This window comes from Alcanivorax sp. (assembly GCF_002726155.1).
In the GTDB taxonomy this organism is placed as follows: Bacteria; Pseudomonadota; Gammaproteobacteria; order Pseudomonadales; family Alcanivoracaceae; genus Alcanivorax.
This window is the reverse complement of the sequence record NZ_PBSH01000041.1, coordinates 1-45,873: the sequence shown is the minus strand read 5'-3', so window position 1 is coordinate 45,873 and position 45,873 is coordinate 1. Positions and strand designations below refer to the sequence as shown.

The following is a 45,873-nucleotide window of genomic DNA, read 5'->3' as shown; positions in this document are numbered from 1 at the left end:
AGTTAAGAAAAGCGTTTAAAGTGCCTACGCACTTAATACATGCTCAGTTCGTCATCTGAATTAACAAAAACTTTGTTGACTCGTTCAGAACTGAAATCTCTTAAAGATCCCATCCCGAACAGGTCCCACACGTTTGCTTGCCTGATTGTTAAAGAGCGTCTCGTCCGTGGCGCTTCGCTGTGGTGCGTTGCGTTGTTGCCCCGTCGAGGAGTGCGCATTCTAGAGAGTTCGCTCTGGGAGTCAAACCCTTTTTCGCACTTTTTTAAAAAAACCTGCTGACCGCTCAAATTCCGGTCAAATCGCCCAAATAACAGGCATCAGCGCCTGCTATTTAACCGTTACCCGGGCAATCTTCTTCTTTCCGGCCTGTATCACGTGGCTGTCACCACGGGAGAAGGTCCGCTCTTCGCTGAGCTGAACACCATCCAGGTACACCGCGCCCCGGCCAAATACATCCTTGGCGGCCTTGCCATTCTGTACAAGGCCCGCCTCACGGAGCAACGGCAGGATATGGATGCTGTCCTGATCACCCAGCTCCACCTCGATCTCCGGCACATTATCCGGAATATCGCCCAGCGCAATCTGGTTACCCGCTGACTTGGGCGCCGCCTGGGCCGCCTCAGGCCCATGGAACCGCTCGACCATCTCCAGTGCAAAGGCTTTTTTTGCTTCCTGGGGCGAGCCCAGAATCTCCGCCTCGGCCTTCAACTCCTCAATGCGCTCATTGGAACAAGCACTAAGCAGCTCATAATAACGCCAGGTGAGGCTATCGGGAAGCGAGAGCAACTTGCGGTACATCTCACCCGGCGCGTCGCTGACCCCCACATAGTTGCCCAACGACTTGGACATTTTCTGCACGCCGTCCAGCCCCTCCAGAATCGGCATGGTCAAACAGATCTGCGGCACCTGACCGTAGGACTTCTGCAGGGTACGCCCCATCAGCAGGTTGAATTTCTGATCGGTCCCGCCCAGCTCCACATCTGCTTCCAGAGCCACGGAGTCGTAGCCCTGCACAAGCGGGTAGAGAAATTCGTGGATGGCAATGGGCTGATTGCCCTTATAGCGCTTGTCAAAATCATCACGCTCGAGCATCCGCGCCACCGTGTACTGACCCGCCAGCTTGATCATGTCGGCCGCACCAACCTCATTCATCCAGCTGGAATTGAATGCCACCCGGGTCTTGCTCTCGTCGAGAATCTTGAAGACCTGCTCTTTATAGGTCTCCGCGTTGCGCAACACATCCTCTCGGCTCAACGGCGGTCGAGTAGCACTCTTGCCAGAGGGATCACCGATCATCCCGGTAAAATCGCCAATCAGGAAGATCACCTCGTGCCCCAGCTCCTGAAACTGGCGCAGCTTGTTGATCAATACCGTATGCCCCAGGTGCAGATCCGGGGCAGTGGGGTCAAAACCCGCCTTCACCCGTAACGGCCGACCCGATGCCAGTTTCTCCCGCAGCTCCTCTTCCTGGATGATCTCATCCGCTCCGCGGGTAATAAGTGCCAGTTGCTGATCCACCGTGGCCATGCCTACCTCTATTTCCAGACCCATTAATGAAAGCGCGCCATTGTAGCACTTGAACGCGGCCAGAGAAGGCGGGTATCTTTGCAGGTCAGTTTTTCGCTGTGCCCCGCGGGCGCGCCAGTCTCTATTTACCCAACCAGGCCCTCACAGACTCTCCATGAAACAACTTATCTCTGCTGCCGGCAGGCTGGTGCGCCAGTTTCCACGCACCCATTTACTGCTGAGCATGGTATTGCTGGGCGGCGTCATCCTGATCGCTTTTCGCCCAGACAGCACCGAAACGACCCCGGAACGCGTCCAGCCCATTAGCCTGCCGGAACGCGCAGCACCCGCCCCAAAACCCCAGACCGCCAGCAAGCCAGAACCAGCCACCCCCCAGTGGCAAACGCTCACCGTGGAATCCGGGGATAGCCTGTCTTCATTACTGCACCCCCTGGGCATTGGTGCCGGGCAGATCGACGCCCTGCTCAAAGGGGACGACAAACTGAAGCGCCTCACCCGCCTGCGCCCCGGGGAAGCACTGGAAGTCATTGTTAGCGACAGCGGCTCCCTTACCAACGTGCGCTACCACCCCTCGAAAGTTGAAACTCTCACCGCACGGCTAACAGGCGGCGGCTGGAATGTGCGCCTGAGCCAGCGGGAATACCAGAAACAGACCCGCTTCGCCCAGGCCGACATTACCGGCTCCCTGTTCCTGGCCGGGGCCGCAGCCGGCATCACCGACCGACTCACCATGCAGCTGGCCAACCTGTTTGCCTGGGATGTGGATTTTGCCCTCGATATTCGCAAAGGTGACCGCTTCCGCATTCTCTATGAAGAACTCTATCTTGACGGGGAAAAAGTGGGCGAAGGCGACATTCTGATGGCCGAATTCTGGAACCAGGGCCGCCATCTCACCGCCTTCCGCTACGAGACCCTGTCTGGCGACGTGGAGTACCTGAACATCAAGGGCGACTCCATGCGCAAGGAATTCATCCGCACCCCCGTGGCCTTTTCTCGGGTCAGCTCCCGTTTTAACCCGGGCCGCAAACACCCGGTACTCAACCGCATTCGCGCCCACAAGGGCACTGACTATGCAGCGCCTTCCGGCACCCCCATCAAGGCCGCAGGCGATGGCAAGGTCATCTTCGCCGGGGTAAAAGGGGGCTACGGCAACGTCATCATCCTTAAGCATGGCCAGATCTACACCACCCTGTATGCCCATATGCGCAGCTTTGCCAAGGGCATTCGCGTGGGCAAACGGGTCACCCAGGGGCAAACCATCGGCTATGTCGGCTCGTCCGGGCTGGCCACCGGCCCGCATCTACATTACGAGTTCCGGATTAACGGCGTACACCGTAATCCACAGACCGTGCCACTCCCCAAGGCGCGCGGCATCAACGATAACGAAAGAGCCGAGTTCCTGATTGCCGCCAACCGGCTGAAGGCACAGATGACCTTGTTCTCCGAAGCCTCAACCCTGGCCAGCAGCGATGTCTTCTAAGACCGAGCCATCCCTGTTTATCGGCCTAATGACAGGCACCAGCGTGGACGGCATTGATGCCGTCCTCGCCCGCATTGGCAACGACCATTTCACCCTGCTCGGCACCCTGAGCCAGCCAATTCCGGCACCGCTTCGCGACGACATTCTCGCCCTGTGCCAGCCGGGCAGTAACGAAATCGATCGGGCCGGCCACGCCAATCTGCAGCTGGCCAGACATTACGCCAACACCTGCCAGACCCTGCTCGCGCAGGCCGGCATCACCCCGGAGCAGGTTCGCGCCATTGGCTGCCACGGCCAGACCGTTCGCCACCGCCCTCAAGCACCCGGCTTTAGCGTTCAACTGGGCTGCCCGGACACCCTGGCGGTACACACAGGCATTCCCGTGGTCAGCAATTTCCGCAACAAAGACATGGCGCTGGGAGGCCAAGGCGCACCGCTGGTGCCCCCTTTTCACCGGCAACTGTTCGCTCGCCCCGGACAACGGACGGCAGTGGTGAATATCGGCGGCATGGCCAATGTGACCCTGCTGGACAACACGCAACTCACCGGCGGCTTTGATACCGGCCCGGGCAACGTGTTGATGGACAGCTGGATCCAACAGCACCGCCAGCAAGCCTTCGACCGCAATGGTGACTGGGCCACCAGCTCCCACCCCGATGCCGCTCTGCTTGCCACCCTGCTGGATGACCCGTACTTCCATCAGCCGCCCCCGAAAAGCACCGGGCGAGAGCGTTTCAGCCGTGACTGGCTCAACGCACAACTGGCCAACCACTCACTCCCTGAGGACGTCGTCCAGGCAACGCTGGCAGAGCTCACCGCCCATTCAATCAGCGATGCACTTAACAACTTCCAGCCCGATCATGTGCTGATCTGCGGCGGAGGCGCCCATAACCAGCACCTGCTGGAACGCCTTCAGGCTTTACTCGGCTCCCCGGTCGCCAGCACCGCTGAGCACGGGCTGGACCCCGACTGGGTGGAGGCCGCCGCGTTTGCCTGGCTGGCCTGGGCTCGAATGGAAGGACAGTGCGGGAATGCACCGGTGGTCACCGGGGCGTCAAGGAAAGCCATTCTGGGCCAGGTCACCTTGCCCTGAAACGCGAAGAACCGCCTCCCATTACCTCGCAATACCCCGATAGGAGCGGCGCTTAGAAAGATCTGGGCCGCAGGGCCAGCAGGGAGATAAACGTTAAGGGGAAGGCTAAACCAGCCAGAGGCCCAGCATCGCGCAACTGAAGCCCAGGGTGGCGCCGGCAACAATATCCGAAGGGTAATGCACCCCCAGCAACACCCGAGACAGCCCCACCATGACCGCCAACCCCAGCGCCAACAGCATCACCGGCGGATAGAACACACACAACAACGAAGCCATCACGAACGCCGCAGCGGTATGCCCGGACGGGAAACTGAAGCGGTCCGCCGGCTGGATAAACGCCGATAAACTCTCCAGCGCATCAGCCGGCCGGGGGCGCTTGATCAGGTGTTTGAGCAGCACAAACAAGGGCACTTCCAGAGCGTAGGCAGCCATGGCGGTCAAGGCAAACTCACTGCCGCCCTGCCGGTCCATCCACCAGATACACAGCGTCAGCGCCACATAGAAGGGGCCATCACCGAGGCGGGAGATCATCCGCGCCATACGGGCACGACGGGCTGCCTGTGGTTGTTGTAGCAACCAGCACATGGCCCGGGTGTCCGCGGCGGTCATTCGTTGAAATGTCGGTTTTGTCGTCATCATGGGTTCAGTGTCTACCCGAAAAGCGACGAAATGTTGATCAAATGGTGAAGCTTTTATGACAGCAGGAGGCGCATCACGCATCACGTATTACGCGCGAAGCAACACGCAAAACCGCAGGGAAACACAGAAAGGTTTAAACGGAAAAAGAAGAGCCGCAACCACAGGTGGTGGCCGCATTGGGGTTGCTGACCACGAAGCGCGAGCCCATCAGGCCCTTTTCGTAATCCACCTGGGAGCCATCCAGGTACTGGATACTCATGGCGTCCACCAGCAAGGTGACACCCTCTTTCTCCACCGAGGTGTCGTCCTCATTCACCGCTTCATCGAAAGTGAAGCCATAGGAAAACCCCGCACAGCCGCCGCCGGTGATATACACACGCAGCTTCAGGTTCGGGTTCCCTTCGTCGTCACGCAGCTCTTTAACTTTGGCGGCGGCGGCATCGGTAAATGAAATAGGCGCTGACTCGGTCATACTCTCGCTATTGGCTAACATCTGGGCAGAAGAAAACCCGCCCCGGCGCGAAACGCCCGAGCGGGTTGATCATGTTCCAGTACCCGACTAAAACAGTCAAGAATTATCCGCGGGCACCTTCCGCCTTCCCGGGCGCATCGTTGCTTGCTGCGTCCTTGCCGGAGGCTTCCGGCTTGGCCGTTTTGCCGGCATCCGGCGCGGGCAGATTGCGGCGCTCGTCATCCAGGCGGACCAGTTTGCCATTCACCCGCGCACCCATGACCATTTCGATCATCCGGTAGTACACATTGCCTTCCACGGACGCCTTTTCCGCCAGCTCCAGGTTCTCGGTGGCGTGCACATCCCCTTCCACGCGACCATTAATTACCACCTGGGCGACCTGGATTTCGCCTTTCACCACACCGCTTTCGCCAATCACCAGGCGACCGCCATCCTTACCCACGCTGACATTGCCTTCCACGGTGCCCTGAATATGCAGGCCTCCGGAAAACTCGATATCACCACGAACGGTTGCGCTGGGCGCGATCAAGGTATGGTTACGATAATCCTGGGACGATGCCCCTGTAGTCACTGCGGTTTTCTTGTCTCGGCCTAGCACACGTCTCTCCTACTGCCATTTTATGGTTTTCTGTGTCTGGTAACGGTTTCTGCCGCCGCTCTCAGCATCCACATCTACCGCTTGCACCACCACCCCTTCGGGCACCTTAAAGCGGCCATTCAGCTCCTGAAAGTAACGAAACCGGAAGCGTGTCTCACTCCCGTCTTCAAGCCAGCTACTGCCATTGAGCTCAAACGCGTCCCCGTCTTTCTCGCCATGCAGGTGCAAGCTGATATCACCAGACAGGTAGCTACGGTTGTCACCGGACTGTACCAGCACCACCCGGTAACGGTATTCGCCAGTCTCGTTGTCCTGTTGCACCGTCATTTTTTCGATCTGCAGGCCACCCTCGGTGCCAGCCGGTGCCATCACGTTCTTGTAGAACAGTACGGCTTCTTCCAGCTCGGCCACCTGGTCCTGCAACGCCTTGATCTCCTGGCGCACTTCTTCACGCGCCTCCAGGGTCAGTTCGGAATCCGCTCTGAACACCGCCAGTTCATTACGCGCAGTCTCCAGCTCTGCATCCAGGGTCTTAACCTCACCACGCAGTCGGCGATTGGATTCCGAGGCATCCAGAGCGCCGCCGGCACCCAGCCAGCCGCCCAGCAAGAACAGCAACACCGCGACGACAAGCGCAACCGACACCCACAACCGCCGCTGCTTCTTCTGTTGAGACGGGCTGATCGGCATCAGCATCACATCATCAATGCCCGCCCGGCTTTTCGGTTTCTTCGCCATGGTTACGGCGCCAACGGAACCACTGCCAGCCCCGCCCCCTCATCCAGACCAAACATGATATTCATGGCCTGCACAGCCTGGCCGGAAGCCCCTTTCACCAGGTTATCAATCACCGACAGCACCACAATCACGTTCTCTCCCCGCGGTTGATGCAGAGCCAGCCGACAGATATTGGCCCCCTTCACGAAACGGGTTTCCGGGTGGCTGCCCAGCGGCATCACGTCCACAAAGGGCTCATCGACATAACGGGCCTCAAACGCCGCCTGAATGTCTTCCAGTGGCGGCGCCGATTCGTTGAGCTGACCGTAGAGAGTGGCATGAATACCACGGATCATGGGAATAAGATGTGGAACGAATGTAGCACTTACCGGCCCACCGGCAATATCGCCCAGCCCCTGCTCGATCTCCGGCAAATGCCGGTGACCGCTGGCGCCATAGGCCTTGTAGCTCTCACCCGCCTCCGCCAGCAACATGGGCACCTTGGCGCCTTTGCCGCCACCGCTGGCGCCACTGGCCGCGTTGGCGATCAGCTGATCGGGCTTGATCCAGCCCTTTTCCAGCAACGGCAGATAGCCCAGCTGAATCGAGGTGGGATAACAACCGGCGCAGGCCACCAACCGGGCATCACGGATTTTTTCCCGATTCACTTCAGGCAGACCATATACCGCATCCGCCAGCAACTCCGGGCAAGCATGGGGCTCGCCATACCATTCGCTCCAGAGCTCATGATCCCGCAGCCGGAAATCCGCCGACAGATCCACCACCCTCACGCCGGCATCCATCAACTCGGGCATCATCCGCATGGCCACGTTATGGGGCGTCGCAAAGAACACCACGTCACAGGCCGCCAGTCGCTTCACATCCGGCTCACTGAAGACCAGATCGGTACGGCCACGCAGGGACGGAAACAGGTCCGCCACCGCCACACCCGCTTCGCCACGGGAGGTAATCACATCCAGTTCAGCGTGGGGGTGGTTAACCAACAGGCGCAATAATTCGACCCCGGTATACCCGGTACCGCCGACCACACCTACTTTCAGCGGTGCACTGGTTTGTGCTGGCTGAGAAGACATATCCCACTCCTGAACTGCATTAATAAAAGGAAGTCCTGCATGATAGGGTCGCCATCGATCAGCGGCAAGAAAGTGCCACCCATAACGGCCTGAAAACCGCCTCGCCCACCCGGATGACGGTCAACCCGGCAACTGCCGCTCCGGCTCTTTCCCACCATCCTCCGACTCGGCTTTTTCATTGCCTCGTTCCGCCGGCTTGTCCTGGGGCTTTTCCAGCGCCATACCCTGACCATCAGAAAGGCGGTCAGCCAGGGAGTCATACAGGGGGCGAGCCCAGACGACCTTGGCCACCGCCGCGGACAGTAGCGCACCTGCCATCAGCGGCAGCAGGATATCGTGGCGGTTGCCGGTCAGCTCCATCACGATCACAAAGGACGTGATCGGCCGCTGTATCACCCCGGCCAGAAACGCCGCCATGGCCACCAGCGTCAGTCCCACCAGCGACGAGCCCGGGAAGAAACCACCCACCACGTTACCAATACCCGCACCAGCCGCCAGGCTGGGGGAGAACAGACCACCGGGAATGCCGGTAAAATAAGACACCAGGGTGGCCGACATCTTGGCCAGCGCGAAGGTCCAGTTCCCCGGCTGCTCACCACTCAGCAGGGTAGATGCCTGCTCGTAACCACTGCCGTAGGTGGCCCCGCCCGTAATCAACCCCAGAAACACCAATACCAGCGCGCACAGCACCACCACACGGTATGGATGCTCCTTGGCGTAGGGCGAAAGGAATTGGCTGCCCTTGATTAGCAACCGGCTAAAAAAGCCGCCCAGCAGACCACACACCAGCGCCGTCACCCCGATCGCTGCCCAGTCCCGGGTGATGTCCAGCGCCCCGTCCGGGTGTCCAAAAAAACTGTAGTGCCCCATTATCATCAGCACCACCACACCGGAAAGAATGATGGCCATGATCAGGGTACCGCTGGTGCGCTGCTCAAACGAGCCGGACAGCTCCTCGATGGCAAAGACAATCCCTGCCAGGGGCGCATTGAACGCCGCCGACACCCCTGCCGCGCCGCCCGCCACGATCAGGGAGTTGTCCACGTATTTCTGGTTAAGCCGCCCCACCCGGCCCACCGAATACATCATCGCCGCGCCCATGTGCACACTGGGGCCCTCGCGGCCAATACTGGCCCCGCATAGCAGCCCCAGACAGGTGAGCACAAACTTGCTGAGAATCACGCGCAAGGACAGGAAAGCAGGGCGCAACCAGTGATAGCGCTGCTTCAGCACTACCAACACCTGAGGAATACCACTGCCCTGGGACTCGGTGCCCAGCTGGCGCATCAACCAGACAATCACCACCATACCCACCGGGGTTATCAGCACCGGCAAGTATGGGGACTGGGCATGAATTTGCGTGAAAGTGTGGGACGCCAGCTCTGCCACCCAGGCAAACGCCACTACCAGCAGCCCCACCATGACGGCGCCAGACCAGAACACCGCGCGCAGCTTCCAGTCCTGCCAGGAACCCAGCTGCCGACGGCTCAGCCGCCGGGTGCGAAACAGGTAGTAACGCATCAGACGACTATGGCGTGGCCGCTTATTCACAGCGCTCCTTTACTTAGACAGCAGCAAGTGGACCGGAAAGAATACAGGTAAGTCTGTATAGTGTACGCCCACAGGAAACATCTCTCCAATGTCGCCAGCCATAACTCTCACCACCCATAAGAAGGGACAGCCCCATGCAGTTTGCGCTCGATTACTTTCTCTGGATCAAGGCCTTCCACTTGATCGCCATGATTTGCTGGTTTGCCGGCATGTTCTACCTGCCGCGCCTGTTCGTGTACCACGCCATGGCAGAGGATCAACCCAGCCGCGAACGCTTCAAGATCATGGAGCGCAAACTCTACCGGGGCATCATGAACCCCAGCATGATTGTCACTGTAGTCCTTGGCATGTGGATGTTCATGGCAAACATGGAAGCCTACAAAGGCAACGGCTGGATGCACGCCAAACTGGCGCTGGTGTTCCTGCTGATTGGCTACCACCACGTCTGCCTGTCCTACATGAAAAAGTTTGCCGCTGACGCCAACACCAAGAGCGACAAGTTCTACCGGATTTTCAATGAAATCCCGGTTGTCCTTCTGATCGCCATTGTTATTCTGGTGGTTGTTCGACCTTTCTAATTCCGGCCAAGGCCTGACGCTCAGCACAGATCAGCATCAGGCCTCCGGCATCCAGCATCAGGCGCTCGCCATGAAACCGAACATTCTTGTTATTGCCGGCCACGATCCCTCCGGGGGCGCGGGCATTCACGCCGACATTGAAGCCATCCAGGCGCTGGGCGGCTTCGCCTCCACCCTGATCACCGGCCTCACCGTACAGAACAGCCAGAACGTGCGCGGTTTCCAGCTCACTGACCCCGATTTGCTGCAACAGCAGGCCGACGCGCTGCTGGACGACATGGATTACCAGGCCATCAAGATCGGCATGACCGGCTCCATCGCCGTCATCGAGTTCATTACCCGGCTGCTCAAGCGGCTGCCCGGGGTCCCGGTGATTCTCGACCCGGTACTGGCCGCCGAAGCCGGCGGCAGCCTGGCGCAGGAATCCCTCGCCGAAGCCATGCTCGAAAAACTGGCACCGCTGTGCGACGTGATGACCCCCAACCTACCCGAAGCCCAGGCCCTGAGTGGGCAAACAGACGTCGCTGACTGCGGCCGAACCCTGGTCCAGCGCAGCGGCTGCGCCACCCTGGTCACCGGCACCCACGACGACACCGATCAGGTCATCAACCACCTGTTCACCGACGTTGGCGAAGAACAATGGCGCTGGGACCGGTTGCCACACAGCTATCACGGCTCCGGCTGCACCCTGGCCTCCTCCATTGCCTGCCTGCGCGGCCGCGGCCAGTCGCTGGACAGCGCTGTCGCCAATGGCCAGGCCCACGTCGACCGTTTCCTGCGTGGCGCCTTCCAGCCCGGGCAAGGCCAATACGTACCCAACCGCCAGGCCTGAGCCCCCATGTCCCTCCACCGTTTCAACCGTCACTACCACCTCCACGGCCTCTACGCGATCACCGACCCGGTACTCACCCCGGACGAGCGCCTGCTGCCCGCCGCCGAAGCCGCCCTGCGCGGCGGCGCCCGGCTGCTGCAATACCGGGACAAAACCGCCAGCCCGGCTCAACGAGAATACCGGGCCGCCCAGCTTCGCCAGCTGTGTCATCAGTACCGAGCCCTGTTTATCGTCAATGATGACCCGGCCCTCGCCGCCCGCGTGAATGCCGATGGCGTGCACATCGGCCAAAGCGACGGCGGCATCAAAGCGGCCCGTGATCAGCTGGGCGACTCACGGATTATTGGCGTCACCTGCCACGGCGATCTGGCACTGGCTGGCCAAGCTGCCGAAGCCGGCGCCGATTACCTAGCCATGGGCCGCTTCTTCACCTCGCAGACCAAACCCCAGGCGCCGCAGGCCTCACTGGCTGTGCTACGCCAGGCCTGCCAGCAGTTTCATCAACCCGTGGTAGCCATCGGCGGAGTGAATCCGGATAATGCGCCGCAACTGATCGACGCTGGCGCCATGTCTGTGGCGGTCATTCATGCCCTGTTCAGGCACAGCGACACGGCCTCCATCGAAGCCGCAGCACGCCGCTTCAGCGCCTGCTTCCAGACCCACCCGGTCTGACCCATAGCGAACAGATTCAAGAGGACACACCATGAGCCGCAAGCACTCCGAACAGCTTTTCCGTCAGGCCCAGAAACACATTCCCGGCGGCGTGAATTCCCCGGTGCGGGCGTTCAAAAGCGTCGGCGGCACACCGGTGTTCTTCCATTCCGCCCGTGGCGCCTACCTGTTCGACGAAGACGACAATCAATACATCGATTACGTGGGCTCCTGGGGCCCGATGATCCTGGGCCATAACCACCCCCACGTGGTGGCTGCCGTGCAGGCAGCCGTACAGGAAGGGCTGAGCTTCGGCGCCCCCACCGCCACGGAAGTCGCCATGGCCGACAAGGTCTGCGAACTGGTGCCTTCCATGGACATGGTGCGCATGGTCAACTCCGGCACCGAAGCCACCATGAGCGCCATTCGCCTGGCCCGTGGCTACACCGGTCGCAACAAGATCATCAAATTTGAAGGTTGCTACCACGGGCACGTAGACAGCCTGCTGGTGAAAGCCGGCTCCGGCGCCATCGCTATTCCCGGCTCCCCGGGGGTACCGGAAGCCGTCACCGCGGACACCCTGGTGCTGAACTACAACGATGCCGCCAGCGTCACCCAGGCTTTCGAAGAACACGGCGACGACATCGCCGCCATCATCGTGGAGCCGGTGGCCGGCAACATGAACTGCGTCCCTGCCACCGAGAATTTCCTGCAGACCCTGCGCCAGCAGTGCGACAACAACGGCGCGGTACTGATTTTCGATGAAGTCATGAGCGGCTTCCGGGTAGCACTGGGCGGCGCCCAGGGCCATTACGGCATCACCCCGGACATGACCACCCTGGGCAAGATTGTCGGTGGGGGCATGCCGGTGGGGGCCTTTGGCGGCAAGCAGGCCATCATGGAACATCTGGCCCCGCTCGGGCCGGTCTACCAGGCCGGCACCCTGTCCGGGAATCCGGTGGCCATGGCCGCAGGCCTGGCGACGCTGAACCTGATCAGCGAACCCGGCTTCCACGACGCGCTGACGGAAAAAACCACCCGCCTGCTGGAAGGTCTGACGGCCGCCGCCCATGCGCAAGGAGTGTCATTCACTACCGCACAGGCCGGCGCCATGTTCGGGCTGTTCTTCACCGACCAGAATCGTATCAGCAGCTTTGCGGAAGTCATGGCCTGCGACAGCGAGCGCTTCAACCGCTTCTTCCACGCCATGCTGGACCAGGGCATCTACCTGGCGCCCAGCGCGTTCGAAGCGGGCTTCGTGTCAGCGGCGCACAGCGATGAGGATATCGATGCCACCATCGCCGCCGCACGAAAGGCATTCGGCAAGCTCTAAGCTCCCTACCGTAGGAGCGGCGCTTGAGCCGCGAATCCGGGCCTTGGCGAGGAAAACAAACACCGTGCCGGCGCACGGTTCGCGGCTCAAGCGCCGCTCCTACGGCAGCATCAACGTGGAGGTCAGTCGCGCATCAAGACGGCCTGCTTGCCGCCGGTGAGCTTCAGCAAATCCCCCGGCGCCATGGCGATTTCCAGCCCGCGCCGGCCGGCGCTCATGTAGATAATCTCGAGGGATTGCGCGCTGCCATCCAGATATAACGGCAACCGTTTCTTCTGCCCCAGCGGGCTAATGCCGCCCAGCACATAACCGGTTAATCGTTGCGCCTTGTCCGCCGGGCACATCTGCGCCTTCTTGCCACCGTGGGCACGGGCCAGACACTTCAGGTCCAGCTGGTGGGCCACTGGCACCATGGCCACCACCGGCACGTCATCCACCAGCGCCATCAGCGTCTTGAACACTTGCTCCACCGGCAGGTCCAAGGCCTCCGCCGCCTCCAGCCCGTAGCTTTGCGCTTTCGGGTCGTGTTCGTAGCTATGCAGCGTAAACGCTACCTTGCCGCGCTTGGCCGCCTGCACCGCCGGCGTCATGCCTTGCGCGACTCCGGGTCACGCAGCGTCGCCGCCCGCTCGCGAGCGCTCTTTGCCCCGGCGGCATTGCCTTGCCGGTCCCGCGCGGTGGCCACCAATTCCCACAAACCGGCCTGATACTCCGGATGGTCCGGCGCCAGACGCAGGGCCTTCAGGGCAAAGCCTTCCGCACCACGGGCGTCACCTTCGGTCAGGCGCAGGTCCGCCAGCTGCTTGTACAACCAGGAGGAATCCGGGGCAATATTCAGCGCCCGCTCCAGATACCGTTCCGCACGGGAATTATCCCCTTGCTGGCGCGCCTGCTCGGCACTGGTCAACAAACTCAGCGCCGGAGACCCCTCCAGCTCCTGGCTGGCTGTCATCGGTTCCTGCGGCTCGTCGACCACGGGTTTCACCGCACACCCCACCATCACGGCACTGATTAGCACCAATCGAACCAGCCTTTGCATAAATAACATCCTGACCCCTATTTCCTTGATCGCAGGTTGATTGAGAGAATCACCGCAAACCGCATGGCGCTTAATCAAACAGACCCTTGAACCATCCTTTGATGCCCTTGCCGGTTTGTTTCACTGTGCCACAACCATCGCTGTCTTCGGGAATCGACGCGGCCAGCATGGGGTAGCGGCGGGCATTGCCACAACCTTCTGCACTGACACGGCGGCCGTCTTCATTCATCCATACCCATTCCACGCTGGGCGGCGGGTTTTGTGACAGGCTGCGCTGGGGCAGCTTGCCCATCAAATTCGCCCACACTGGCAGGGCACCGCTGGAGCCGGTAATCCCCGCGTTTTTGTTGTCGTCACGGCCCACCCAGACCACCGCCAAATGATTGGCCGAGAATCCGGCAAACCAGGCATCGCGGAAGTCATCACTGGTACCCGTCTTACCGGCTACTCTCAGGTCCGACGGCAGCGCCGCACGAGCGGCGCGGGCAGTGCCTTCTTCCACCACCTGCTGCATGGCCCACTGGGTCAAGAAGGCGGGGCCGGCCTCCACTACTTCATCGGTGCTCACCGGGTAACGGGCCAGCGGCTTGCCATCCTTGTCCAGCACATCAGTAATGGAGCGCAGTCGGGTACTGAAGCCACCGGTGGCCAGCGGCTGATACATCATCGCCACTTCAAACGGGGTCAATTCCAGGCTCCCCAACAGGATACTCGGGTACAGCGGAATATTGCGGGTAACCCCCAGGGTCTTCATGGTGTCGGCCACCTTATCCAGCCCCACATCCAGGCCCAGTCGTGCAGTGGCCTGGTTACGGGACAGCGCCAGCACATCCACCATGGGCATGGCGCCCTTGGCCGTCTTGTCGAAATTCTGTGGCGCCCACACGCTGCCATTGGGCAGCTTCACCTGAATCGGCCCGTCTTCCACCAGCGTGGCCAGGGAATAGGTTTTCGGCTGTTGAACCGCCGACAACACCACCGCGGGTTTCGCCAGAGACCCCATGGGCCGCTGGGCATCCAGCGCCCGGTTGAAACCCGCCTGCCGCGAATCCCGGTTGCTTACCAGCGCCAGCACATCGCCCTGGGCCGGCGCCACCACCACCACAGCACCGTTGAGCTTTTTCACCTGTTTCGGATCGCGATGATTGAGATGCTCTTTCAGCGCCCCCTCCGAAGCCAGCTGCGCCAGCACATCCAGAGTGGAATGGATGTGCAGGCCTTCGTCGCTGAGCACTTCCGGCGGGTAATCCCGCGCCAACTGACGGCGCACCAGATCGATAAACGCAGGGAATGCATACAGTGCCGACGCGCCACGCGGCACCACTTCCAGCGGCCGGGCACTGAACTTGTCGTAGTCCGCACTGGACAAGGCACCTTCGTCACGGGCCACTTTCAATACGGTATTGCGACGTTCCATGGCCCGCTCCGGGCGGCGGCGCGGGTCGTACCAGCTGGGTCCTTTCAGCAAGGCCACCAGGGTCGCCAGCTGATGGGGCTCCAGCTCTTCCAGCGGCCGACCGAACAGGAACTGGGCCCCCAGGCCCATCCCATGAATGGCACGGGCGCCGTCCTGGCCGAGATACACCTCATTGAGGTAGGCCTCGAGAATCTGGTCCTTGCTGTAATGCAGCTCCAGCAGCAAGGCCATGGGCATTTCCATCAGCTTGCGGGACAGGGTCCGGTCGGAGCTGAGCCAGAAATTCTTCACCAGCTGCTGGGTCAGGGTACTGCCCCCCTGCACCAGCCCGCCGGCCTTGATGTTGGCCAGCATGGCGCGGCTCAGGCCACGCAGGGAAATGCCATGGTGGTCGTAGAAGCTGCGGTCTTCGGTGGCAATCAGCATATCCACCAGCAACGGCGGCACTTTATCCAGCGGCACCAGCACCCGATCTTCCGCGTGCTGGGGGTGAATGCTGCCGATCTGCAATGGTTCCAGGCGGGCCAGGCGATCGCCGCCGGCCTCCAGGCTGCGAATCTGCCCACCGGACAAGGACAGCCGGATACGCTCGGACTGCTCGCCACCGTCACTGTCGTTGAAACCGCGGGTGTGAATCAGCAGGGAGTTGCCCTGCACCGCAAAGCTGCCCGGCGTGCTGGCGCGCGCATCGCGCCGGTAACGCATCAGGTCCAGCAGCTTGAGCATGCCCTCACGGGACAGCACCCGGCCTTCATACAGTTCCACTGGCCGGGCATACACCCGCGCCGGCAGCTGCCAGGCATGGGAATCAAACCGTTCGCGCACCAGCGCATCCAGGTACGCCATGCCGGCAGCCCCAAGCACCAGGCACACCAGCCCTGCCTTGGCAATGAATGACCAACTGAACCAGCGCCGACGCTGGGCGGAGGGCTTCTTTTTTCTACTGGGTTGCCGCCGCGATTTTGCAGGGGACTTTTTCGCTTTTTTCGCCATGGGCCGGAGTATAGAGAAAAGTGTGGGTACTTTATGAGTGTGGGGTGAGAAATATGTTCCCGGGGTCAAAATGACCGGGCCAGAGCAGGCAGCCCTCCCGCCACTGGCGTACAAATTTTGCATGCAGCGCCCGGCAGCCCATAATAGCCGCCCCTGCAATTCGCCTCGGAGCTTCCATGACAAAGAAATATGACGTTTACGCCCTCGGTAATGCCCTGGTAGACACGGAAATCGAGGTCAGCGACGCCTTTTTGCAGCGCATGGAAGTAGGCAAGGGCCTGATGACACTGGTGGATGAAGCCCGTCAGGCAGAATTGATCGAAGCGCTGGCCAACGAAGCCGAGCCCCGCAAACAGACCAGCGGCGGCTCCGCCTGCAACACGGTAGTCGCCACCCGTTACTTCGGCGGCAACAGTTACTACGCCTGCAAAGTGGCCGACGACGCCACCGGCACCATTTTCGTCGACGACCTGACCGCCGCCGGCGTGGATACCAACATGAACGGCCCGCGGGATGCAGGTGTTTCAGGCAAATGCCTGGTCATGCTGACCCCGGATGCCGAGCGCACCATGAACACCTACCTGGGCATCTCCAGCCAGGTCTCCGATGCGGAACTGGACGAAGCCGCCATCGCCGCCAGCCAGTACGTGTATCTGGAAGGCTATCTGGTCAGCGGCGACAGCTCTCGGGCCGCCGCCATCAAACTCCGCCAGCTGGCCGAAAAGAACGGCGTGAAAACCTCGCTGACCTTCTCCGACCCCGCCATGGTGCAGTTTTTCAAAGACGGCCTGAATGAAATGCTCGGCGAGCGTGTGGACCTGCTGTTCTGCAACGAAGCCGAAGCCACCAGCTTCACCGACACCGACAACGTGGACGCCGCCCTGGAAGCGCTCAAGCCCCGCTGCGGCTCCGCCGTCATTACTCTCGGGGCGGACGGCGCCCTGGTCTGGGATGGTGAACAGACGCACCGCATCGACCCGGTCCCGGTGAAAGCCATCGACAGTAACGGTGCCGGCGACATGTTTGCAGGCGCCTTCCTGTATGCCATTACCCACGGCCACGACTTTGCCGCTGCCGGCAAACTCGCCTCCGCCGCCGCCGCGCGGCTGGTCAGCGAATTTGGCCCGCGCCTCGCGGCAGAGGTTCACCAGGAACTTCGCAACGCCATTCTGGGCGAATAACCGCAGGACGGACCTTTCTTCCCGACGACACAGCATCACGGAAACACCAAGACCATGGAACACATCTGCAACGTGAACGACATCGAGCACGAGAGTGCACGGGAATTTCAGAAAGACGGCCAGCCGATTGTCGTCGCCAAGTTCGATGGGCAGATTCACGCCTATATCAACTGGTGCCCACACCTGGGCATCGAACTGAACTTCATGCCCGATGAATTCATGGACGGCGACAGCCAGTTCATCATGTGCGCCAACCACGGCGCCCTGTTCGAAGTGGAGACCGGCCATTGCCTGTCCGGCCCCTGCAGCGGCGACAAGCTGATTCCCGTACCGCTGGAAGTACGCGGCGAGGAAGTCTGGCTCGGCGAGGTTCCCCAACCCGCATGAATACAGAAAGCAGCCACCCCTTTGATTTACTGACCCCGGACTACATGCTGGATGCCGTCGATGCCGCCGGCTTTCTCAGCGATGGCCGGCTGCTGCAGCTGAACAGTTTTGAGAACCGGGTGTATCAGGTGGGCCAGGAAGACGGCCCGCCGGTGATCGTGAAGTTCTACCGCCCGCACCGCTGGAGCGATGAACAAATCCTCGAAGAACATGCTTTCAGCCTGTTTCTGGCGGACCGGGACCTGCCGGTGGTCGCCCCCATCGAAAAGAACGCCACCAGCCTGTTCCATTGCGACGACTTTGCTTTCGCCGTGTTTCGCCGCGCCGGTGGCCACGCCCCGGAGCTGGCCAACGACAATCATCTGGAGCAACTGGGGCGCACCCTGGCCCGCTGGCACACCTGTGGCAGCGACCGCCCCTATCAGACGCGCCCGACCCTGCAGATCGTCGACGACATCCGCACCGCCAGCACCTTTCTCGCCAACGATGTGGTGGACCTGAACTACCGGGGGCAATATCGGGATGTGACCGGCCAGATACTGGAAAAAGTGGAGCAGCAACTGGGCCAGAGCGAATTTCCCTTATTAAACGTGCACGGCGATTGCCACACCGGCAATATCCTGTGGCGCGACAACAGCCCCCACTTCGTGGACCTGGACGACAGCCTGCGCGCACCGGCCATGCAAGACATCTGGATGCTGCTGTCCGGTGAACACGACGAACAGCAGCACCAACTAAGAGTGCTTGCCCGCGGCTACGACACCTTCCTGCCATTTCCCTGGAACCAGACCAGCCTGATCGAGCCGCTACGCCTGCGGCGCATCATCAACTACGACGCCTGGCTGGCCAAACGCTGGGACGACCCGGCCTTTCCCCCCGCCTTCCCGTGGTTCGAATCCATGCATTACTGGGGCAACCAGGTGACCTTATTGCAACAGCAGCTGCGCAGTTTGCAGGCCCCTCTGTAGAGGAAAACGCTTTTCTGCAGGAGCGTCGCTCGCGGCGCGACAGGGCTGGCTCCGTGTTTTCTAAAGCCGCTGCTGTAGGAGTTCCTCTTGAGGGACGACCCCGAGCCCAGGCGAGGGAAAAGGCGAGGCAGGGGTGCCCGCTCGATCACTCTGGAGGCGCCCCGGTTCACAGCAACGACGCTGCTGTACCTACAGGCGTTTTCCACGCTAACGCGTGGTTCGTCCCTCGAGAGGAACTCCTACAACGCAATCGGCAAGGGTTTTTCCAGTTCGAAACCCTCGGCGGATAACGCCACCTTCCAGGCCAGCACCTCCACTCCCTTCTCTATCGCCTCGCGCAACAACAACCCATAGCGCACATCGATTTCGTCCGCCGGGCGCGCGGCGGTGGCGCCGCTGTGTTGAACGCAAAAGAACAGCACCGCGCGCTTTCCCGACGCGACCACCGCCATCAACGTCTGCAAATGCTTCTGCCCCCGCTCAGTGACCGAATCCGGAAAGGCGATAACGCCGTCGTCCTCATCCTCCGGGCCGGGACCCAGGGTGACGTTTTTCACTTCAATAAAGGTATGTGGGTCGGCCCGCTCGCCCAGTGCCAGGTCAAAGCGACTGTCCCCGTATTTCACCTCCCGCTCCACGCCACTGGCCGGATCCAGCGCAGGAATCTGCCCAGCCCGCACCGCTTCTTCCACCAACGCATTGGGCCGCGCGGTATTGACTCCGGCCCAATGGCCATAGGCCACCTGCAAGGCTTCCAGAGTGTGGCGGTATTTGCGTTTGGGGTTGCCGCTGTCGGAAATCAGCGCCTGCTGCGGCTCGCCCAGCACGCAATTTTTCATGGACCCGGTATTCGGGCAATGCACGGTAATCTCGCTGCCATCGGCGCGGACCACATCCGCCATGAACCGCTTGTAGCGACGCAATAGCGTCACCGCTTCCAGTGGGGGATCAAAGATCACAGGGACTCCAGATAGTGTTCCAGGCGGTGCAACGCATCGGTCAAGCGCGCCTCACTGCAGGTATAGGCCATGCGTACAAAGCGCCGGTGATCGTGGCCTTCACCAAAATCCAATCCCGGCGTCATGGCAACCTTGGCCTTTTCCAGCAGGTCGGCACAAAAGGCAAAACTGTCGTCGGTGTAATCACTCACATCCGCGTAGACATAAAAAGCCCCATCCGCCCGGGAGACTACCGGCAGCTTCAGGTGCGCCAGGCCGTTGAGCAAACACTGGCGCCGCCGCGCCAGCAACTGATGGCGCTGCTCCAGAATCGTCAGTGTCGGCTCTTGCAGCGCTGCCAACGCCCCATGCTGCGCCGGAGTGGATGGCGCCAGAAACAAATTCTGGGCCAGCCGCTCGATGGCAGGCACCAGCGGCTCGGGTGCCACCAGCCAGCCCAACCGCCAACCGGTCATGCAGAAATACTTGCTGAAACTGTTGATCACCAGCACCGGGGCCGGACCCGCCAGCACCGATGTGGCGGGCTGGGTGTAACACAGCCCCTGATAGATCTCGTCCACCAGCAGGATGCCGCCCTTGTCTACGGCGCCGCGGGCCAGCTGCTGCAAGGCCTCTACCGACAGCATATTGCCGGTGGGGTTGTCCGGGCTCGCGACCATGGCCACCCGGGTATTGCTTTGCCAGGCATCCAGAAACACCACCGGGTCCACATTGAAATGGGCATCCGCCTGCAGCGCTACCGGTTGTGGCTCGCCGCCGACCAACCGCACGAACTGCCGGTTACAAGGATAGCCGGGATCGGTGATCAACACGCCGTCGCCGGGATTGAGCAGCGCCGCCAGCGCCAGCTGCAAGGCCCCGGAGGCTCCAGGCGTTACTACCACCTGAGCAGGGCTGACCTGGGCGTCAAAGCGATTCTGGTAATCCTCGGCGATGGCTTCGCGCAGGGCGGGCAAACCCGCCGCCGGCGTATAGCCGGTATGACCGTGCGTTACCGCATCCTGAATGGCCGCAAGCACGGGTTCGGGAGTATCAAAATCCGGCTCGCCCACCTCCAGGTGAATCACATCGTGACCTTGAGCAGACAAGGCTTGGGCACGCTCCAGTAACGCCATCACATGAAACGGCGGAATGCGTCGGGCGAAGTCGGACAGACTGACTGTCATGATCATGCTCCCTCGAAAATGCGTGACTTACGGTATAACAACCGCGCTCCTTCATCTGCTACCTCGTGCCGGGCCCACACAGCAGGGCAAAACAGAGGAAAAGGCGGCCTGTCACAAGATTCCCCTTTTCTGTTGCGCCTGCATGGCTATAATCGGCCAGATTTTCACCAGCAGTGGTCAGAAAATGTCCAGCGCCCCGCTGATTGGTGACAACCCTTGCCCAGACGGGGTAAGGTCGAAGATTACATTATGCCCGGGTCTGACGATATCAGCCCGGCACCCAAGGATTGCGGGTTACCGATAGAGAGTCGCGAAGATGCTAAGGGAGTTAATCAACATGGCCACCGGCAAGAAAAAAGCCCCCAAGAAGGCGGCTAAAAAACAAACCTCCGGTTCTGCTTCCAGCAGCAAGAAAGCGTCGGCATCAGCAAAGGCTGCGCCCAAAAAAACCGCAGCTAAAAAGGCCGCACCAGCTGCCAAGAAGGCCGTAGCGAAGAAGCCCGCCGCCAAAAAGACCCCGGCCAAGCCGGCCGCAAAAGCCGCCACCCAAAAGGCACCTGCCAAGAAGGCTGTCGCCAAGAAAGCGGCAATCAAGAAAGCACCGGCAAAGAAGGCCACTGCCGCCAAAACCACCGCGAAGAAAGCCCCGGTTAAAAAGGCCGCTGCCAAACCTGCAACGAAAGTTGCACCTAAAAAAGCAGCGCCCAAAAAGGCGGTAGCGAAGAAGCCTGCAGCCAGCAAAACGGCCAGCAAGACAACCGCTACGCCCAAGGCAACACCCCCCAAGAAAGTGGCCGCCAAGAAAGCCGCTGCACCAAAGGCGCCTGCTAAAACTGCGGCCAGCAAGCCGCAGTCCAAGCCAGCACCCAAGACTGCTGCGAAAAAAGCCGCCGCCAAAAAGGCCGCAGCAGCCCCAAGAACCAAATTACCGGCCTCAGGCAAGGCCACCGCAGCGGCCCGTGCGGCCGCAGCGAAAGCAACCGCAGGTTCTGCACGGACTGCAACTGCCGGCAAAAGGACTTCGCCGAGCCGTTCCCCCTCTTCTGCTCAGGTAAATCCGAAAGTGAAAAAGAAAAGCACCAGTTCCTCCGCATCACAGGCCCAGGTTCATGGCTTCACGCCTTACCAGCCCGGTCCTGACGAGGAATACATGAACGAAAAGCAACGCGAACACTTCCGCAATATCCTGCTGGCCTGGCGCCAGGAACTGATGGAAGAAGCGGACCGCACCATGCACCACCTGCAGGACGAGCAGGCCAACCTGCCCGACCCGGCAGACCGCGCCACCCAGGAAGAAGAATTCGCTCTGGAACTGCGCACCCGCGACCGTGAGCGCAAACTGCTCAAGAAAATCGAGAAAACCCTCGATCTGGTGGGCAAGGACGATTACGGCTTCTGCGAAGCCTGCGGCGTAGAAATCGGCATCCGCCGCCTGGAAGCCCGCCCTACCGCGGAAATGTGCATCGACTGCAAAGAGCTCGCTGAAATCAAGGAAAAGCAGCTGGCAGGGTAAAGGCCGTTAATAATTAATAATGAAGAGTTAACAGCTCGCGGTCGCGGGCTGTTGATTCTGCCAACCAAGGGGGCCGCGCCAATGCTTATTGCGCGGCTTCCTGCGTTTCAGCACCCAGCACAACCTCTCGCGCAGCTATTAATTATTAACTATTCACTATTAATTGCCTTATGACCTATCGAGGACGTTTCGCTCCCACCCCCTCTGGCCCGTTGCACTTCGGCTCGTTGGTGGCGGCCCTGGCCAGTTGGCTGGAGGCCCGTCATCAAGGGGGGCAGTGGCTGGTTCGCATTGATGACCTGGACCCGCCCCGGGAAGCCCCCGGTGCCGCTGATCATATCCTGATGCAACTGGAAGCCTTCGGGCTGCACTGGGACGAAACCGTGCGCTACCAGAGCCAGCGCAGCGAAGCCTACCAGGCGGCAATGACACAATTGCTCGATACTGGCCACGCCTTTCATTGCCGCATGACCCGCAAACAACTGGCCATCCTGGACCACTGTCACCCGGGCATCGACGCGGCCGTTCCCGCCGCCTCTGACACCGCCATTCGCCTGCATGTACCAGACCGTCAGCTTTGTTACCCGGACGGCATTCAAGGGCAAGTCTGCAATAACCTCCACCGCGATGGCGGTGCCTTCGTGATTCGTCGCCGCGACGGCCTGTTCGGCTACCAGCTTGCCTGCGCTCTGGACGATGCGGACGACAACATTACCCATGTGCTGCGCGGTGCCGACCTGCTCGATTCCACCTTGCGCCAGTGCTGGCTGCTGGAATGCCTGGGCCGCCCTGCACCCCGCTACGCTCACCTGCCGGTCATCCTGGATGGCCGCGCCACCAAGCTATCAAAATCCGCCGGCAGCGATGCGCTCGCCCCGGACCAGGCCAGCCACCTGCTGGGTGCAGCGTTCCTCGGTATGGGCTTAACCGTGCCCGAGGCACTGTCAGGCGCGCCGGTCACTGAGCTGCTGAACTGGGGCATTAGTCATTACAGCGAACACCGCTGGCCACCCGGGCAGACACAACCGTTACCGGCAATCCTCACGTAGAGTGGCTCGGGGGGTTCCCCCCGCCTGCCACGCTTATGACCGCAATGACAGCCCCCGCGTCTGGCCGCGCTTTTACAGTGAATCGGTGCTGACGTATGCTCTTCGACCAGAGGGCCTTAACCACCTATGTATACTGATCGCCTGCTTATTATTTTTATTCTCGGCACCTACTTGCTGTCCCCGGCCATTATTGACTGGTGGAGCGAAGGCGGCCGCGCCTGGTATCGCCCCTACCTGATCTGGCTGGGCCTGATCGCGCTGAGCTACTGGATTGCCAAGAGCAAGGATGTCGATGGTCTATAGTGTCAGCGACCTCATCCTGATTGCCTGTGGCTACCTGTTCTTTTTATTCATGGTGGCCTGGATTACCGAGCGCGGCTGGTTGCCGGCGCGCTGGGTACGTCACCCGGCCGTTTATGTTTTCTCTCTGGGCGTCTATGCCAGTGCCTGGGCGGTGTACGGCTCGGTGGGTTATGCCTACCAGTACGGCTATAACTTCCTGTCCTATTTTCTTGGCATCTCCGGCGTCTTTCTGCTCGCGCCAATTCTGCTTGCGCCGATACTTCGGCTCACCACCACCTACCAGTTAAGCTCACTGGCCGATCTGTTTGCGTTCCGCTACCGCAGTCGCCTGGCCGGGGCCATGACCACCATCATCATGCTCATCGGCGTGCTGCCGTTGCTGGCACTGCAATTGAAAGCGGTGGCGGAATCCATCCAGATTCTCAGCGGCACCTCCGACCCTCGCGACCTGGCCGCCGGCTTCTGCCTGATGATGGTAATCTTCGCCATCCTGTTCGGCGCCCGCCACGCCACCGCCCGGGAAAAGCACGAAGGGCTGGTGGTGGCCATCGCCATGGAATCACTGATCAAATTGCTGGCCTTCGGCGCGGTGGCCCTGCTGGGCCTGTATGGCGTGTTTGATGGCCCGGAAAGTCTGGGCAACTGGCTGGACGAGCACCCGGAAATGCTGTCACGGCTGTACTACCCACTGCAGGATGGCACCTGGCATTCCATGATCATGGCGTTTTTCGTCTCCGCCGTGGTGCTGCCACACATGTTCTACATGGCGTTCACCGAAAACCTGAACCCCCGCGCCCTGATCACTGCCAGCTGGGCGCTGCCGCTGATGTTCCTGGTCATGGCACTGTGCGTGCCGGTGATACTGTGGGCCGCCGCCGCCAGCAACGCCCCCACCTCGCCGGACTACTATGCGCTGGGCATTGGTATGGTCACCGGCGGACACGGCGCCATCCTCGGTTATATCGCCGGCCTGGCCGGCGCCAGCGGCATGCTGATTGTGGCCACTCTGGCCCTGTCCGGCATGTGCCTGAACCACCTGGTCCTGCCAGCCAGCCCACTGCATCAGGGCCAGAACCTGTACCGCAATCTGCTCTGGACCCGGCGCATTCTGATCGCCGCGATCCTCGCTCTGGCCTATCTGTTCTACCGTTTCACCGGCACCGAGCACACCCTGGTAGAGCTGGGCGTACTCTCGTTCGTGGCCACACTGCAATTTGTTCCCGGCCTGATTGGCGCCCTGTTCTGGCCCTCCGGCAACCGCAACGGCCTGTTCGCCGGTCTGGTCGTGGGCTTCCTGCTGTGGCTACTGCTACTGCTACTGCCGATCACCTACCCGCAATGGCAATTCCAGGGGTTGATGGAATTGCTGGGCATGCGCTTTCAGACCGGCGCCAGCCAATGGCACCACGTGGCCATTGCCTCGGTCACGGCCAACACTCTGATCTACGCCATCGTTTCCATTGTTACGCCCATGTCCCGGGCCGAACAGAACGCCGCGGAAGCCTGCGCGGTGGACAGCTTGCGCCGCCCTTACCGCTGGGAACTGGAAGCCAAAAGCGTGGACGATTTCATTGATGCACTGACTCAGCCCCTGGGGCCCATCACTGCCACCCGGGAAGTGGAAATGGCGTTGCGTGATTTGCGCCTTCCGCGAACCGAAACCCGACCCTATGCTCTGCGGCGTTTGCGTGACCAGCTGGAAACCAACCTGTCCGGCCTCCTTGGCCCCTCGGTCTCGCACCAGTTGATGGACGATCATCTGCCTTACTTGCCCGAAGAAGAACAAAGCTCCAGCGAAGACATCCAGTTTATCGAGTCGCGGCTGGAACAATACCGTGACCGACTCTCCGGGCTGGCCGCAGAACTGGATGGCCTGCGGCGCTTCCACCGCCAGACCTTGCTGGAACTGCCCATGGGCGTTATTTCCCTGGGCGCAGACCGGGAAATCATTGGCTGGAACCGGGCCATGGAAGAGCTGACCGGCATCACCGCCGCCGACACCATCGGCTCCCGGCTCGCGGACCTGGACCCACCATGGGGACAATTCCTGACCCAGTTCAGCCACGACGACAACCCTCACCAGCCGCAACAGTCGCTGGACGTGGACCAGCAAACCCGCTGGCTCAGCCTGCATAAATCTGAAGTGCTGGGTACTGGCACATCGGAACAGGCAGGCGGTCAGGTCGTGGTGATCGAAGACATTACCGAGCTACGCCACATGGAAGCCCACCTGGCACACAACGAACGGCTTGCCTCCATCGGCCGGCTGGCCGCCGGAGTTGCTCACGAAATTGGCAACCCGGTGACCGCCATTGCCTGCCTGGCGCAAAACCTGGACAGTGAAACCGATGCGGAAGAACAACTGGAATCCAGCCAGCAGATCCTTGAGCAGACGCGGCGCATCACCCGCATCGTGGAATCACTGGTTACCTTCAGCCACTCCGGCGGCATCAAACATAGCCAGCACGTGCCGGTGAATATTCGTGATACCGTTGACGAAGCCATCTCCCTGTTGCTGCTCGACCCGGACCACCGCCAGCAGCCTTTCGGCAACCAATGCGAGCCACAACACTGGGTACAGGGCGACCCGCAACGCTTGCTGCAGGTTTTCATTAACTTGCTGGGCAATGCCGCCGATGCCAGCGTCGACAAACAGCCAGTGATTGTTCGCTGCGAATCCGTCGACGAAATGCTCGATGTGATTGTGGAAGACCAGGGACACGGCATCCCGAATGAACTGCGCGACGCCCTGTTCGAACCCTTCGTCACCAGTAAGCCACCGGGCCGGGGAACAGGCCTTGGGTTGGCGCTGGTTTACAGTATTATCGAAGAACACTTGGGGGCGATTCGGGTAGAAAGCCCGATCACCGACCAGGGCGGCACCCGGTTTATTATTCGGCTTCCCATGCACGCCCCCACCTCCGGTGTGTAAGGCGCCACTGCAAGACAGGACAGGATCAAGTCATTCATGAGTCACATTCTGATTGTTGAAGATGAGCCGGTTATTCGCGGCGCCCTGCGCAAACTGCTGGTGCGCCACGAACACTCGGTTGAAGAAGCGGAATCCGTGGAACAGGCCCGCGAATACAGCCTCAATCAGTTCGACCTGATCATCAGCGACTTGCGTCTGCCCGGCGCCCCCGGCACCAGCCTCATCGCCACCGCCGGCAATACACCGGTGCTGATCATGACCAGCTATGCCAGCCTGCGCTCCGCCGTGGACGCCATGCGCCAGGGCGCCGTGGATTACATTCCCAAACCTTTCGACCACGACGAAATGTTGCTCGCCGTGGACCGGGTATTGAAAGAAGGCCGCCTGAATCGGGGCAACCGGGCCCTGCGCCGAGACCTGGAACGCAGCTTTCCGGTTCGCAACATGATCGGTAACAGCGAGGCCATGGAAGAGCTGAAACACCGCATCAGCCGGGTGGGACCAACCAACACCCCGGTGTTGATCATGGGCGAAGCCGGCACCGGCAAGGAGCTCACCGCCCGCGCCCTGCATGAACACAGCGAGCGCACCAACGGTCCGCTGGTCTCCGTACAATGCGCGGCGCTCCCCAAGGCACTGCAACTCACGGAACTGTTCGGTGATGACGACCAGCCCGGCCGCATTGAGGAAGCCGACGGCGGCACCCTGTTTCTGGATGAAGTTGGCGAGCTGGCCGGCGAAGTACAAAGCCGTCTGCTAACCCTGCTGACCCACCACGAAATTCACCGCCAGGGCTCCCTGTCTCCCCGCCGGGTAGACGTGCGCATTCTGGCCAGCAGCCAGCTGGACCTGCCCGGCCGGGTCGCCGACGGCAGCTTCCGACAGGATCTCTACTACCGCCTTAACGTCATGGAACTGACCCTGCCCCCGCTCAACAGCCGACAGGAAGACCTGGAGCCCCTGGCCAATGCCCTGCTGGCCCGGGGCTGCGAAAAGCTCAACCGCCCAGACCTGCACTTCACCCCGGAAGCCCTTCAGGCCATGCGCAGCTATAGCTGGCCCGGCAACGTGCGTGAACTGGATAACGTGATTGAGCGGGCGATTATCCTCACTGAAGAAGACGGCATCGGCCCGGCCCAGCTGGGGCTGAACCCCAACCGCACCCCCCAGCGGGTCAGCCGGGCCAGCCTGGACCCCAGCGAAGATTTGTCACTGGAAGATTATTTCACCCGATTCGTGATGGAAAACCAGGACAGCATGACCGAGACCGAACTGGCGCAAAAGCTGGGGATCAGCCGCAAAAGCCTTTGGGAGCGGCGCCAGCGACTGGGCATACCCCGCAAAAAGGCCAGTGCACGCCGTTGAATAAGAACGGAACTCCGTTTGCCATTGACCCGGAAATCCAATCCGCGCGTCATTAGAGTCAAACGCAAAAACGTTAATTCGGGACACCAAAACCGGGAACAGGACCCGGAATAACCCAAAAGCGCCTCAAGTGTTACCGCTCTACACAGGAAAGTAACACAAGCGTTACCCTGCTCAGGCAAATTCTAAGGGTGTTTTTATAAAATAACTGCAAGGCCATGATTTAAAACACAATTTAGGCGTGTTGCATTGGCAGGGGTGGACGGGCACTATGAATCCCACGCCAGCAAACAACAAAAACAGCGGCGTAAAAGGCTCAAACAATAACAACAAGAAAGAAGAACAATAATTTCACGAGCCAATGCAGTGCTGCTGCAACTGATGATTGCAGCGACAAGGCAGAAAACAACACAAACAATAATAACAACAGAATCAGCGCAAAATGTGGGAGTCACAACTTCGGTTGTGGCTCCTTTTTACTTTCTGGCCAAGCATTTTACTCCACTTCGCAGGCCCCTGCCGGCCCTTCCGGGCCAAAGACATCTCAACTGGCGAAAAAAAGTGCTACTATCGCCGCCTTATTGCTCATTTCGAGGCCGAATTTTTCGCATGCCCTGCAAGCTTCTGGAACATATGACACGCTGGTTCACTCCGGGTTCCCCAAAATCGTCCGGACCGATAGAACCGCGTGTGATTCCCCGCGACCAACACCCGATCTCCCGCAAGCAAGTTTCCCGAGCAGCACTTGATGTGCTCTACGGATTGCACAAAGGCGGGTTCGAGGCCTATCTGGTGGGTGGCTGCCTGCGCGACATTCTCTGCGGCCGGGAGCCCAAGGATTTCGACGTGAGCACCAACGCCACGCCGGAACAGGTCAATCGCCTGTTCAAGCGCAGCCGCATTATCGGCCGCCGCTTCCAGATCGTACACGTGCGCTTTGGCCGTGAAGTCATCGAGGTTTCCACCTTCCGGGCCAAGGCCAGCGACGACAACCAGGACCAGAACAAGCATCATGCCCACGAAGAAACCGGGCTGGTACTGCGCGACAACACCTGGGGCAGCATCGAGGAAGACGCCCTGCGCCGAGACTTCACCATTAATGCGCTGTACTACAATATTGCCGACTTCACCCTGCATGACTTTGTCGGCAGCATGGGCGATATCGACCAGGAAGTGATCCGCCTGATCGGCAACCCGGAACAACGCTTCCGCGAAGATCCGGTGCGCATGCTGCGTGCGGCCCGTTTCGCCGCCAAGCTGGGCTTCCACATCGAAGAAGCCACCGCCCACCGCATTCCCGACATGGCCGAGCTGCTCCTGCAGGTCCCCGCCGCCCGGTTGTTTGATGAAGTGCTCAAGCTATTCCTCAGCGGCCATGCCCGCGCGTCCTATGAGCAACTACAGGAACTGGGACTGTTTCGTTTCCTGTTTCCGGAAACCCAGCAAGCCCTGGAAGGCGATCAGGGCGAAACCTGGGAAGCCATGCTGCTGGCCGCCATGGATAACACCGATCGCCGCCTGTTAATGGATAAGCCCGTCACCCCCGCCTTTATTTATGCGGTACTGCTGTGGCCGGTGATTCAGCAACGTTTCGGCGGCTACCTGTCCAGCGGACTACCGCCAGCCCAGGCACTGCACAAATCCGCCACCCGCGCCCTCAACCAGCAAATCAAGCACACCGCCATCCCCCGTCGCTTCTCCACCGTGATGCGAGAAATGTGGGAATTGCAGTTGCGCCTGGACAAACGGGCCGGGCGCCGCGCGGACGCCATGATGGAACACCCGCGCTTCCGTGCCGCCTACGATTTCCTGCTGCTGCGTGAGCAGAGCGGAGAGATCAAGGCCGGACTGGGCGACTGGTGGACCCGCTATCAGGAAGAAGACGAAAGTGGCCGCCGGGACATGATCAGCCATCTGGGCAACCAGGGTGGAGGTGGCAACAAGCGCCGTCGCCGTCGGCGCCGCCCGAAACCGTCCACCGATAATTGATGCAGGCGTTCATCGGCCTTGGCAGCAATCTGGATCAACCGGTTCAAAGGCTGACCAGTGCATTGCTGGCCATGGCCCGGCTGCCGGGCCTTTCCCTGATCCACCATTCTCGCCTTTACAGCAGCGCACCCATCGGCCCACAGGATCAGCCGGACTACGTCAACGCTGTCGCCGAGCTGCACAGCACACTGACACCTCTCGCCCTGCTGCGCAGCCTGCAGGCACTGGAGCTGGCCGCCGGCCGGCAACGCCTGCGCCACTGGGGTGAACGCACCCTGGACCTGGATATTTTGCTGATCGATGATCAGCTTATCGACACCCCGGACCTTCAGGTACCTCACCCCCAGATGAGCTGCCGTGCCTTTGTTCTGCACCCACTGCTGGAAATCGCACCGCACTGCCACTTGCCCGACGGCACCGCACTGGGTAGCTTTCTCAGTCAGGTAGCTGAACAAACGCTTTCACCGCTGGCAGAACTGGACCGCGATGCACTCATTGAACGAAAAGACTCTCACTGAACGGATTGAACAACGCCGCACCGCCGGCACCCTGCCCCGCTTCATCGCCGTGGAAGGCCCCATCGGCGCGGGAAAAACCAGCCTTGCCAAGCGCCTGGCCATGACCTTTGGTTATGACTTGCTGCTGGAACAGGCCGATGACAATCCATTCCTGCCCCGTTTCTATCAGGACCCGGCTCGTTACGCCCTGCAAACCGAGCTGTTCTTCCTGTTTCAGCGCGCCGACCAGCTGCGCCAGATCCAGCAACAGGATCTGTTTGCCGGGCCACGGATCGCGGACTTCCTGATCGATAAAAACCGGCTGTTTGCCCAGGTCACCCTGGACGAAGACGAATTCGAGCTGTACCGCAACGTGGACGACCACCTGACCGTGGACGCTCCCCGGCCGGACCTGGTGATTTACCTGCAAGCACCACCCCAGGTACTACGCCAGCGCATCGGCCATCGGGGCAATGATTTCGAACAAGGCATCGCCAGCGATTATCTGGATAAACTCAGCAACGCCTATACCGAATTCTTCCATTTTTACGACCGCGCCCCACTGCTCATCGTCAACGCAGCGGAAATCGACCTGGTCAACCACGACCGGGACTACCAGCAACTGATCAGTGAGTTGCTGGACATCCGCTCCGGTCGCCACTATTTTAACCCCCGGCCACTAGTGCGCTGAGTTAAAAGTTTAAAGTTGAAAGTTCAAGAGCGCGGACAAACGCATCGCCACACGAGTGACGCGCTGCCCGCGAAACTGTTGGCATGACCGCGGGCACAGCTTGTCCGCAGAGACAGACTGGACCGCGTTTCAACTTTACACTTTCAACTTTCAACTGAATTTCCCTGGGAGGATTCCCATGTCCATCACCATTCGCACCCTGCAAAAACGCAAACAGGACGGTGGCAAGTTTTCTGTGCTCACCGCCTACGATGCCTGTTTCTCGCGACTGATTTCCGAAGCCGGCGTGGAAGCCATTCTGGTCGGCGACTCCCTGGGCAATGTCATTCAGGGCCAGACCAGCACCGTCCCGGTGACCCTGCAACAGATGGTCTACCACACCGAATGCGTGGCCCGCGGCAATCAGGGCAGCCTGATCATTGCCGATATTCCCTTTATGGGCGCCGCCACCCTGGAGCGCACCCTGGAAGCCGCCACCGCACTGATGCAGGCTGGCGCCAACATGGTTAAACTGGAAGGCAGCGCCTGGCTGGCCGACGCCATCGAGATCCTTAACCGCAACGGCATTCCTGTCTGCGCCCACCTGGGCCTGACCCCGCAAGCGGTAAATTCTCTGGGTGGTTACCGGGTGCAAGGTAAAGACGATGACGGCGCCGCCGAACTGCTCGACGCTGCCAGGATTCTGGACCAGGCTGGCGCCGCCCTGTTTGTACTGGAATGCGTGCCGCGTGCGCTCAGCGCACAAATTACCCGCGACATCGCCGCCCCGGTAATCGGTATCGGCGCCGCCCCGGAATGTGACGGCCAGGTACTGGTCATGCACGACATGCTCGGCATCAGCCCAGGCAAACCCGCTCGCTTCGTGCGCAATTTCATGGCGGACACCGGAGACATGCGCAGCGCCTTCAAGGCCTATGACGCCGCGGTTAAAGACGGCAGTTTCCCGGCCGACGAGCACTGTTTTTAAAAAACCGCAACACGCCACACGCTTCACGCCCCAACACGGCGTAGCGGACTTTTGGTTGTGCAAGGTCGAAGCCGCGCCCATAGCTCAAACGCGGCCCTGACACTTTGTAACGCAACAAGCCAAGCGACGCGTTGCAAGCCTGTTGCGTGTTGCGTCTCAGCGAGGATTTCCATGCAAACCGTTCATTCCGTCGCCCAGGTGCGTGAATATGTCCGCGGCTGGCACAACAAGGGCCAGACTGTGGGTTTTGTCCCCACCATGGGCAACCTGCACGACGGCCATATCAGTCTGATTCGCGAGGCCCGCGCCCGCTGCGACGTGGTGGTAGTGTCGATCTTTGTGAACCCCACCCAGTTTGGCCCCAACGAAGACTTCGACCGCTACCCACGCACCCTGGAAGCCGATGCGGCGGCACTGGTGGAGGCCGGCACCGACCTGCTGTTTGCGCCATCCGTCGAGGAAATGTACCCACTCGGCCAGAACCAGACCTGGGTCGACGTGGATCAGCTGGGCGACTACCTGTGTGGCGCCAGCCGCGAAGGCCACTTTCGGGGTGTCACCACTGTGGTCTCCAAGCTGCTGAACATCGTACAACCGGACGTGGCGGTATTCGGCGAAAAGGATTTTCAGCAGCTGGCCATTCTGCGGCGCATGTGTGAGGAACTGCTGTTCCCGGTGAAGATCGTCGGCGCCGCCACCAGCCGGGAAACAGACGGCCTGGCCCGCAGTTCACGCAATGGTTTTCTGAGCGACAGTGAGCGCACACTAGCCCCCAAACTTTATGCACACCTGCAACAGCTGAAAGCCGACATCGACGCTGGCGAGCGGGACTACCGAGCACTGGAAAGCCGCATCAGTCAGTCCCTCAATGCAGCCGGCTTCAGTGTCGATTATTTAACCATCGTCAACACCAGAACCCTTGCCCCGGCCGGCCCACAGGACACTGACCTGGTTGCCGCCGTGGCGGCTAAATTAGGGTCAACCCGATTGATCGACAATATATCTCTGGCCGTTGTGCGTGACCGGTGATTCATGCATACTTCCGGCCCCTTGAAGTGCCTGCATGCCTACCATACGGCGTTTACAGCAGGTTTCGGGTCGCTTGAGAGGTAACCAACATGCAGTGCACCATGCTGAAAGCAAAACTCCATCAGGCTCGTGTCACCCACGCGGAACTCGAGTACGAAGGCTCCTGCGCCATTGATGGCGATTTGATGGACATGGCGGGTATCCTGGAATACGAACAGATCCAGATCTACAACATTGATAACGGTGAGCGTTTCGAAACCTACGCAATCCGTGGCGAAGCGGGCTCCAAAATCATCTCCGTCAACGGTGCTGCCGCTCATAAGGCCCAGCCGGGTGACCGTGTGATCATTTGCGCTTACGCCAACTACTCCAGCGCGGAGCTGATCAACTTCAAACCCAGCCTGATTTATATCGCTGAAGGCAATGAAGTGAAAGGCACCAGCAATGCGATTCCGGTTCAGGTTGCCTGATCCCGAATTCGCTCTGAATGTTTGATAAAACGCCGGCGCTGCCGGCGTTTTTTTTGCCTGCCTCTTGCCTCCTCACACCCTGTCTTCAACGCCGTTTTTGTCCGCTTGGGCATTGGTCATTGCGCAACACTTTGTTTACTCTTGAGACACGACGTCTACCCCGCTGACCGCCCTATAAGACCATGGTGGAATACACCCAGGCAGGCGCAGCCATAATAATGATGGAAATTGGCAGGCAGTATCCCAAGGAGGCCCTAATGTCCCAAGTACATATTCACCCTGTTCCCGCCGAGTATAAAAAACAGACCCTGATGGACCGCGACACCTACGACCGCTGGTACGCCCAGTCCATCAATGATCCAGACACCTTCTGGGCCGAGCGCGCCGAACAGCTTCTGGACTGGAAGACCCCTTGGGACACCGTCAGCGAATGGGACTTCAGCGAAGGCCGGGCAGCCTGGTTCAAAGGTGCCACCCTGAACGCCTGTTACAACTGTGTTGACCGCCACTTACCTGAGCGCGCCAGTCAAACAGCGATTATCTGGGAAGGTGACGAGCCCGATCAGGACAAACACATCAGCTATCAAGAGCTGTTCGAGGAAGTCAGCAAATTTGGCAATGTGCTCAAGGATCGCGGCGTAAAAAAAGGCGACCGTGTCGTCATCTATATGCCCATGATCCCCGAAGCCGCCTACGCCATGCTGGCCTGCGCCCGTATCGGCGCCATTCATTCCGTGGTGTTCGGCGGCTTTTCACCGGAAGCCCTGAAAGACCGGATCCTCAATGCTGAGGCCTGCGCGCTGATTACCGCCGATGAGGGGGTCCGCGGCGGCAAGGCAATCCCACTGAAAGTGAATGCGGACAAGGCGCTGGACGGCGTCGACTGCGTTCATACCTGCCTGACAGTGAAACGCACCGGCGGCGACGTGGCATGGCACGCGCCGCGTGATGTCTGGTACCACGAGGCCATGGCCAACGCCGCCAACGATTGCGAACCCGAGTGGGTCGACGCTGAAGACCCGCTGTTCACCCTGTACACCTCCGGTTCTACCGGCAAACCCAAAGGGGTGGTGCACACCACCGCCGGCTACCTGCTCAACAGCGCCCTGACCCACAAGTACGTGTTCGATTACCAGGATGGCGACATCTACTGGTGCACCGCCGATGTGGGCTGGATCACCGGGCACAGCTATATCGTCTACGGCCCGCTGGCCAACGGCGCCACCACCCTGATGTTCGAAGGCGTACCCACCTACCCGGACGCGTCACGCTGCTGGCAGGTAGTGGACAAACACAAGGTCAATATTTTCTACACGGCCCCCACCGCCATTCGCGCCCTGATGGGGCTGGGCGATGCCCCGGTGGAGCAAACTTCCCGCGCCAGCCTGAAGCTGCTGGGCACCGTGGGCGAACCCATCAACCCGGAAGCCTGGGAGTGGTACTACAAAGTAGTGGGCGATTCCCGCTGCCCGATTGTGGATACCTGGTGGCAGACTGAAACCGGCGCCATCATGATTGCCCCCCTGCCCGGCGCCGTAGATCTGAAAGCCGGCTCAGCCACCCTGCCCATGTTCGGCGTGCAACCGGCCCTGATGGACCCGGACGGCAAGCAACTGGACGGTGCAGCTTCCGGCAATCTGGTGATCAAGGCCAGCTGGCCCAGCCAGATCCGCACGGTCTATGGCGACCACCAGCGCCTGATCGACACCTACTTCAGCGCCTACAAGGACTGCTATTTCACCGGTGACGGCGCCCGCCGTGACGAGGATGGCTACTACTGGATTACCGGTCGGGTGGACGACGTGCTCAACGTGTCCGGGCACCGTTTGGGCACCGCCGAAATCGAATCTGCCCTGGTGCTCCACCCCAGCATTTCAGAAGCCGCCGTGGTCGGTTACCAGCATGACGTCAAAGGCCAGGGCATCTACGCGTATGTCTCGTTGATGGCCGGGAAGGAAGGCAGCGAGGAACTGGTTCAGGCCCTGCGTGACCTGGTCACTCAGGAAATAGGCCCCATCGCCAAACCCGACCTGATTCACTTTGCTCCGGGCCTGCCGAAAACCCGCTCCGGCAAGATCATGCGCCGCATTCTGCGCAAGATCGCCGCCGACGAACTGGACAGCCTGGGCGACACCTCCACCCTGGCCGACCCCAGCGTGGTGGACCAGCTCATCGAGACCCGCCAGAACAAATAAACCCCAGCAGCAACAAGAAACGGCGCAGCGGACCAATCACCTCCTGCGCCGTTTTCATTTCCCCCACCACAAAGGCAGACAAGTTAATCAATCAGGGTGAAACCTGGCGCTCTCCGGCCCTCATTGTTCCTCTTCCGGATTACGGTCGCTGAGATTGTTGCGCATGATTTCCAGCACCCGCTGCAATGCCTCCACATCCTCAACCGTAAGGCCATCCAGTGCCCGTTGACGGGTTTGCGCGGCTTTGCCCCGCAGTGACTCCAACGCAGGCGTTGCCGCCTCGGTAAGGAACAACAGGCAGCGACGCCGGTCTCCTGGATCGGCACGGCGCAGCACCAGCCCTTCTTCCTCCAGCCGATCCAGCTGGCGAGCCAAAGAAATCGGCGCCACATCCAGCAGCTCCGCCAAAGCGGCCTGATGAATGCCCTCGTGTCGCGCCAAGTGCCACAGTACTTGCCAGCGTGCCCGCGACAGGCCCGCGCTTCGCGCTCGCCGGTCAAAGTCCCGACGCATCATTCGTGCCACGTCATGCAGCACCATGCCCACGGTGGTGTCCTTGGCCATGACAAATCCTTTATTTGATCCACTCTATTGTAAGCGAGCTTACTACCCCTTCAGCTACGCTGCACTCGTGGGCCAGACGTCAGCAGCTCGACTTTACGGCCAGACCATCACCGCTTGCGCCAGCGGATCGCAATGCCCGTCTTTCTTTCGGGCACAAAAAAAGGGCCGGCAAATGCCGACCCTTTTTAAGAAGCAGAAAGAAGAAATTAATCTTCCTTGGCTTCCTTCATGGACAGCTTGATACGACCACGCTGATCCACGTCGAGGACTTTCACCTTGATAATCTCGCCTTCATTCACGTAGTCAGTCACTTTCTCTACGCGCTCTTCAGCGATCTGGGAGATGTGCAGCAGGCCTTCGGTACCGGGCATGATCGCCACAAACGCACCGAAATCAACAACGCGAGTCACCTTGCCTTCGTAGATCACACCCACTTCAGCTTCAGCGGTGATCTCTTCTACGCGACGTACAGCTTCATCCGCTTTTTCACGGGTTTCACCGTAGATCTTCACGCTGCCATCGTCTTCGATATCAATGGTACAGCCGGTTTCTTCGGTAAGGGCACGAATCGTTGCGCCACCTTTACCAATCACATCACGGATCTTGTCCGGGTTGATCTTCAGGGTCAGCAGTGTCGGCGCATTGTCAGACACTTCAGAGCGAGACTCTGAAATCGCCTTGCTCATTTCACCCAGGATATGCAGACGGCCGGCGTTTGCCTGGTTCAGAGCCTTCTCCATGATCTCTTCGGTGATACCTTCGATCTTGATATCCATCTGCAGAGCAGTCACACCACGTGCGGTACCCGCCACCTTGAAGTCCATGTCGCCGAGGTGATCTTCATCACCGAGGATATCGGACAGGACCGCATAGCGACCGTCTTCTTCCTTCACCAGCCCCATGGCAATACCGGCCACCGGCGCGGTCAGCGGCACACCCGCGTCCATCAACGCCATGGAGGTACCACACACGGACGCCATGGAAGACGAACCGTTGGACTCGGTGATCTCGGAAACCACACGAACCGTGTAAGGGAAATCCTGCACGCTCGGTACAACCGCTTCCACACCACGACGTGCCAAACGGCCATGGCCGATTTCACGACGCTTCGGAGAACCAATAAAGCCGGTTTCGCCCACACAGTACGGAGGGAAGTTGTACTGCAGCATGAAGTGATCCTGGCGGGACCCTTCCAGTGCATCGATAAACTGGGCATCACGCATGCCACCCAGAGTCGCGGTCACGATAGCCTGGGTTTCACCACGGGTGAACAACGCAGAACCGTGAGTCTTGGAGAGGGTGCCGACCTGACAATCGATCGCACGAACCGCATCCAGAGCACGGCCATCGATACGCGGCTTGCCGGATACCACGGCTTCACGCACCACGCTCTTCTCAATCTTGCCGAACAGTTCTTTCACTTCGCCGGCTTCAGGAGCACCTTCTTCGCCAGTGGCAAAGGCCTCAACACACGCATCGCGCAGCTCGCCAACCTTGGCGTAACGGGCCATCTTCTCGGTGATGGTGTAAGCCTCACCCAGTGCCGCGGCGAACTTGTCCTTGATGGCCGCTTTCAGGGTTTCGTTCTGCTCGGCCGGTTTCCAGTCCCAGGTTTCCGTGCCCACTTCGGCAGCGAACTCCTTGATGCCCTGGATCAGCGGCTGCATTTCCATATGACCGAACAATACCGCACCCAGCATCTGATCTTCAGACAGCTCCTGCGCTTCGGATTCCACCATCAGGACCGCAGGCTCAGTGCCGGCAACAACCAGATCCAGTGCAGATTCGGCCAGCTCGGAGTAGCTCGGGTTAAGAATGTACATGCCATCCTTGTAACCAACCCGTGCAGCGCCGATAGGACCATTGAACGGAATACCGGAAATGGACAGCGCCGCAGAGGTACCGATCAGGGCAGCGATATCCGGATCACGGTTCTTGTCAGAGGACATCACCGTAGCCACAACCTGTACTTCGTTCATGAAGCCTTTGGGGAACAGGGGGCGAATCGGGCGATCGATCAGGCGACAGGTCAGCGTTTCTTTTTCGCTGGGGCGGCCTTCTCGCTTCAGGAAGCCACCGGGGATGCGGCCGGTTGCGTAGGTCTTTTCCTGATAGTTAACGGTCAGGGGAAAGAAGTTCTGCCCTGGGTTGGCTTCTTTTCTGCCCACTACGGTGACCAGCACCTCGGTGTCACCGATACGGACCATGACCGCGGCAGTTGCCTGGCGGGCAATCTGCCCGGTTTCCAGGGTGACGGTGTCACGGCCAAACTGAATTTGCTTGGTGATTTTATTAAACATATCTCGTCTCTTCTCTCTTCTTCACGACAGTCTTCGAGGCCCATGCCTCTAATAAACAACTTTCTAAACAATCTTCTCTCGTTCGCGCATCATAACCAGAAACGCATCACGCATCACGCATCACGCCCCCACTCTGCCAGGTAGCGGACCCTGCAACCATCCCGACACCGCCTTGTGAACGGGACATGATTTATTGCCTGCCCCAAAACAACAGAAGCCCGGCAAATGCCGAGCTTCTGTTGTGGTTACCCGATCTGCAGCCTGTTAGCGACGCAGACCCAGCTTTTCGATCAGCTGGAGGTAACGGGTGCGGTCTTTCTTGGCCAGGTAGTCCAGCAGCTTACGACGCTGGTTTACCATGCGGATCAGACCACGACGGCTGTGGTGATCCTTCTTGTGGCCTTTGAAGTGATCCTGCAGACCATTGATGTTGGCGCTCAGCAGAGCCACCTGGACTTCCGGGGAGCCGGTGTCGTTCTCTTTGCGGCCATGCTCTTTCAGGATCTCGGCTTTCTGTTCAGCGGTTAACGCCATGTTGCTTCTCCAATATGCTCAATTAAGGTCACGGCCAGCCATGCATATTTATAGCTGCCGTCATTAATCAGGCCAGTCTCCTCAGGAGGCTCCGCCTGCGATCAGACGACGGGGGGCAATCCGCCCGTCTTCCAATACTTCTCCGACACCCAGAAACTCACCGCTGGATGCCTGATAAACGCTGACCCAGCCGTCCAGAGGACGGTCTGAGGCCATCACTGGCTGCCCCTGCTGCAGGTAATAAGCAGCATTGTCACCCAATTCAACGCGCGGCCAGTCTGCCACGCTGGTAGATAAAGGCAAGAGCAGCTCGTCGATTGCCTCGAACCCGCCGGTTTCCTTGATCTTGCCCAGCTGCTCCAGAGTCAGCATGCGCTCCGACGGATAAGGCCCGGCCGACAGACGGTGCAGCGCCGTTACATGGCCACCACAGCCCAATATCGCACCGGTATCTTCCACCAGAGAGCGTACATAGGTGCCCTTGGAGCAATCCACCTCGAATTCCACCTCATCACCATCGATGCGCAAAATTCGCAGGTCGTAAATGGTCACCGGCCGCGGCTTGCGCTCCACGGTCTTGCCCTCGCGGGCCAGCTTGTACAGCGGCACACCCTCGTGCTTGATGGCCGAATACATGCTGGGGATCTGTTCGATATCGCCCTTGAACGACAGCAAAGCAGCCTCGATCTGGTCTGGCGACGCGGTCACGTCGGTGGTTTCCACCACATCACCGTCGGCGTCACCGGTTTCCGTAGTCACACCCAGCTTGGCAGTGACCCGGTAACTCTTGTCGGATTCCAGCAAAAACTGGCTGAACTTGGTGGCTTCACCAAAACAAATCGGCAACATGCCGGTGGCCAGCGGATCCAGACTACCGGTATGCCCCGCCTTGGCAGCGGCAAACATTTTCTTGGCCATTTGCAGCGCGCCGTTACTGCTCACGCCAGACGATTTATCCAATAACAGGATGCCGTTGAGATCACGGCCTCTGGGACGACGCTTTGCCACCTGACAGCTCCGAGTTACTCGTTGTTTCCGGTTTCGTCGTCTTCCGGACGCAGCACCCGGTCTTCGGCACGGGCATCATCAATCAACTGCGACAGATGTGCCGCCCGCTCCGGGGTCATGTCGTAATGGAAACGCAATTTGGGGGTAGTGCGGGTATTGAGGCTCTTGGCCAGGCTACTGCGCAGGAAGCCGCTGGCCTTGACCAGCGCTTCTTCGGCTTCCGCGCCGGCTTCCTCGCCCTGCCCCAGCAAGGTGAAGTACACCTCGGCATAGGACAGGTCCCGGGAAACCGTCACATCCTGAATCGTCGCCAGATTGACCCGCGGGTCTTTCATTTCAAACTGCAGCAACCGCGACAGTTCACGCTGAATCTGATCAGCAATACGGTCGGTGCGGTTAAAGCCCTGGGGGCGGCGATGACGGCTCATAAAAGGGTTCGGGCACACTCCTTTACAGGAAGCGCGCCACCTCCTTCACTTCGAAGACTTCGATCTTGTCGCCTTCTTTCACGTCGTTGTAGCTCTTCACCGCGATGCCACACTCCATGCCGTTACGCACTTCAGGCACATCGTCCTTGAAGCGACGCAGGGATTCCAGCTCGCCTTCGAAGACCACTACATCGTCACGCAGAACGCGGATCGGACGGTTCCGGTACAACGTACCTTCCACCACCATACAGCCGGCAACAGCACCGAACTTGGAAGAACGGAACACGTCGCGCACCTGAGCCACACCAAGGATCTCTTCGCGTTTTTCCGGCGCCAGCAAACCACTCATGGCCTGCTTCACATCGTCAATCAGCTCATAAATCACGCTGTAGTAGCGCAGGTCGATGCCTTCCTGCTCGCAGGTTTTCTTGGCCTTGGAATCTGCACGAACGTTAAAGCCCAGCAACACACCTTCACTGGTCATGGCCAGGTTAACGTCGGATTCGTTGATCGCACCAACGCCGCTGGAGACCAGATTCACCTTCACTTCATCGGTGCCCAGATCATTCAGGGCACTGGTCAGCGCTTCCAGTGAACCGCGCACATCGGTCTTCAACACGATGTTGACGGTCTTGGTTTCTGCGCTGCCCATATTTTCAAACAGGTTTTCCAGTTTGGATGCCTGTTGACGCTTGAGCTTGAGCTCACGGTCACGTTCCTGACGGAATTCGGCCACTTCCCGCGCCTTACGCTCGTCGGTCACAACCTGGATCTGTTCACCGGCTTCCGGTGCGCCATTCAGGCCCAACACTTCCAGCGGAATAGACGGGCCGGCTTTTTTGATTGGCTTGCCATTCTCATCGATCATCGCCCGCACACGGCCAAAGTGAGCACCGGCCAGCAGCATGTCACCGATCTGCAGCTCACCACCCTGAACCAGGATGGACGCAACGGTACCGCGACCTTTCTCGATACGGGACTCGATGACCACACCAGTGGCTGAACCAGACGCCTGAGCCTGCAGCTCCAGCAATTCAGATTGCAGCAGAATGGCATCCAGCAGATCATCGATGCCTTGGCCAGTATGGGCCGACACATTAATGAACTGGTACTCGCCACCCCACTCTTCCGGGATCACATCCTTGGTCGCCATCTCGTTACGCACGCGATCAGGATCCGCCTGTTCTTTATCGATCTTGTTGACCGCAATAATGATCGGCGCACCGGATGCTTTCGCGTGGTTGATCGCTTCTTCGGTTTGCGGCATCAGGCCGTCATCGGCCGCCACCACAATCACCACGATATCGGTGGCTTTGGCACCACGGGCACGCATGGCGGTAAAGGCCGCGTGACCGGGAGTATCGAGGAAGGTAATCATGCCCTTCTCGTGCTCGACGTGGTACGCACCAATGTGCTGGGTAATGCCGCCCGCTTCACCGCTTGCCACCTTGGCTTTACGGATATAGTCCAGCAGGGAAGTCTTACCGTGGTCCACGTGGCCCATGATGGTAACAACAGGCGCACGGTGCTCGGAATCCACGCTGTCACGGGTAACCAGATCCGCGGCCAGATGATCTTCAAGCAGCTCTTCCTGCCCTTTGCTGGCAATGGGCTTGTGCCCCATCTCTTCCACCAGCAGGAAGGCGGTTTCCTGATCGATCGGCTGATTAACCGTGACCATCTCGCCCATCTTCATCAGGGACTTGATCAGCGACTTGGCCTTGACGTTCATACGCTGGGCCAGGTCGGTCACAGTAATAGTATCTGGAACTTCGACTTCGTAGATTTTCTTCTCCGTCGGCGTTTTAAAGCCATGCTGCTTGTTCATGGAGCTCTTCATCTTGCCGTGCACAACACCCGCAACCTTGGGTTTGCGACGACGACGGCGAGACTGACGCTCTTCACGCTGATAGCTGGCTTCCTGGGCAGCATTAACGATGGACGAACCCTTGTCCTTTTCGTCTTCCGCAGCAGGCTTTTTCTCTTCCTGCTCGCCACGTTTTTCCAGTTCCGCAGCAATGCGGGCCGCTTCTTCGGCCGTGCGGCGAGCAGCTTCTTCTTCCGCTTTCTTGCGAGCTTCCGCTTCCTGTTTGCGCTTGGCTTCGTCAGCTTCACGCTGCTTGCGCTCGGCTTCTTCGCGCTTGGCTTTTTCTTCCGGCGTTTCTTCCTTGGCGGGTTTCTTGGTTGCAGAAACCTTTGGCACAGAAACGCGCTTACTCTTTTCTTCCGCCGCTTTTTCGCCGGCAGCCTTGCGTTCCTGCTCAGCTTTGGCGCGGGCTTCGTCTTCCTTCAACCGTGCCGCTTCATCATCCGCAGCACGTTTCGCGGCCTCTTCTGCCGCGCGTTTCTCTTCTTCCGCAGCACGCGCAGCTTCTTCAGCCGCCAGGCGTTCTGCTTCTTCACGCTCTTCCGCTTCCAACACATCGCGTTTCACGTAGGTGCGTTTCTTGCGCACCTCCACGTTCACGGTCTTGGACTTGCCGGCAGCGCCGGTGGTCTTGATGGTGCTGGTGGATTTACGCTTCAGCGTAATTTTCTTTCCACTGCTTTCGTCCTGGGCACCATGAGACTTGCGCAGATGCGCCAGTAGCTGCTGCTTCTGTTCATCGGAGACCACTTCGCTGGCATCGCCATGGGGCAACCCTGCGTCTTTCATCTGCGTGAGCAGCTTCTCGACGGGCGTCCCTACGATGTCGGCCAGTTTCTTTACGGTCGTTTCTGCCATGTCAGCAACACTCTCCTGTCCGTCTCTGATGGTGCCTGCTTGATCAGCCTGAAAAGGGGCAGTTATGCCCCGGCTTCGTCTTCGCCTTCAAACCAGGGCGCCCGTGCAGTCATGATCAACTCGGCTGCACGCTCTTCGCTCAGGCCTTCAATTTCCAGCAGGTCATCCACCGCCTGTTCGGCGAGGTCTTCCATCGTGACAATGCCACGGGAAGCCAATTCAACGGCCAGCTCACGGTCCATACCTTCCATGCTCAGAAGGTCTTCCGCAGGCTCGGCCTGTTCAAACTTCTCTTCAGAGACCAGGGCTTTGGTCAGCAGCGCGTCTTTGGCGCGCTGGCGCAACAGCTCCACGATCTCTTCATCAAATCCGTCAATGGCCAGCATCTCTTCCTCGGGCACATAGGCCACTTCTTCGAGGGTAGAGAAACCTTCATCAACCAGCACGCCCGCCACATCTTCGTCCACGTCCAGCTCATTGATGAACGTCTGCAGGGCCTGCTCCGCTTCTTCTTCCTGTTTGGTCTCAGCGTCATCAATGGTCATGACGTTGAGCTCCCAACCGGTCAGCTCGGAGGCCAAACGAATGTTCTGCCCGCTGCGACCAATGGCCTGGGCCAGTGCGGATTCGTCTTCCACGGCAATATCCATGGAATGACTTTCTTCATCCATCACGATGGAGGCCACTTCCGCCGGCTGCATGGCGTTAATCACCAACTGCGCCGGGTTGTCGTCCCACAGGACGATATCGATACGCTCACCCGCCAGTTCGTTGGACACCGCCTGAACACGCGCGCCGCGCATACCCACACAAGCACCCACCGGATCGATGCGCTGATCGTTGGTCTTCACGGCAATCTTGGCGCGGGAGCCGGGATCACGGGCGGCGCCCTTGATCTCGATCAGCTCTTCACCGATCTCCGGCACTTCAATCTTGAACAATTCGATCAGCATGTCCGGGCAAGCACGGCTGGCGAACAGCTGCGGGCCACGGTTTTCTTCATTCACGCCCAACAGATAGGCACGAATGCGATCGTTCTGGCGAACGGCTTCACGCGGGATCATGTGCTCGCGGGTAATCAGCGCTTCGGCATTACCACCGAGATCCAGAATAATGGAATCGCGGCTGGCTTTTTTCACTGTGCCGCTGACCAGATCACCGATGCGATCACGGTATTCTTCAACAATCTGACGGCGCTCGGCTTCACGTACCTTCTGTACGATAACCTGCTTGGCAGTCTGTGCAGCGATACGACCAAAGGCTTCGGATTCGACTTCCTCTTCCCAGATATCACCGATCTGCAGCGACGTATCCTGCTCGTGCGCTTCATCCAGGGTCAGCTGCTTGCCAAATTCGTAGAGCTCCTCGTCCGGCACCACGTGCCACACACGGAAACTCCTGGCATTGCCGGACACCCGGTCAATATCCACACGAATCTCTACGTCTTCTTGCTTGAAACGTTTCTTGGTGGCCGCCGCGAGCGCCAGTTCAATGGCCTCGAAGATTACGTCCCGGCTTACACCTTTCTCGTTTGATACTGTTTCCGCTACCAGCAGGATCTCTTTGTTCATGGCCAGGCCTTTACAAAGACTAAAGTTCTTCAGGGCGTGCTCAGTCGAAGCGAGGCTGCAACCGGGCACGATCTACCTGACTGTAAGGAACACGCAAGGTTTCGCCATCCAGCTCAACCACCAGCGTATCGCCATCCACGGCCACAATGGCCGCCGTCATTTTGCGCTTGCCGCTTACCGGCGCCAGCAGCTTGAGCTGGACATCTTCACCGATGTAATCGACATACTGCGCAATTTCGAACATGGGCCGATCCATGCCCGGTGAAGACACCTCAAGGTTGTATTCACCGTTAATCGGATCTTCCACATCCAGCACGCCGCTGACTTCGTGACTCACGGCCGCGCAATTATCTACCGAGATACCGTCTGCATGGTCAATAAACACACGCAAAACAGCCCCGCGCCCCTGGATGTATTCAACACCCCAGAGCACGAAGCCCAGATCTTCCACTACCGGAGCCAGCAGCTCCGTTAATTGTTCCGTGCGTTTTGACATAAAACTTTCCGACGGTACAAACAAAAAATGGGCCCGAGGATGTCACAGCGATTGCAGCTTTGCTGCACAACGACCGTGTATCCACCGCCCATTCCCACTAACCGGGTCGGTTTGCGGATAACAAAAAGCCCCTGCTAGAGGGGCTTTTTGTCCGCTTTGAACCAGAGGTGTTTTTCTGGTTCATCTAAGTGGTAGCGGGGGCAGGATTTGAACCTACGACCTTCGGGTTATGAGCCCGACGAGCTACCAGACTGCTCCACCCCGCATCAAAATCGAGCGCAAATAGTACTTAGAGGCGCTCACTCTGTCAAGGCATTATCGAAAAAGTATTTATTTTTCGAAGCCTTAGCACCAGGAAAAGCCACAGAACCTGATGCCGACCAGCGCAAAGGCTGATCCTGAAAAAAAAGCGGCCAACTCGCCGATTTTTTTCACACGTTTCACTGACAACACTCACCAGCAAAACGTTCCCTAATTGGTGCCGAAGGCCGGACTTGAACCGGCACGAGCGAAGCTCACTACCCCCTCAAGATAGCGTGTCTACCAATTCCACCACTTCGGCAAAGAACGCT

At 59.6% G+C, this 45,873-nt stretch carries 41 protein-coding genes and 2 tRNA genes; 21 read left to right on the top strand and 22 right to left on the bottom strand.

Going from position 1 to position 45,873, the window contains the following annotated elements; translation table 11 throughout:
- Nucleotides 1–327: 327 nt before the first annotated feature.
- Nucleotides 328–1,527: a tyrosine--tRNA ligase gene (gene tyrS / locus CL546_RS13270; protein WP_290495765.1), complete on the bottom strand. Its 1,200-nt coding sequence runs from the start codon at nucleotides 1,525–1,527 to the stop codon at nucleotides 328–330.
- A gap of 154 nt (nucleotides 1,528–1,681) precedes the next feature.
- On the opposite strand from tyrS, the gene CL546_RS13265 reads away from it, so the two are divergent.
- Both CL546_RS13265 and CL546_RS13260 read left to right on the top strand, forming a co-directional pair.
- Complete coding sequence (locus CL546_RS13265) at nucleotides 1,682–3,007, top strand: peptidoglycan DD-metalloendopeptidase family protein (RefSeq protein ID WP_290495759.1); 1,326 nt, start codon at nucleotides 1,682–1,684, stop codon at nucleotides 3,005–3,007.
- On the top strand, nucleotides 2,997–4,100 hold the full coding sequence (locus CL546_RS13260; protein WP_290495757.1) for an anhydro-N-acetylmuramic acid kinase: 1,104 nt from the start codon (nucleotides 2,997–2,999) through the stop codon (nucleotides 4,098–4,100). The genes CL546_RS13265 and CL546_RS13260 overlap by 11 nt, the downstream gene beginning before the upstream one ends.
- 105 nt (nucleotides 4,101–4,205) lie before the next feature.
- Here CL546_RS13260 and CL546_RS13255 read toward each other — a convergent pair whose 3' ends face one another.
- The 6 genes from CL546_RS13255 to CL546_RS13230 all read right to left on the bottom strand — a co-directional run bounded on the left by CL546_RS13255 (nucleotide 4,206) and on the right by CL546_RS13230 (nucleotide 9,171).
- The gene (locus tag CL546_RS13255; protein WP_290495755.1) at nucleotides 4,206–4,709 is read right to left on the bottom strand and encodes a phosphatase PAP2 family protein; all 504 of its coding nucleotides are present in this window, start codon (nucleotides 4,707–4,709) and stop codon (nucleotides 4,206–4,208) included.
- A gap of 163 nt (nucleotides 4,710–4,872) precedes the next feature.
- Nucleotides 4,873–5,211 (bottom strand): iron-sulfur cluster insertion protein ErpA, encoded by a 339-nt coding sequence (gene erpA, locus CL546_RS13250; RefSeq protein WP_290495753.1) that lies wholly within the window; start codon nucleotides 5,209–5,211, stop codon nucleotides 4,873–4,875.
- 103 nt (nucleotides 5,212–5,314) lie between these two features.
- Entirely contained in the window at nucleotides 5,315–5,809 is a 495-nt protein-coding gene (locus tag CL546_RS13245; RefSeq protein WP_290495749.1) for a bactofilin family protein, read from the bottom strand.
- A gap of 9 nt (nucleotides 5,810–5,818) precedes the next feature.
- Complete coding sequence (locus CL546_RS13240; RefSeq protein ID WP_290495748.1) at nucleotides 5,819–6,547, bottom strand: DUF6776 family protein; 729 nt, start codon at nucleotides 6,545–6,547, stop codon at nucleotides 5,819–5,821.
- A 2-nt stretch (nucleotides 6,548–6,549) separates the two neighbouring features.
- Nucleotides 6,550–7,620 carry an N-acetyl-gamma-glutamyl-phosphate reductase gene (gene argC, locus CL546_RS13235; RefSeq protein ID WP_290495747.1) on the bottom strand — a complete coding sequence of 357 codons (1,071 nt, stop codon included), beginning with the start codon at nucleotides 7,618–7,620 and terminating at the stop codon, nucleotides 6,550–6,552.
- A gap of 120 nt (nucleotides 7,621–7,740) precedes the next feature.
- A complete protein-coding gene (locus CL546_RS13230) occupies nucleotides 7,741–9,171 on the bottom strand; it encodes a chloride channel protein (protein WP_290495746.1) in 1,431 nt (476 codons plus the stop codon).
- 134 nt (nucleotides 9,172–9,305) lie between these two features.
- On the opposite strand from CL546_RS13230, the gene hemJ reads away from it, so the two are divergent.
- From hemJ to hemL, 4 genes are all read left to right on the top strand, one after another.
- Entirely contained in the window at nucleotides 9,306–9,749 is a 444-nt protein-coding gene (gene hemJ, locus CL546_RS13225) for a protoporphyrinogen oxidase HemJ (RefSeq protein WP_290495744.1), read from the top strand.
- Between the two features lie 70 nt (nucleotides 9,750–9,819).
- Nucleotides 9,820–10,581: a bifunctional hydroxymethylpyrimidine kinase/phosphomethylpyrimidine kinase gene (thiD, locus tag CL546_RS13220; RefSeq protein ID WP_290495742.1), complete on the top strand. Its 762-nt coding sequence runs from the start codon at nucleotides 9,820–9,822 to the stop codon at nucleotides 10,579–10,581.
- Nucleotides 10,582–10,587: 6 nt separating this feature from the next.
- Complete coding sequence (gene thiE / locus CL546_RS13215) at nucleotides 10,588–11,253, top strand: thiamine phosphate synthase (RefSeq protein ID WP_290495739.1); 666 nt, start codon at nucleotides 10,588–10,590, stop codon at nucleotides 11,251–11,253.
- A 31-nt stretch (nucleotides 11,254–11,284) separates the two neighbouring features.
- The gene (hemL, locus tag CL546_RS13210) at nucleotides 11,285–12,565 is read left to right on the top strand and encodes a glutamate-1-semialdehyde 2,1-aminomutase (RefSeq protein WP_290495737.1); all 1,281 of its coding nucleotides are present in this window, start codon (nucleotides 11,285–11,287) and stop codon (nucleotides 12,563–12,565) included.
- Between the two features lie 122 nt (nucleotides 12,566–12,687).
- Here hemL and ybaK read toward each other — a convergent pair whose 3' ends face one another.
- The 3 genes from ybaK to mrcB all read right to left on the bottom strand — a co-directional run bounded on the left by ybaK (nucleotide 12,688) and on the right by mrcB (nucleotide 16,014).
- Complete coding sequence (gene ybaK / locus CL546_RS13205) at nucleotides 12,688–13,155, bottom strand: Cys-tRNA(Pro) deacylase (protein ID WP_290495736.1); 468 nt, start codon at nucleotides 13,153–13,155, stop codon at nucleotides 12,688–12,690.
- A complete protein-coding gene (locus CL546_RS13200; protein ID WP_290495734.1) occupies nucleotides 13,152–13,604 on the bottom strand; it encodes a tetratricopeptide repeat protein in 453 nt (150 codons plus the stop codon). The genes ybaK and CL546_RS13200 overlap by 4 nt, the downstream gene beginning before the upstream one ends.
- Before the next feature lie 70 nt (nucleotides 13,605–13,674).
- Nucleotides 13,675–16,014, bottom strand: coding sequence for a penicillin-binding protein 1B (gene mrcB / locus CL546_RS13195; protein WP_290495732.1), 2,340 nt, complete (start codon nucleotides 16,012–16,014; stop codon nucleotides 13,675–13,677).
- A 176-nt stretch (nucleotides 16,015–16,190) separates the two neighbouring features.
- On the opposite strand from mrcB, the gene CL546_RS13190 reads away from it, so the two are divergent.
- Genes CL546_RS13190 through CL546_RS13180 form a run of 3 tightly spaced genes read left to right on the top strand, consistent with a single transcriptional unit; the run spans nucleotide 16,191 to nucleotide 18,550 of the window.
- Nucleotides 16,191–17,195 (top strand): adenosine kinase, encoded by a 1,005-nt coding sequence (locus CL546_RS13190; protein WP_290495730.1) that lies wholly within the window; start codon nucleotides 16,191–16,193, stop codon nucleotides 17,193–17,195.
- A gap of 54 nt (nucleotides 17,196–17,249) precedes the next feature.
- Complete coding sequence (locus tag CL546_RS13185) at nucleotides 17,250–17,582, top strand: Rieske (2Fe-2S) protein (RefSeq protein WP_290495728.1); 333 nt, start codon at nucleotides 17,250–17,252, stop codon at nucleotides 17,580–17,582.
- Entirely contained in the window at nucleotides 17,579–18,550 is a 972-nt protein-coding gene (locus CL546_RS13180; RefSeq protein WP_290495727.1) for a serine/threonine protein kinase, read from the top strand. The genes CL546_RS13185 and CL546_RS13180 overlap by 4 nt, the downstream gene beginning before the upstream one ends.
- Nucleotides 18,551–18,789: 239 nt before the next feature.
- On the opposite strand, the gene sfsA is transcribed toward CL546_RS13180, so the two are convergent.
- Nucleotides 18,790–19,509 (bottom strand): DNA/RNA nuclease SfsA, encoded by a 720-nt coding sequence (gene sfsA / locus CL546_RS13175; RefSeq protein ID WP_290495726.1) that lies wholly within the window; start codon nucleotides 19,507–19,509, stop codon nucleotides 18,790–18,792.
- Nucleotides 19,506–20,675 carry an aminotransferase class I/II-fold pyridoxal phosphate-dependent enzyme gene (locus tag CL546_RS13170; RefSeq protein WP_290495724.1) on the bottom strand — a complete coding sequence of 390 codons (1,170 nt, stop codon included), beginning with the start codon at nucleotides 20,673–20,675 and terminating at the stop codon, nucleotides 19,506–19,508. Before CL546_RS13170 ends, sfsA begins: the two co-directional genes overlap by 4 nt.
- Nucleotides 20,676–21,825: 1,150 nt before the next feature.
- Between CL546_RS13170 and dksA the strand changes: the two genes are divergently transcribed.
- From dksA to acs, 12 genes are all read left to right on the top strand, one after another.
- Nucleotides 21,826–22,188: an RNA polymerase-binding protein DksA gene (gene dksA / locus CL546_RS13165; RefSeq protein ID WP_230457880.1), complete on the top strand. Its 363-nt coding sequence runs from the start codon at nucleotides 21,826–21,828 to the stop codon at nucleotides 22,186–22,188.
- Nucleotides 22,189–22,358: 170 nt separating this feature from the next.
- Entirely contained in the window at nucleotides 22,359–23,237 is an 879-nt protein-coding gene (gluQRS, locus tag CL546_RS13160; protein WP_290495721.1) for a tRNA glutamyl-Q(34) synthetase GluQRS, read from the top strand.
- Nucleotides 23,238–23,363: 126 nt separating this feature from the next.
- On the top strand, nucleotides 23,364–23,540 hold the full coding sequence (locus tag CL546_RS13155; protein ID WP_007149317.1) for a hypothetical protein: 177 nt from the start codon (nucleotides 23,364–23,366) through the stop codon (nucleotides 23,538–23,540).
- On the top strand, nucleotides 23,530–26,472 hold the full coding sequence (locus CL546_RS13150) for a sensor histidine kinase (RefSeq protein ID WP_290495761.1): 2,943 nt from the start codon (nucleotides 23,530–23,532) through the stop codon (nucleotides 26,470–26,472). Before CL546_RS13155 ends, CL546_RS13150 begins: the two co-directional genes overlap by 11 nt.
- Before the next feature lie 36 nt (nucleotides 26,473–26,508).
- Nucleotides 26,509–27,837: a sigma-54-dependent transcriptional regulator gene (locus CL546_RS13145; RefSeq protein ID WP_290495719.1), complete on the top strand. Its 1,329-nt coding sequence runs from the start codon at nucleotides 26,509–26,511 to the stop codon at nucleotides 27,835–27,837.
- 609 nt (nucleotides 27,838–28,446) lie between these two features.
- A complete protein-coding gene (pcnB, locus tag CL546_RS13140) occupies nucleotides 28,447–29,826 on the top strand; it encodes a polynucleotide adenylyltransferase PcnB (RefSeq protein ID WP_463671043.1) in 1,380 nt (459 codons plus the stop codon).
- On the top strand, nucleotides 29,826–30,344 hold the full coding sequence (folK, locus tag CL546_RS13135) for a 2-amino-4-hydroxy-6-hydroxymethyldihydropteridine diphosphokinase (protein ID WP_290495715.1): 519 nt from the start codon (nucleotides 29,826–29,828) through the stop codon (nucleotides 30,342–30,344). The genes pcnB and folK overlap by 1 nt, the downstream gene beginning before the upstream one ends.
- A complete protein-coding gene (locus CL546_RS13130; RefSeq protein WP_290495713.1) occupies nucleotides 30,313–31,014 on the top strand; it encodes a deoxynucleoside kinase in 702 nt (233 codons plus the stop codon). Before folK ends, CL546_RS13130 begins: the two co-directional genes overlap by 32 nt.
- Before the next feature lie 178 nt (nucleotides 31,015–31,192).
- Nucleotides 31,193–31,981, top strand: coding sequence for a 3-methyl-2-oxobutanoate hydroxymethyltransferase (gene panB, locus CL546_RS13125; RefSeq protein WP_290495711.1), 789 nt, complete (start codon nucleotides 31,193–31,195; stop codon nucleotides 31,979–31,981).
- A gap of 171 nt (nucleotides 31,982–32,152) precedes the next feature.
- Nucleotides 32,153–33,010, top strand: coding sequence for a pantoate--beta-alanine ligase (panC, locus tag CL546_RS13120; protein ID WP_290495709.1), 858 nt, complete (start codon nucleotides 32,153–32,155; stop codon nucleotides 33,008–33,010).
- Nucleotides 33,011–33,099: 89 nt separating this feature from the next.
- Complete coding sequence (gene panD, locus CL546_RS13115) at nucleotides 33,100–33,480, top strand: aspartate 1-decarboxylase (RefSeq protein WP_290495707.1); 381 nt, start codon at nucleotides 33,100–33,102, stop codon at nucleotides 33,478–33,480.
- A gap of 257 nt (nucleotides 33,481–33,737) precedes the next feature.
- Complete coding sequence (gene acs / locus CL546_RS13110) at nucleotides 33,738–35,675, top strand: acetate--CoA ligase (protein WP_290495705.1); 1,938 nt, start codon at nucleotides 33,738–33,740, stop codon at nucleotides 35,673–35,675.
- A 120-nt stretch (nucleotides 35,676–35,795) separates the two neighbouring features.
- On the opposite strand, the gene CL546_RS13105 is transcribed toward acs, so the two are convergent.
- The 10 genes from CL546_RS13105 to CL546_RS13060 form a co-directional block, all read right to left on the bottom strand.
- Entirely contained in the window at nucleotides 35,796–36,239 is a 444-nt protein-coding gene (locus CL546_RS13105; RefSeq protein WP_290495702.1) for a MarR family winged helix-turn-helix transcriptional regulator, read from the bottom strand.
- A gap of 206 nt (nucleotides 36,240–36,445) precedes the next feature.
- Nucleotides 36,446–38,539: a polyribonucleotide nucleotidyltransferase gene (pnp, locus tag CL546_RS13100; protein WP_290495701.1), complete on the bottom strand. Its 2,094-nt coding sequence runs from the start codon at nucleotides 38,537–38,539 to the stop codon at nucleotides 36,446–36,448.
- A gap of 264 nt (nucleotides 38,540–38,803) precedes the next feature.
- Nucleotides 38,804–39,073, bottom strand: a complete 270-nt coding sequence (gene rpsO / locus CL546_RS13095; protein WP_063519235.1) for a 30S ribosomal protein S15 — start codon at nucleotides 39,071–39,073, stop codon at nucleotides 38,804–38,806.
- 81 nt (nucleotides 39,074–39,154) lie between these two features.
- Complete coding sequence (gene truB, locus CL546_RS13090; protein ID WP_290495697.1) at nucleotides 39,155–40,081, bottom strand: tRNA pseudouridine(55) synthase TruB; 927 nt, start codon at nucleotides 40,079–40,081, stop codon at nucleotides 39,155–39,157.
- A 14-nt stretch (nucleotides 40,082–40,095) separates the two neighbouring features.
- A complete protein-coding gene (rbfA, locus tag CL546_RS13085; RefSeq protein WP_290495696.1) occupies nucleotides 40,096–40,509 on the bottom strand; it encodes a 30S ribosome-binding factor RbfA in 414 nt (137 codons plus the stop codon).
- 22 nt (nucleotides 40,510–40,531) lie between these two features.
- Nucleotides 40,532–43,234: a translation initiation factor IF-2 gene (gene infB, locus CL546_RS13080; protein WP_290495694.1), complete on the bottom strand. Its 2,703-nt coding sequence runs from the start codon at nucleotides 43,232–43,234 to the stop codon at nucleotides 40,532–40,534.
- A gap of 62 nt (nucleotides 43,235–43,296) precedes the next feature.
- Nucleotides 43,297–44,805 (bottom strand): transcription termination factor NusA, encoded by a 1,509-nt coding sequence (gene nusA / locus CL546_RS13075; protein ID WP_290495693.1) that lies wholly within the window; start codon nucleotides 44,803–44,805, stop codon nucleotides 43,297–43,299.
- A gap of 40 nt (nucleotides 44,806–44,845) precedes the next feature.
- Complete coding sequence (gene rimP, locus CL546_RS13070) at nucleotides 44,846–45,301, bottom strand: ribosome maturation factor RimP (protein WP_290495692.1); 456 nt, start codon at nucleotides 45,299–45,301, stop codon at nucleotides 44,846–44,848.
- 189 nt (nucleotides 45,302–45,490) lie between these two features.
- Nucleotides 45,491–45,567, bottom strand: a tRNA-Met gene (locus tag CL546_RS13065).
- A gap of 210 nt (nucleotides 45,568–45,777) precedes the next feature.
- A tRNA-Leu gene (locus tag CL546_RS13060) sits at nucleotides 45,778–45,863 on the bottom strand.
- Between the last annotated feature and the right edge of the window lie 10 nt (nucleotides 45,864–45,873).

What these genes read in the sequence shown, in the direction of transcription:
- hemL (WP_290495737.1), top strand. Translation starts at nt 11,285, where the DNA reads ATGAGCCGCAAGCACTCCGAACAGCTTTTCCGTCAGGCCCAGAAACAC.
- CL546_RS13145 (WP_290495719.1), top strand. Translation starts at nt 26,509, where the DNA reads ATGAGTCACATTCTGATTGTTGAAGATGAGCCGGTTATTCGCGGCGCC.
- panC (WP_290495709.1), top strand. Translation starts at nt 32,153, where the DNA reads ATGCAAACCGTTCATTCCGTCGCCCAGGTGCGTGAATATGTCCGCGGC.
- thiD (WP_290495742.1), top strand. Translation starts at nt 9,820, where the DNA reads ATGAAACCGAACATTCTTGTTATTGCCGGCCACGATCCCTCCGGGGGC.
- hemJ (WP_290495744.1), top strand. Translation starts at nt 9,306, where the DNA reads ATGCAGTTTGCGCTCGATTACTTTCTCTGGATCAAGGCCTTCCACTTG.
- rpsO (WP_063519235.1), bottom strand. Translation starts at nt 39,073, where the DNA reads ATGGCGTTAACCGCTGAACAGAAAGCCGAGATCCTGAAAGAGCATGGC.
- tyrS (WP_290495765.1), bottom strand. Translation starts at nt 1,527, where the DNA reads ATGGCCACGGTGGATCAGCAACTGGCACTTATTACCCGCGGAGCGGAT.
- panD (WP_290495707.1), top strand. Translation starts at nt 33,100, where the DNA reads ATGCAGTGCACCATGCTGAAAGCAAAACTCCATCAGGCTCGTGTCACC.
- CL546_RS13150 (WP_290495761.1), top strand. Translation starts at nt 23,530, where the DNA reads ATGGTCTATAGTGTCAGCGACCTCATCCTGATTGCCTGTGGCTACCTG.
- CL546_RS13200 (WP_290495734.1), bottom strand. Translation starts at nt 13,604, where the DNA reads ATGCAAAGGCTGGTTCGATTGGTGCTAATCAGTGCCGTGATGGTGGGG.
- acs (WP_290495705.1), top strand. Translation starts at nt 33,738, where the DNA reads ATGTCCCAAGTACATATTCACCCTGTTCCCGCCGAGTATAAAAAACAG.
- CL546_RS13105 (WP_290495702.1), bottom strand. Translation starts at nt 36,239, where the DNA reads ATGGCCAAGGACACCACCGTGGGCATGGTGCTGCATGACGTGGCACGA.
- CL546_RS13265 (WP_290495759.1), top strand. Translation starts at nt 1,682, where the DNA reads ATGAAACAACTTATCTCTGCTGCCGGCAGGCTGGTGCGCCAGTTTCCA.
- CL546_RS13260 (WP_290495757.1), top strand. Translation starts at nt 2,997, where the DNA reads ATGTCTTCTAAGACCGAGCCATCCCTGTTTATCGGCCTAATGACAGGC.
- CL546_RS13185 (WP_290495728.1), top strand. Translation starts at nt 17,250, where the DNA reads ATGGAACACATCTGCAACGTGAACGACATCGAGCACGAGAGTGCACGG.
- CL546_RS13155 (WP_007149317.1), top strand. Translation starts at nt 23,364, where the DNA reads ATGTATACTGATCGCCTGCTTATTATTTTTATTCTCGGCACCTACTTG.
- ybaK (WP_290495736.1), bottom strand. Translation starts at nt 13,155, where the DNA reads ATGACGCCGGCGGTGCAGGCGGCCAAGCGCGGCAAGGTAGCGTTTACG.
- CL546_RS13255 (WP_290495755.1), bottom strand. Translation starts at nt 4,709, where the DNA reads ATGACCGCCGCGGACACCCGGGCCATGTGCTGGTTGCTACAACAACCA.
- nusA (WP_290495693.1), bottom strand. Translation starts at nt 44,805, where the DNA reads ATGAACAAAGAGATCCTGCTGGTAGCGGAAACAGTATCAAACGAGAAA.
- thiE (WP_290495739.1), top strand. Translation starts at nt 10,588, where the DNA reads ATGTCCCTCCACCGTTTCAACCGTCACTACCACCTCCACGGCCTCTAC.
- gluQRS (WP_290495721.1), top strand. Translation starts at nt 22,359, where the DNA reads ATGACCTATCGAGGACGTTTCGCTCCCACCCCCTCTGGCCCGTTGCAC.
- dksA (WP_230457880.1), top strand. Translation starts at nt 21,826, where the DNA reads ATGAACGAAAAGCAACGCGAACACTTCCGCAATATCCTGCTGGCCTGG.
- CL546_RS13170 (WP_290495724.1), bottom strand. Translation starts at nt 20,675, where the DNA reads ATGACAGTCAGTCTGTCCGACTTCGCCCGACGCATTCCGCCGTTTCAT.
- pnp (WP_290495701.1), bottom strand. Translation starts at nt 38,539, where the DNA reads ATGTTTAATAAAATCACCAAGCAAATTCAGTTTGGCCGTGACACCGTC.
- mrcB (WP_290495732.1), bottom strand. Translation starts at nt 16,014, where the DNA reads ATGGCGAAAAAAGCGAAAAAGTCCCCTGCAAAATCGCGGCGGCAACCC.
- CL546_RS13240 (WP_290495748.1), bottom strand. Translation starts at nt 6,547, where the DNA reads ATGGCGAAGAAACCGAAAAGCCGGGCGGGCATTGATGATGTGATGCTG.
- rimP (WP_290495692.1), bottom strand. Translation starts at nt 45,301, where the DNA reads ATGTCAAAACGCACGGAACAATTAACGGAGCTGCTGGCTCCGGTAGTG.
- pcnB (WP_463671043.1), top strand. Translation starts at nt 28,447, where the DNA reads ATGCCCTGCAAGCTTCTGGAACATATGACACGCTGGTTCACTCCGGGT.
- infB (WP_290495694.1), bottom strand. Translation starts at nt 43,234, where the DNA reads ATGGCAGAAACGACCGTAAAGAAACTGGCCGACATCGTAGGGACGCCC.
- argC (WP_290495747.1), bottom strand. Translation starts at nt 7,620, where the DNA reads ATGTCTTCTCAGCCAGCACAAACCAGTGCACCGCTGAAAGTAGGTGTG.
- CL546_RS13190 (WP_290495730.1), top strand. Translation starts at nt 16,191, where the DNA reads ATGACAAAGAAATATGACGTTTACGCCCTCGGTAATGCCCTGGTAGAC.
- CL546_RS13130 (WP_290495713.1), top strand. Translation starts at nt 30,313, where the DNA reads ATGCACTCATTGAACGAAAAGACTCTCACTGAACGGATTGAACAACGC.
- folK (WP_290495715.1), top strand. Translation starts at nt 29,826, where the DNA reads ATGCAGGCGTTCATCGGCCTTGGCAGCAATCTGGATCAACCGGTTCAA.
- erpA (WP_290495753.1), bottom strand. Translation starts at nt 5,211, where the DNA reads ATGACCGAGTCAGCGCCTATTTCATTTACCGATGCCGCCGCCGCCAAA.
- CL546_RS13180 (WP_290495727.1), top strand. Translation starts at nt 17,579, where the DNA reads ATGAATACAGAAAGCAGCCACCCCTTTGATTTACTGACCCCGGACTAC.
- panB (WP_290495711.1), top strand. Translation starts at nt 31,193, where the DNA reads ATGTCCATCACCATTCGCACCCTGCAAAAACGCAAACAGGACGGTGGC.
- rbfA (WP_290495696.1), bottom strand. Translation starts at nt 40,509, where the DNA reads ATGAGCCGTCATCGCCGCCCCCAGGGCTTTAACCGCACCGACCGTATT.